Raw genomic sequence first — 57,671 nt, forward strand, 5'->3', positions numbered from 1 at the left:
AACTTCAAAGCCTAAAGACCCTTTGGCACCAACACCCCAGCAAAGTGCTGCCTTACAATAAATTCTGAAGCGGCTGTTAATATATGTCACGTAGAAAACGGCAGATCCACCAGCCCCGGCCTGAGCAGTTACTCCAAGAGACAGTTTGGCAATTGCTGTGAATTTTTTCTCTTTGGCAACAATTTGCTTATTACTATCGTGAGCAATTTGCTTGTCGTCACAGGATGCGGATCAAACCATTCAATAGCCCCGCTGACATTGCCGCCTGCCTGAACGCCCGCAAAGCGCCTATTTCTCCCCCAGCCTGAACATCTGGCTGGGGAAGGGTCAGATTAATCTGCCTCTGACCTGGAGGTGGCGGAGGCGTCAGTCGTGCCGGGCTTCCCTTAATTCCGTAGCCCTTACCCATTTCGCCACTAAAATCAGCTTCCACACCCAGCTCAATCCCCAGGCTTGCTCCGGCATTGCCGGACAAAACCGCATTGATCGTGTAACGAATAGCCCCCATATTACAGACATTACCAACTGCACCCGCAGAGGCTCTGGCAGGAAACAGCAACGCTATACCAAGTCGATCGGGAATAAAAAATTCAGCGGACGCCTTCGCCTCTCCCAGGGCAAAACTTGCGTGGCTTTCCATCTTTGCGGAAGCTTTCTTTTCTAAAGGATTAAATTCTGCAGACAGCCCGACTCCCTGGCTGTAGCGCATCAGTTGAGCCTGTGCGCTGATGTCGACATATTGATGATAAGTAGACTCATCTTCCGGCGTATCGTTTTCTTTGGGCCAGGTAAGCCCTTTATTCATTTTTTTCGCCCAGTCAGTCAGAACAACGTTACTGTTTTCTAACAGCTCATCTTCAAACTTAAGACTGACCGAGGCTTCTTTTAATTGTTTCCAGAGCTCTGTGGTATCTATTTTCCCTGACCTGACTGTTTTTTTGGTTTCATTACCGTCCGCATCAATACTTATGACTTCTTTATTTTCATATTTAATGAAGCTGGCCTCACTACTTTTCTTATCCACTTTACTGAGTTTGTATTTCCGCCAGTGGCTGCGAATTTTATCGGAGCGGACATAGGTACTTTTAAATCCGGCGGTCTTCTGAAGAGGAATCAACTCCATAAGACCGATAGCCGACTCTTTAGAGTTTTCATCAAGCAATTCACCCTCGGAACATTTGCAGTCAACGCTTTCAGCTCAGCCTTTAATTTCTCATTAGCCTCATTGAGTTGTTGATAGGCACTCTGAAGTTTACTGTCATAAGCACGTTGTGTTTTTTACCTGCCTGAGTCAGCATCTCATAATTGAGGTCATCCAGAGCAATCTGCGCTTTTTTCTGCTCTTCCAGCAACGCTGTCATTTTCAGCTGTTCCTGTATGAACAAGTGGTTATCTCTGGCGTCTACGCAGAGTAATGTTGCGCTACCTGGGTGAAAATAAACCTGAGGGCCATGCTCTCCGTTGACAACAGTGTTTTTACTCACGTTATCCAGACTACTTTGCTGTGTACCTTTAGTCATCTTCTAAGTCCCTGAATTAGCCACCGAGCAGTTCAATATTGAGGTCCAAAATCCCCCATTAAAAATTCACCGCCTTTGACAGGACCCGTGTTTGAGACTGATTTCCCCACTAATTTACTGGCTAATTCTGATTTTTTGAGGAGTTGTCACAAGCAATAAGAGTGAAAGCCAAAAGAATGAATATTTTTATATACAATCTTTTAAAAGGATGCCCTACACCTTTCCGTAAACTGATTCACATAAACGCTGTTAGCCATTAGAAAATGGGAACCACAGATAAGATTATTAATTATTTGTTAACCACACATCGGAACACATACTGTGGACCAACACCATATTTTTTATAATCATCTTCCTTCCCGATTTTAGGTACCGGTAGTGATGACTGTCTGAACATTGTCAAAGCGTACTGTCTGTCACCACCAACATTTCCCCGTAATACTTTTTCGTTTCCTTGTATTGGTCCTTGAGGATCAATAACTGGAGAATTAGAGTAATAATCTGCTGCATACCAATCATTGGTCCATTCAGAACCACTAAGACCCATATCATACAGGCCTAAGGGATTTGGAGAATATTTACCAATTGGGTAAATAGGAATGCCTAAACCATCAGTATATTCATCTAGTTCATCCTGACTAGGGACATTTTTTCCTGGAGTGAATTTACCATCATTGGTTGCGAATGGAAGATATTGTCCCCTAGACCTCGCTGCATACTCCCACTGAGCTTCTGTCGGTAAATCAATTTTTTTACCTGAAACTTTTCCTAACCATTGGCAATAATCTTTAGCCTGTTGCCAAATGACACCTACCGGGTAATCATCTTTTAGCAAAGATGGATGCCATTTTGCCATTATATCCATAGGTGGTTCTTCTTTCCCCGTAATCTTCAAATACTCTCTATAATTACTATTTGTAACCTTAAACTTCGATATCGAAAAATCACTTAAAACGACTTTATGTAATTTTTTATCATCCAGTTGAACACTAAAAGGCAGTTTCTCCCCCACTAAGGGTCCAAAGTCCCCCATCAGGAACTCTCCTCCCTGAACAGGAATCATGTTTGCAATGGAACTATTAACGAGTTCCTTGGAGGATTTATCATTGGATTTATCGTTGGCTTCAGCATTTCCTTGATCACATCCGGTCAGAAAGCAGGGAATTATAACAATCGTAATTAGTTTTTTATTCATATCAGGCCTTAATAAATCATCAAACCATCATGGTATTTTCAGGATGTTGTTCATCAACCATTGCCAAGTATTCTTTCATTTCATGTTCAGGAATGGGTACGAAAGGATCGTCAGGATCAACAAAAACAGGCAATCTTCCATAAAGCAATGCAAGTTTCTCGCCATAATTAGTGTAGAAAAATAAATCACGCTCCCCTATCCCTAGAAACTTAATAACATCCTGTTCGTTAAGTATGTTATTACCCTTTCTCTTTCCTGGTGATGTAGTTAGATGCTGCATAACATTATTGTAATCAGACTGACTTTGTACCCATTTTAACGCCTTAAATACAGCTTGTTTTCGTTTTTTTAATGGTCCGATGAGCCAACTATTACCAGAGAAGAAATCATTATTCTGATTTCTTGGGTCTATCCAGTCAGCCCAGTTGATATCGATCAATATAGCGATAACAGCACCTTTCGTTTCTGGTGGTGTATATTTAAGCTGATCGGGATTGCTTAAAATACTATTCATTAATTTCACACGCTTATTTTCATCCTCAAGATCTGCTTCAATGCGTTGTAATATCATCGTCATATCTTTAAGCATAGCATCAGCAGCTTGTATTCCTTGGGCGGCTATAATGAGAGGGATCGCGCATAAAGAGCGAAACGCATCCACAGCCATCATTTGCTCCAGCTTCTGATAGTCCACATTGCGGAGCATATACATAAAACTCTTCATAAATGCCGCAAATGAATTACCGTCAACTTCAAAACCCAAAGACCCTTTGGCACCCACTCCCCAGCAAAGTGCTGCCTTACAATAAATTCTGAAGCGACTGTTAATATAAGTTACGTAGAAAACGGCAGAACCCCCTGCCCCGGCCTGTGCGGTCACACCCAAGGATAAGGTAGCAATCGCAGTGAACTTCTTCTCTTTGGTGACAATTGGCTTATTCTCTTCATGTTTAACATTACTGTCATCATCAGGATGCGGATCAAACCATTCAAGAGCACCACTAACGTTGCCACCCGCCTGGATGCCAGCAAAAACACCTATTTCTCCGCCTGCCTGGACATCTGGCTGTGGAAGGGTCAGATTAATCTGCCTCTGACCTGGAGGTGGCGGAGGCGTCAGTCGTGCCGGGCTTCCCTTAATTCCGTAGCCCTTACCCATTTCGCCACTAAAATCAGCTTCCACACCCAGCTCAATCTCCAGGCTTGCTCCGGCATTGCCGGACAAAACCGCATTGATCGTGTAACGAATAGCCCCCATATTACAGACATTCCTCACAGCATCCGCAGAGGCTCTGGCAGGAAACAGCAACGCTATACCAAGTCGATCGGGAATAAAAAATTCAGCGGACGCCTTCGCCTCTCCCAGGGCAAAACTTGCGTGCCCTTCCATCTTCGCGGAAGCTTTCTTTTCTAAAGGATTAAATTCTGCAGACAGCCCGGCTCCCTGGCTGTAGCGCATCAGTTGAGCCTGTGCGCTGATGTCGACATATTGATGATAAGTAGACTCATCTTCCGGCGTATCGTTTTCTTTGGGCCAGGTAAGCCCTTTATTCATTTTTTTCGCCCAGTCGGTAAGAACAACGTTACTGTCTTCTAACAGCTCATCTTCAAACTTAAGACTGACCGAGGCTTCTTTTAATTGTTTCCAGAGCTCTGTGGTATCTATTTTCCCTGACCTGACTGTTTTTTTGGTTTCATTACCGTCCGCATTAATACTTATGACTTCTTTATTTTCATATTTAATGAAGCTGGCCTCACTACTTTTCTTATCCACTTTACTGAGTTTGTATTTCCGCCAGTGGCTGCGAATTTTATCGGAGCGGACATAGGTACTTTTAAATCCGGCGGTCTTCTGAAGAGGAATCAACTCCATAAGACCGATAGCCGACTCTTTAGAGTTTTCATCAAGCAATTCACCCTCGGGAACATTTGCAGTCAACGCTTTCAGCTCAGCCTTTAATTTCTCATTAGCCTCATTGAGTTGTTGATAGGCACTCTGAAGTTTACTGTCATAAGCACGTTGTGTTTTTTTACCTGCCTGAGTCAGCATCTCATAATTGAGGTCATCCAGAGCAATCTGCGCTTTTTTCTGCTCTTCCAGCAACGCTGTCATTTTCAGCTGTTCCTGTATGAACAAGTGGTTATCTCTGGCGTCTACGCAGAGTAATGTTGCGCTACCTGGGTGAAAATAAACCTGAGGGCCATGCTCTCCATTGACAACAGTGTTTTTACTCACGTTATCCAGACTACTTTGCTGCGTACCTTTAATCATTTTCTAAGTCCCTGAATTAGCCACCGAGCAGTTCAATACTGATTTTGCTTTTTGCCGCACCGTATATTTCAGCCGTTTTACCTTCACTGTCAGTGCGCCCTTCATAAACAGCACCATCGGCAGTGGTGATCCGGTATCGCGTGTTTGCCAGTTTGTCCCCAGACTCTTTATCCTGTGCAACAAAACGCTCACTATACCCTTGCGGAAGTTCAGGTTTAGGGGCGTCATAGTCCGCGCTTCCCATTTTCTGGACATTGGCACACTTCAGTAAAATATTGCCCGGTGCACCGAGTTCCATATTCCCACCAGCGAGTTTCATAAATGCACCGTCACAGTTAACGACCAGTTCTGTTGCACCCGTGATTACCACTTTGCCTTCTAAACTGGTCACTGTGACGTCTTTCTTCGCAATAACCTCCATCGCATCATCCTGCGCCTGGATTTCCACCCTGCCCTTAGCGGCAAAAAGCTTCATCCCGGCCTTTCGGGCCAGCATGCTCACAGCTTCGCCCGCCGCCACCGTAAAGCGCTTCAGGGCGCTAATATCAGTATTCTGTTGGGACATAATGCCTACACTGGCAGTACCGGAAGCTACCCGCACCGCCTGCGGACTGGTGATGCTCACACCATCCGGGGCATTCAACATGATCCCTGGTTTAGCCAGTTCTTTGAGAGCTGCGTTGAGTGTTTGCTGACTTGCAGTATCTGCTGGTAGAGCTTCAGCCCCTTCAGCAGCAGATGACAAACTTTTTGCTATCGTCAGAGCATTTTCAAGCTGGGCAATAGCCTCTTTCATAGAGAGCATCTTTTCCCCGGCCAGTGGTTGTTTATCGGCTGTGATAAACACCCCGGCCCCTCCCCGAATGCAAACATGTCGGTCAGTACGAAGTTCAGCGCCTTCGCCGCGAAGTTTCCTGGAAGCGTCAACATTGTGCCCTAAATTAAGCTGCGTCTTACCCCCGTACTCCGTGCTGAGCTTGATATGCTCCTCACCCCGTTTGTCCTCCATCCGCAGCTTGTTCAGGCCGGCTGTACGAATAACATTTCGCGTGCTGTTGGCTTCCGTGACGTGGTCAACGTGGCGGGAGTCGTGCAGAGCATGCGCAATATACGGTCGGTCCGGGTCGCCTTCGTGGAATGCAATGGCAACTTCAGTGCCCTGTATCAGCGGGAAGTGGAAGCCGTATTTATCGCCACCGTAGGGTTTGGCGAAGCGTACCGGCATACTCTCCATCCCCTGACGCTTGTCGTCGCGGTCGGCATCAAATTTCACCCGGTACATGCCCGATGCATCCTGCCAGGCGTAGATATCGTTGTCTTTGCCGCTGGTGACGCGGGCCATCAGGGTGCCGCTCACCACCGGGCGTTTTTTCGCTTCCGGCCGCCAGCAGCGGTTCTCGTAGTACGGCGTGGCCACCCAGTCCACCTTCAGCGCGTTCCTGCGGCTGGCGGTGTAGCCTGCGCTGATAATCACGACGCCGTTTTCCGTTTCCCGGGGCAGCGTCGGGGGTATGGCTGTTTCGGTGATGGTCAGCACCTGTGCCGGGCCGAGGGTGTGGTCGGTGCTGCTGCCGGTTATGGTGGTCTGATTCGACAGAAAACGCTCATGCTCCAGACGCGCCCAGAAATTGCCGGTTTCCGCCGCCGGGTTTATCTTGTCGCCACGCTCAAGGTGACGCGGACGGTAATGGTACACATCGCCGTAGGTGTTTCCCTCGCCGTCACCGCGGGTCATGTCCGCCGGCACCGAGGTCAGGATGTTCTGCGCTTCACGGTGGTTATAGTCGCTGGCCGTCACCGAGCGCGCCACCACGTTATGCCGGACATTCACCCCCCACACCGAATCAGCGCCGTTGTCATTCGCCCCTGACGGGCTGTTCAGCGGCAGTTTTTTACCGAACGTCCAGGCACTCTGCTTGTCCGCAAAATGCACCACTTCTGTCAGGGTGTCGGGCTGCAGGGTAAAGAAGTAAAAAATCCCCACCTCGGCCAGCAGGCGCTCAATAAACTCAAGGTCGTTTTCCTGGTACTGGTTAATCTGCTCGCGTTTCGGATAGTCGGCCCTGAGGGTGAACTCATACTCCCAGCCCCTGAGACCATGCTCCTGAAGGACTTCTGCCACCACTTCCGGGACCGATTTGTTGACGAAAAAGCGATGGGTGCGGAACTGGTTACCCAGCAGCGCCAGAAACGGTTCAATAATAATCTGATAGGTAGCCTGGTCACGTGAGCCACTGATGCGCTTAAAATGCGTGACCACGCCATGGACAACCTTCTGTCCTGTCAGCGCCATCAGTGGCCCCGTCCCCATGGTTAGCGTGGCCAGTTTATTCAACAACTGCGTGGCGTCAATGTTCAAATCGCTACTGGTGAAGCGAACGTTGTAGTAATACAACTCACTCAAAAATTCTTTACCGCTGAACTCTTCCACATCCAGTGATGAGGTACATGAAGGAATATCCAGGCGATAGCGATTCAACCCCGCATCCGTAACGGCGGATAATGTTTTATTCAGCGTATCTGTCAGACTCATGATGATTGGCTCCTGAAACACCCTGTTATCCATAACTCGTTATATGCCCACAGGCAAAGCACAGTTTTAATCAGGGGGAGTACTCAGTGAGTACGGAAGAATGATTACAAATCAAGTCCTGATAAAATTTACGAGAGTTTTAATCTGTAATACAGTTATTTTAATATTACTCATCAAATATTTCGCATCGATACCGATGGGAAATAACCAGTTTAAAAAATATTAAAGTATTTTTTTAAATTACAAGTGAATGGTATTCTCCATTACTATTCGGAAACCTGAATCGAACCATAAGGCCTTGCAATCTCACGATCCGTCAAGGGGAAATTATAAACTTTTCCATGTCCCACCCCGACACCGACAACAAATTTCCGTGGCGCATCATCATATTTTTTTGATATTAATAAATATTCAACAACAAACTGTCCCTCATCAGGAAAATGATAAAAAGAAGGAGGGATACATAATTTTCCATCAGCGATGGTCAGGCCAGGGGAAAAATTAAAATCTTTTTCCTTCGAGGGTGTCCCACGTGGGTTTATTCCTATATCAGCGGGCTGATAGTCCTGGGCATCGGCAATGCTAAAACAGACGTTTTCCCCCTGTTTGCTAACAGAGGTGGTTTCATTGGGGATAAACCTGTCACCCGGTCCTGGGCATCCCGTTAATATCAACAGGCACATGCCAGAAAGTACAACAGGAAAAAATAGACGAAAACCAGGCACTTTTACCATGGGAATCCTCGTAATGCAATTTTGTATTGTTTACGTATTACTGACTCAGTCGTATCGCCATCAAGCGTGATTGTTGGGTTTTTACCTCCCCACAATCGATGCCACACTTTATATCCCTGTGTTTGTAACGTAAAATCATCCGCAATAATCTGCGCCTGTTGTTCCATGGGATATTCACTTAACAGGCGACCATCAAGGGTATAACGATAGCTGACCAACCAGCTTACCAGGCCCCTGCCAATGACATTCATTCCTTTCGTCCGTTGCCAGACATGGCTCATTTCATGAATAAACAGATGCTGCATATCATCGGTCGACTGCGAAAAGTCATCATGGTACTGGTTCCGAAAATAGAGCTCACCGTTCGGTGTCATCGCCGTATTTTCATTTTGCAGATTAAAAGGAAGATAACTGGCTTTATGGATCCAGACTTTTGGATACTCGATAGTAGACGCAAATACCGACTGTGCCAGTTTTATTTCCCCCGTCGTCAGCAATCTGAGACCGCCTTCCTTTAAATTCTCCTTATCGTGTTTTTTCTCAGTCATGAATAAACTCCATCACAATGCCCTCTCCCTTATCCCATCCGAGCATCAAAGAGTTTGGTTTTTGCTTCGCCGTCATACGGGTCAGCAACTGCTGGCTCAGCACAGGCATAATTTGTTGATTGAGCAGGCTGTCGACGTTGCGCGCACCGGTATCCGGCAGCAGGCAGGCCGCCGTCAGCGCGTCATACAGGCTCTCATCGATTTTAGTGGTCAACCCGTAGTGACGGTGCAGGCGCCGGCTCACCTGCCCGAGCTTCATTTCCACGATGGTGCGCATGGCGCTCTCGCTGAGCGGCCGGTAAATCACCGTCTGGAAGCGGGCCAGCAGCGCAGGCTGGAAGTGGTCGCGCAGCAGCGGGCGCAGCCGTTCATGCAGGTCGGATTCGGTGGCCTCCGGCTGTTCCTCCAGCAGCTGCATGATGTGGTCGCTGCCGAGGTTCGAGGTCATCAGGATAACGGTGTTGCGGAAGTCGATTTCCCGGCCTTCACCGTCGCGCATAAAGCCGCGGTCAAAGACCTGGTAGAACAGGTTCATCACATCCCGGTGTGCCTTCTCCACCTCATCGAGCAGGACCACGCTGTACGGGCGTTTGCGCACCGCTTCGGTAAGAATGCCGCCCTGACCGTAACCGACGTAGCCCGGAGGCGAGCCCTTCAGTTGCGACACGGTGTGCGGCTCCTGGTATTCGGAGAGGTTAATGGTAATCAGCGATTTTTCACCGCCGTACAGCACGTCTGCCAGCGCCAGCGCGGTTTCGGTCTTGCCGGTGCCGCTCGGCCCGGTCAGCAGGAACACGCCCTGCGGACCGTTCTCCGGCGCCAGGCCCGTTTTACTGGCGCGCAGGCGCTCTGCGATGGCGTTCAGCGCTGCGTCCTGGCCCACCACGCGCCTGCCCAGGCTCGCTTCCAGGCTCAGCAGCTCCGTCTGCTCATCCTTCATCAGCGAAGAAAGCGGCACGCCGGTCCAGTCGGCAATCACCGTGGCAACGGTGCGGACGTCCACATCCAGCCCCAGCAGCGGGCTGGGCTGCTGAACAGCCGTGAGCTGGTTCTGCAAATCCGCCGTTTCTGCCTGGCGCGAGATATCTGTGCGGCAGGCAAGAAGCGCTTCCGTCAGCTTCAGCTCCTGGCCGTACTGCGTTTCCAGCTGGTCAAGCTGCAGGATAATACGGACTTCGTCCTGTTCGATGGCGGCAAGGCGTTCGCTGTGGTTGCTGTTGCCCAGTGCGGTATCTTCCAGCAGCGCCTGCTTCTCCATATCCAGGGCCGTGAGCTGCGCCTTCAGGCGGGTCAGCGGCTCCGGCACCGTATCAAGACTCATGCGGATGCGGGCGGAGGCGGTGTCCAGCAGGTCCACCGCCTTATCCGGCAGCTGGCGGCCTGTCAGGTAGCGGCGGGAGAGCGTGACGGCGGCGCGCACCGCCTCATCGCTGATGTGCACCCCATGGTGCTCAGCGTAGCGGGATTTCAGGCCCCTGAGCATCAGGCAGGCGGTTTCGTCGTCCGGCTCGTCCACTTTCACCATCTGGAAGCGGCGCTCCAGCGCAGCATCGCGCTCGAAGTACTGCTTGTACTCGCTCCAGGTGGTGGCGGCAATGGTGCGCAGTTCCCCGCGGGCCAGTGCCGGTTTCAGCAGGTTGGCCGCATCGGCCCCGCCCGCCTGGTTACCCGCGCCAATAATGGTATGGGCCTCGTCAATAAACAGCAGCACGGGCAACGGGGACTGCTGTACCGCCTCAATAATGTTCTTCAGTCGCTGTTCGAACTCGCCCTTCACGCCTGCCCCCGCCTGCAGCAGGCCGAGGTCGAGGGTGCGCACGGAGACGGGTTTCAGCGCGTCCGGGACGTTGCCTTCCGCAATGCGCAGCGCCAGCCCTTCCACGAGGGCCGTCTTGCCGACTCCCGGCTCGCCGACCAGAATCGGGTTGTTCTTGCGGCGACGCGACAGGATATCCACCATCTGGCGGATTTCATTGTCACGGCCAAACACCGGGTCGATTTTACCCTCACGGGCGCGGGCGGTGACGTCGAGGGTGAATTTATCAAGCGCATTCTGCAGCGCCGGGTTCAGCTCACCCACTTTCGGTTCTGCATCAGCAGGACGCCCGACAAATTCAACTTCCCCGACACTGGCCAGCTCCGCCTCCAGCTGTACGTCCGGTCGCTCATCGGACTGCGCGTCCAGCAACGGACGCAGGCGCTCCAGCTGACTCCGGGCGAGCGTCAGCAGCGGCCACACACCATCGCAGCGAACCAGATTCTGTTTTTCAACCAGCGCCATCAGTAGGTGAACACTGCGGATCTGCTCTTCACCACTGAGCGAGGCAATCATCCAGGCGTCCTGCATCAGCGTCCGGATGTTCCCGGAGAGTTGCGGTCGCTGGCGTACCGAACGAGGTTGTTTGTCCAGCCAGCCGAGCAAATCCTGCCACAAGCTATCCATATCCCACTCGTAACGACGGGCCAGCACCGTCAGGTCACCCTCGCCCTGCTCCAGCAGTTTCAGCAGCCAGTGTTCAGGCAGGATTTCCGCGTGGGCGCGGGTCTGGCACAGGGAAGCGGCGCCTTCCATCGCGCGGGCGCAGTAAGGGTTCAGACGACGTAACAGGATGGCTGGATTTTCCATGAGATTCTCTCTTTGTCGGTTCCTGGACACGCTACCGCCCCTCGCTGTTCACCAAAGCGCATAAGGTCAGGCAGGCAATTGTGTTTTTCTTTGCTGAACGCCCGCGTCTCAGGCGCTCAGCAAAAAACTGCGGACAGGAAAGCCCTGCCCGCCTCAGGATTACGCGGTGGCGCGTTCGTTCCAGGAATCGGAATGAATGATGTTGCCGTCCTTGTAGGTCCAGGTGATTTTTTCGTAGCGCAGCTCCACGCGCTCAAGATGGTTGTGTTTCTCTTTGGAAGGATCCTTGATGTCGTACATTTCAGGATTCACTTTCACCACTTTCACGTTCTCAAGTTTGGTGTTGAAGTACTCCACTTCCTGACCCGCGTCGTTGATTTTGTACCACTTGAATTCAGCAGACTTAAGGGTCTGACCGGTGGTCACCGCCTTGTACAGATACGGGCTGGAGGAGTCGATTTCCTTGGTGAACAGGAACGGCGTGTGGATACGCGTGCCGGTCAGCTTGCCGGTGTTGTTATCGGTCGGGATGTACAGGTTGTGCTCCTGTGCCACCACTTCGATACTGCCTTCACGATCCTGAACGTCCACAGACCCTTTAATGTCCGCGCCGCCGTCGTCTTTCAGCCAAAGATAAACAGGAATTGCCATGTTAATTACTCCGTTTTATTTTCTGGGACGCCATCATCCTGCGATGGCGCCGGGTTTTTGCCGGGTATCTGACAGGCACTGGCCTGCGGTACCAGACTGATTTCGACACGGCGGTTAAGGGCACGCCCATGTGCCGTGTCGTTAGAGGCGACAGGACGGCTTTCGCCATAGCCCTGCACCGCAAAACAGCTTTCCGGCACGTCGCCGGTATCACGCATCCAGTTGCGCACGGACTCCGCACGCTTCAGCGACAGCGCCTGGTTGACCTGTTCATCGCCGGTACTGTCGGTGTGGCCCGCCACCACAATCAGCCAGCCAGGCTTCGCTTTGATGCCCACGAGGGAGTTCACCAACAGCTTCGTCGAGCCAGGTTTAAGGTCGTATCTGCCAGTATCGAACAGCGACATGCTGTCGAGGCGTACAGTCTCCGGTCCCTGGACAATCTTTTTGATAACCGGGGGCGGTGGCGCCCAATTGTTGATGGCAGCCTCTAAAGGAGGCACCAGACGCAGCCCCTGATACAGCCCGAGGCGGTAACGCAGGGGTTCACCCCGACGCAGCCAGTCGTCCAGCAGTGCGCCATCGGCCCGCAGCCGCTGCTGTGCCCGCAGTTTCGGCGCCACCGGTGTACCGGTGAGGTGGTGGTACAGGGCAAGATGGTCACCGACATTACGGATCAGACGCTGGTTGTTCATCCAGGACGCCAGCATGGCCAGCGCGAGAAAAATCCCGCCAAGTAATCCGACGTAACGCCAGAACACCATCCGGCGGCTGACGCCCCGACGGCGCGGCAGCCCCGACAACAGCCATTCAGGCAACGGCAAAGGCTCACCACACTCAGCCGCATCCGGCGGCAGGGCGGTAACGGAGGCAATGTGCTGTTGCCAGAGATTACCGGCAACACTGTTCACCGGCACCATACACAGCCCCTGTACACAGGGTTTCAGGACCGGTAGTTCCCCCTGACGCACCGACAGCAAACTGGTGACAGCGCGGTCCAGCCAGGCGAGCCCACTGTCAAGCCACAACCCCAGGCTCAGGCGGGAAAGTCGCTCACCCGCAGCCGTTTCGCGGATCCAGTCTGCCAGCGACAGATTACCCAGCCCCGGCTGATATACCTGAATACCGGCCCGTTGCCTTCCCGTGATAAACCAGACGGGCTCTGTGCCTGCGCAGGCTGCTGGGGGTGATATCCAGGCCACACTCCACAGAGGGGGGATCGTGCCGAATGCCGCACGGCACTGTACGACAGCACGCTGCCAGCCCCGCAGGGACTGGGTAAAATCATCACAAGAGGTGTGATGCTCAGGTACCACCGCCAGCATGACGGAGATTTGCGACACCAGTGCCGGGCGCACCAGACTCAGGTGCTGCGCAAACAAGGGCAACTGCTCTGCATTCTTCACGCGCAGATACCAGCCCTGACGGGTCTCACGGTACGGTGTACCCTCAGCGAAAAGCGCGCGGTTATCGCCACACGTCAGAATGACTGCGCCCTGAAAATCTTCCGGGGGCAGACTCTCGTCCGCAATGTCCCTGCACGCCTGCGCCTGCATCCGGGATGTCCAGTGCTGACACCACAGCATCCCCCCGCACACCAGAATGACCAGCAGGCTGAGCGCCACGCGACTCCCGGCCGACAGCGGCCAGAAGCCGAGGACAAGCCACAGCGCCAGTACGCCCGCCAGCACGGTTAACAGACTCCGGTAAACATCACGCATGGCTTACCCCGGCCTGATCGTCTGGCTCACCAGTTCGGTGAGGGAGGAAGAGAGGACGAACCACAGTGCCGCCAGAGCCGCTGCACCGATAATCCAGGACAACCAGTACAGCCGGCGGCCACTGCGCAGGCGGGATGCCATGACGACAACCGGCGCATCCTGCGAAAGCGCAAAGGCAGGCACCCGCTCGCCCAGCGCACGTACCACGTCTTCACGGTGCTCATCATCCTGCGCCCGGTACTGGCCAACAAACCCCAGCTGCAGGGTGCGGTACATGCAGGTCAGCACCGCTGTGTCCGGTGCAGGCTCTTTCAACAGGTTGCGGATACGCTCCCACAGCTCCTCACCCGCATTCAGGGTACCGAAGAAACGGGCCTGAAGCGGGTCCCGGCGCCAGGTCAGATAACCCTCATCGGTCGTTCCCCTGTTCATTACGCTTTCATCAAGCAGGGCGCACAGGGCATACAGCATATGATCGCGGCTGAGATCACTGAAACCGGCGTCCGTCAGTGCACTGCGGGCCTCCTGAACCAGACTGCAGGCCCGGCGATAGAGTCCCTCCCCGTCCCGGACTTCCTGTCCACCCCGTAACTGGCTGGCCATCAGCCAGCCCGGGTAGAAAATACGTTCTGTCTGACTGAGACTGGATGTATTCATGTGCGCAGCACCGCAAAGAGTTCAAGTTTCACATCCCCCAGCGAGCGCGGGGTGTAGAAGGTACAGCTTTCCGCTTCCAGCATCGCCCTCGCCGCATCGGTACTCAGGTCCAGAGAGAAGTACTGGTTTTCAAGGCGCAGAGGGATCGCCGCCGGAACATGGCTGAGTGGTTTGATAACCATGCCGCTCAGCGCCACGTTCACCACATCCGAGACATCCTCAAAACTGCCGGCTTTACACAGCTGCGGGAATTTCGTCTGCAGTTCGTGGTTCGGCATGGAAGCGCGTACGGAGAGGTAGAAGTCGGCCCCTTCGCGCAGGCGGGCATCATGCAGCGGGCCTTTCCAGATCTGATCGACATGCTCCAGTTGAATACTGATAACCCGGGAGGGAAGACTGGCTTCCAGCAGTTTATCCAGCAGCGTCAGTAATGGCGGGAATACACGTTCAGGCGCATCATGCCGGTAAACGGGAATGTCCCCGGCATCGTGCTCAAGTGAAAACGTCAGCAGGCTGCCCGCAAGACGGGTCAGCTCGCGGTAGATCAACTCAGGGTGACGTCCCGGGGTCTGCAGCAGTTCGGTCAGCACAGGCTCGGCGCTGTTCAGGGCATTGAGCAGCCAGAACAGGGAAACATCGGCCACAGCAAAATCCGCCAGACGCTCGTTGCTTTCACGCCGCATCGCCATCAGACGCTTGCGTCGTGCCTGCAGGCGAACCAGCAAATCGCCCAGTTCGGTCACAAGCACCGGGCTTGCCGCAACCGAGAACATCGGCGGGATAAAGGACAGATCACGGCTCCACTGCCCCTTCACATTAGGCACCAGACGAGCCACCGGACAGGTCAGGTAAGCACTGTTTTCCTGCGTGGACAGGCGCAGCGTGATGGCATGACGCAGCACGGCCAGTTCACCACTTTCATGCCCGGCAAGCTCCTGCACCACCACGCGCTCGGCTTTCCAGCGGCGCGGGCGTTCGCTGTCCTGCCCGTTATCCAGATTTCCGCCATTCGCGCTCAGCAGCGGCAGTGCCGCCACGACATCAACGGCTTCACTGCCGTTTGCAGCGGATAAATCACAGACCGGAGGAAGGTTATCTGCCAGCTCAGTATCAACAATCGTGCCGTCCTGAAAACGAACCACCAGACGGGTGGCATTCAGGCGCGAGAGTGCGAGCGCCGCATCATCAAATTCTGCCGCAACCACACCCCAGGGGTGGGAAATCCCCATCCCGGCAACGGTGTCGGCAATATATGCGTTCCAGCGGGCCTGCTGCTGGAACTGTTGCGGGGCCAGAACGGCCCCATCCTCCCACAGTGGACGATAAATTTTCATCCCTGCCGCCTTATGCTTTAGCCTTCGGCATCCGGGAAACCAGCGACAGGTTGACGTCCATCCCTTCCACCTGGAAGTGCGGCACGGCGTACAGCTTCACGCGGAAGAAGCCCGGGTTGTCTTCGATGTCTTCCACCACCACTTTTGCGTCACGCAACGGGTGTGAGGCCTGCAGTTCGTCGCCCGGATCGGTCATTTCCGTCACCAGAGTGCGTACCCAGGTGTTGAGCTCAAGCTCCAGCAGACGACGGTCTTTGGTGGTCCCGATGTTTTCGCGCTGGATAAGCTTCAGGTAGTGCGCGATACGCGACAGCAGGAAGATATACGGCAGGCGCGCGTTGATACGGCTGTTGGCGGTCGCATCAGCCGTGTCGTACAGCGCGGGCTTCTGGGCGGAGTTCGCCGAGAAGAAGCACGCGTAGTCACGGTTCTTGTAGTACGACAGCGGGATAAAGCCGAGATTCGCAAACTCAAACTCGCGGGTTTCCGGGATCATCACCTCCGACGGGATTTTTACCTGATTGCCGGTACCAAGGTCGTACAGGTGGATCGGCAGATCCTGAACCGCACCACCCGCCTGCGGGCCACGAATTTGCACGCACCAGCCGTTGTTAATGAAGCTCTTCACCATGTTGGCCGCAAAGGCGAACGAGGCGTTGGTCCACAGGTATTTGTCGTGGTCAGGGCCTTTGACCTGCTCAACGTAGTTGAAGCTGCGTACCGGGACGGTGTCAGGTCCGTACGGCAGGCGCCCAAGCACGCGCGGCATCACCAGACCGAGATAGCGGGAGTCATCCGTCTCGCGGAAGCTTTTCCATTTGATGTACTCGGCGCGGTCAAAGTAGTTGCCGATGTCTTTGATGGCTGCCACTTCTTCCATTGAGGACTTCATAAAGAACGCCGGACCCGCGGAGCCAATAAACGGCATGTGGGCAGCCGCAGACACTTTTGAAATATTGCGCATCAGCGCCACGTCCTGCGCAGACGCATCAAACTCATACGCGGAAATCACCGCAGCAATCGGTTCGCCGCCGGGCGTGTCGTACTCCATCGTGTACGTCTGACGGTACAGGCCACTCTGGATAATCTCCGGCGAGTCCTCGAAATCCTGACGCAGTTCGTCTTTGGAAAGGTCCAGAATCTCGATTTTTACGTTCTGACGAAAATCCGTCTTATCCACCAGCGACTTAAGACCGCGCCATACGGATTCAACTTTCTGGAATTCATCGCTGTGCATCACTTCATCAAGCTGGCGGCTAATCTGGAAATCCAGTTCCGCGATGTGGTGATCCAGTAATGTTTTATCCAGCTTCTCAACTTTCTGGCCAGACTTCTGCAGGCACTGCATGAAGACCTGGACGGCTGCCGTAACGCGCGCATCAGCGGACGTTTCCGCCATTATGGTATTGTCTTCAAAACCATTCAGGTCACCAATTTCAGCAACCGGCGTTAAATTAATTTTGTTGAACAGGGACGCATAAACGCCATTATGTGGCAGCGTCTTTTCAATTGTCGCGCCGCCTGTCTGACTCTGGAATTCATTATTGACTGACATAAGCATTTTACTCGTTATTGTTCCGTTAACATGTTCCGGTAATTAACCCTGGACCGGGGCAAGCGCGTTCAGTTCGCGGCGCAGTTCATCAGTGAGCGCCGGGTCCTTTAAAATAGTTTCCAGTTCTTTCCTGAAAGTGACGTTATCCAGAAGATTGGATTTCAAATCCCGCAGTAAATTACGCATGGCGAGCATTGCACGAAGCTGTGGAATTTGGCGTACCACCGCTTCCGGCTCAAAATCTTTCATATTCTGAAAAGCCAGCTTCACGTTTTCTTCAGAGCCATCGTTCGCCAGGGTATTTTTAACGGCGATATTCACTTCGGGATGAAGATCAGCGAGAACGCTGTTGAAGTTATTTTTATTGATGTTGATTTTTTCGCGTTCTGAAAGGGTCCCTTCCGCCCTGCCATTGCTGTAATCGCCGACACTCAGCAGCTTCAGCGGCAGCTCAACTTTCTTCCGGGCACCACCCGTGACCAAATCCAGTTTTATATTTACGCGTGCGCGGGGTATCTCGTTCTGAAATGATTCAGACATGGTTATTTATCTCCTGAATAAATTAATCCCTTGCCGGGTTGAATATCGCCACATAAATGCAGGGGCGTTTTATTTTAACCAGTAACTTTCGTTGAGACAAAACGGCTAATATAAAAATTAATTTCAGTACAACTTACTGTACATTTAAACCTGAATTAACTACCGCGCCCGGATGGACATGAGCGCCAAACCGACAGACCACTCGGCCAACCTGCAATAAAATGGCTACAAATTAAGACTTATCCCGGATGATATTACAGGATAGTGCTTAATACTGAAAAGCCCTGGAAATGTCCGACAGTGGACTTATGAATAAAACTCGGGATAACCAGAGAGACTATTTAATATATCTGGTGTATCAGATTTAAGACAATCATCCACTGGATGCATGGAATGTATATTCAGGAAACGCCATTCAGCGCAATATCAGAAAAGTGATACTTCTGCTGTGGCGGGAAATGGTCAGAAGGAGAAACTGGCGCGACAAACCGCGCCAGTTCAGGGTTTAGTGATGGTAATCTGCCGTTAGCCAGAGGTCAGTACACATCAGTGCTTCTCAATATACATCGTCCGGCTGTACGCCACGTCTTCCGGGTTATTAATCGGATATCCTTTCACCCACGGCTTGATAAGACGACCATTGGTGTACTGGTAGATGGGTGCGATAGGCGCCTTCTCCATGAGGATTTTCTCCGCCATGTTGTAGTCGGTATTACGCGCTTTCGCCGTGGTTTCCAGCGTCGCCTGCTGGATCGTCTTATCGTAAGCCGGATCGTTGAAACGCGAGATATTGCCGCTGTGGGTTGAGGTCAACAGAGACAAGAAGGTAGAGGGCTCATTGTAATCCCCCACCCATGACGCGCGGATCACATCAAAATTGCCGGTATTGCGGCTGTCGATATAGGTTTTCCACTCCTGGTTTTGCAGTTTGACATCCACGCCAAGGTTTTTCTTCCACATGGACGCCACCGCGATGGCGATTTTCTGATGGTTTTCCGAGGTGTTGTAAAGCAAGTTCAGCTTCAGTGGGCGCTGAGGACCGTAACCTGCGGCCTGCAGCAAGGTTTTCGCCTGCGCATTCAGCTCCTGCTGCGACATTTGTTCAAACGGTGAAGGCTCAGGCGTAAAGCCCGCCGTCACGTCAGGGGTGAAATGCCAGGCTGGCTTCTCGCCGGTCCCCAAAACCTTTTCCGCCATCAGGCGGCGATCGATAGTCATACTCAGCGCAAGACGGACTCGGGCATCGGCCGTCGGGCCCTTTTGCGTGTTAAACGCATAGTAATAAGTTCCGAGCTGCGGTGGCGTATAAACTTGTCCCGGAATGTCCTTCAGGAGCTTCTGATACATGTTTTTCGGGAACGACTCGGTAATATCGATATCCCCGGCCAGGTAGCGTTTCGTGGCCGCGGATTCCTGATTAATTGGAATGAACGTAACTTTTTGCAGGACAGTTTTGGCGTTGTCCCAGTAGTGGGTATTCGGCACGACAACCAGTTTTTCATTCACCACGCGATCGTTCAGGACGTATGCGCCATTCCCGACCAGCGCGCCCGGGCGCGTCCACTCTTTACCACTTTCAACGTTCGCTTTTTGCACCGGATAGAAGGCAAAGTTTGCCGTCAGGTTGCTAAACCACGGCAGCGGTTTATCCAGCTGAACGCGTAACGTTCGGGCATCCACTGCCGTCACGCCCAGGGTATCAGGCGCCGCTTTGCCGTCAATTATCGCCTGCGCGTTGCTGATCCCCGCCAGGGCCGCAAACCAGGCAAACGGAGAAGTTGTTTTTGGATCGACCAGACGCTGCCAGCTGTAGACAAAATCCTGTGCGGTGACAGGCGAACCGTCAGACCATTTCGCATTATCGCGCAAGGTGAACGTCCAGATACGGTTATCGTTGCTCTGCCAGCGCGTCGCCACGCCCGGGGTCAGTTCCCCTTTCTCGTTCTGATTCACCAGGCCTTCGAACAGATCGCGAATCACCTGAATCTCTGGCAACCCAACCGCTTTTGCCGGATCGAGCGAAGCCGGTTCGTCTTTAATGTGTCTGACCAGCTCCTGTTTTTGCGCCAGTACCGTGCCCTGTGGCACATCAGCAGCGTACGAGAGTGTAGAAAGTCCGCACAGGCACAGTGCGGTGAAAAGACACGAAACAGGATGCTTCATAAGATCCCCTTTAATAAAGGCAGGTAACAAGCAGATGCGTAATTATTTGTTTCGACAATAAGAAATGCAAATACCTTCGTCAGGAATAGTGATTTAAGGCAATTCTCAGCCGTTGCGGAAACTATTTGATTAACCGCGGGTTTTGCACAACACTGCCAGTAGAGACTTCTTTATCAGGATTTCGTATGGCAACCACCCGACCACGAGCGGAACGAGGCGCCTTTCCGCCGGGCGCAGAGCAATATGGCCGCTCATTCTTAGGCGCATCGCTGATCTGGTTCCCCGCCCCCAATGCCGATCGCGACAGCGGATTGATCATTGCCGGCACGCACGGGGATGAAAACTCATCCATTGTCACGCTCTCATGTGCACTGCGAACGCTGACCCCTTCTTTACGACGTCATCACGTGATCCTTGCCGTGAACCCTGATGGCTGCCAGCTTGGATTGCGGGCGAATGCGAGGGGCGTCGATCTGAACCGTAATTTTCCGGCGGCAAACTGGCGTGCCGGGGAAACCGTTTATCGCTGGAACAGTACCGCCGAGGAGCGGGATGTGGTGTTACTGACGGGGGACAAACCGGGCTCGGAGCCAGAAACGCAAGCGTTGTGCCAGCTTATCCATAAGATCCAACCCGCCTGGGTTGTCTCCTTTCACGATCCGCTGGCCTGTATTGAAGATCCGCGCCACTCCAGCCTGGGCGAGTGGCTGGCACAGGCGTTCGCCCTGCCACTCGTCTCCAGCGTGGGCTATGAAACACCCGGTTCATTCGGTAGCTGGTGCGCCGATTTGAGCTTGCCCTGCATCACCGCAGAATTCCCGGCGATCTCCTCCGACGAAGCCAGCGAAAAATACCTAAAAGCCATGATGCAACTGCTGTGCTGGCAGCCTCAGAGATGAAGCACGCCGCTGGTAAAATGGAGCGCCGGTGAGACGTCAACAGCGAGCCATGTCGGGCCATCCAGATCGGCAAAACGCACCTGCGTGGCCAGCGGCAGCGCCGCGCTAATCGCCCGGGAGGTGCAGAGCATACAGCCAAGCATCAATCCGAAGCCCTGCGCCCGGGCTTCTGCCGCCAGTGCCAGCGCTTCTGTCAGCCCACCGGTCTTGTCGAGTTTAATGTTGACCATGTCGTAGCGGCCTTTAAGCTCGCGCAAATTCTCGCGGGTATGGCAGCTTTCATCCGCACAAACTGGCAGCGGATGGATAAAATTCTTCAGTGCGGCATCATCCTTCGCCGGCAGTGGTTGCTCCAGCATGGCCACGCCCAGGTCAGCCAGCAGCTGGCATCGTGCCGCAAGTCCTTCGGGATGCCATGACTCGTTGGCATCAACAATCAGCGTGGCTGCGGGAACCGCCGAACGAATGGCGACCATTCTCTCGCTAATCAGACGATCGTCGAGCTTCACTTTTAACAGCGTGGCCCCGGCGTCAAAAAGCGCTTTTGCGCTGGCTGCCATCTGTTCCGGCTCACCAATAACCACCGTTTGCGCGGTAATGACGGATGTCGGTAATGCCACACCCAGCAAAGACGGCAGCGATTTTTGCCGCGTTGCGGCTTCGAGATTCCATAGCGCACAATCAATGGCGTTGCGCGCCGCACCGGCGGGTAAACGCGCCTGTAATGCCTCACGCGTGAGCCCTTTTTGCAGATCAGGGACCAGTGTCATGATCTGTGCCATCACGGATGCCAGACTTTCCCCATAGCGCGGGTAAGGCGTACATTCCCCGACACCTTTAACCCCCTCTTCTTCAATTTCAACCACCACCACGCTGGCTTCACTTCTACTGCCGCGTGAAATTACGAACGGGGAATGCAATGGCCAGGCTTCTTCATAGACCTTAACGCTTCTCATCACTGACTCCTTGCGGCCCGTAAAGGCGAAAAAATTGGTTTGCCGTGTTATCCGCTGATGGCATACACTAGCCCCGACGTTAACTATATGTAAACAGGAAGATATCTATGTCACAACTCGTTCATTTCCAGGGCAACCCGGTTGCTGTAGCAGGTTCCATTCCGCAGGCTGGCAGCAAAGCGCAGGCTTTTACTCTGGTGGCTAAAGATCTGTCTGACGTCACACTGGCTCAGTTTGCGGGTAAACGCAAAGTGCTGAACATTTTCCCAAGCATTGATACCGGTGTCTGTGCCGCATCCGTGCGTAAATTCAACCAGCTGGCGACTGAAATGGACAACACCGTTGTGCTGTGCATTTCCGCTGACCTGCCGTTTGCCCAGTCTCGTTTCTGCGGTGCTGAAGGTCTGAGCAACGTCATTACCCTCTCCACGCTGCGCAGCGCGGATTTCCTGCAGAACTACGGCGTCAGCATCGCGGAAGGCCCACTGAAAGGTCTGGCTGCACGTGCTGTACTGGTTCTTGATGAAAACGACACTGTTGTCTTTAGCGAACTGGTTAACGAAATCACCACCGAGCCGGATTACACTGCCGCGCTGGACGTGCTGAAAGCATAATAAGTCCTTAGTATTCTATACAACGTATTCTCAACCTCGCCACGGCGGGGTTTTTTATTTATTTTTTAGCTGAATCGTTAAAGCTAATCTTGTCGCACTTCACATTATTAGTGCAAAAATATTTTGTAAATTCATCATTTAGCGATTAACCCCACATAAAATTTGTTCTGTTATGACCTTTTCTTCCGCAGTGAGACACATCACATTTCCCTTTTCGGCAAAACATTAGATTTGCTTACGAAATCAAATAATCGTTTCAGCAAAAAGGGACAAATATGAAGATAAAACTGGCTTTAACGCTTCTTGCGGTACTGGTTTCAGGTCATGCCGCGGCGAAAACCTGGGTGCTGACAAGCGCTGAAAGCAGCGTAGAAAAAGGAAACTGGAAGATTTCCAGCAATGAGCTGAACGTTAAAAATCAAACGTTCAGCATCGAGCAAAAAGTCTTGCATGGCGGTAAGCAGGAAGGCAGCAAAGTTATCATTATTAGCAGCAAAGATGGCCTGACCATCGCCTTAAGCCCGACGCGTGGCATGAACCTTCTTCATGTTGAAGGCTTTGGTACCCGACTGGGGTGGAACTCCCCCGTCAAAGAGGTGGTGAACCCGGCTTATATCAATCTGGAGAGTCGCAACGGTCTCGGCTGGCTGGAAGGATTCAATGAGATGATGGTCCGCTGTGGCTATGAGTGGACAGGCCATCCAGTGACGGCTGACGGTCAGATTTATACGCTGCACGGCAAGGCAGGAAATACGCCAGCATCACAGGTTGAGGTGGAAATCGCGGATGCTGCACCGCATGAAATTCGCGTCAGGGGGTTGATCAAAGAGAGCACCTTCAAAAAAGCGGATCTGCAAACCCTGACCGAACTGCGTTACGTGCCGGGCACCAACCAGTTTAGCCTGCATGATGTACTGACCAACCATGCCGATTATCCTCACGACTATCAGATCATCTATCACAGCAACTTCGGTACGCCTGTCCTCGAGGAAGGCGCACGTTTCCTTGCCCCGGCAGCCAGCGTGAGCCCATTCAATGACTACGCCAAAGCGGGTGTTAACAACTGGCAAACCTATGCAGGGCCGACAAAAGACTTTGATGAGATGGTCTTTAACATCAAACCACTTGCGGATAATAACCATAAAACGCTCGCGGCCGTGGTCAATAAAGCCGGAGATAAAGGCGCGTCAATACAGTTTGATACCCGCCAGCTCCCCGTACTGACCTTATGGAAAAATACCGATACGCTGAAACAGGGTTACGTCACGGGGATTGAGCCGGGGACCAGCTACGCCTACCCCGTTACCATTGAACGCGAGCAGAAGCGGGTTAAGCAGCTGCAGCCTGGCGCCAGCGCGCAGTTTGATCTGACTTATACCCTGCTTCACAGCCCGCAGCAGGTGAAAGAGGTCGAAAACAGGATTGCGTCGATTCAGGGAGAGACAAAGGTCTCTATCGACTCGACACCGTTAGCGAAAGAATAAGACCAAAAAGCCGTAACACCACTGTTACGGCTTTGAATTAAGTAATAATCTCATTATACTTAATAAGTAATATTACTTTCCACTTTTCATCATATCTTCAGTTATGGTCAAGCTTGACATAATAGAATGAACGTTCGCATTTTTATTTCCACCATCTGCAACTGCTAGTATTATCTTATCTCCGACATGAAGATCATTGAGATAGTCACTAATCATATAAGAAGATTTACTCAAATTAAATGTACATTGTGTATATCCAGATGCACCTCCTGCAAGCGCAGCACGGTAAAATGAGCAACGATAATCGCGAGTAACATCATCTTTTTTCGTATTTTTACGATCGATGTAAAAATTGACATATTGACTGCTCAGCATAAAATTAGTACTGGTTTTGACAGTATAATTTATCCTTGGCGTTGTTCCAGTTGGAGGTGTAGGGATATCGTATGATGTTGACGCTACATTTTTTGCTGTTCCTGTCATGAAGTCATCAATAACAAATGTATAGGTCATTACTTTATTATTGTTGTCATCCCTGATGTTAATTACATTTCCAGCAACCATCCCTATATTAGTTGGTATTTTTACCAAAGAATAACCATTACCCTGATCGGTGATCGTTGCGTTACCTTTTGGGGCATTGAAACCATACGAATTAATCGTTTTTTCCTCAGTGTCTTTATCCCACTGAGATGTGACTGTAAACGCTGACTGTGACAAGCTAGCTGTATTTTGCAGCCACTGAACCTTCGGATAGATAGAGGATTTATCCATACTGATGTCTTTAATTTCCGTATCAACAGACGCTTCAGTGTGCGTAAATGGTGCGAACACGTCACTGAAGGCATACTGCGGTGCCTGCGATTCAGTCAGGCCACTGTGTTCCGGAGAAACCTGTCCGGCAACGCCTGGCTGGTCACGCATCATCGACCACATGCCGATCATGCCCAGATCGCGGGCTTTGGCATCCTCCATCACCAGCCTGGCATCAGAGAGATAGAACACTTCCCCCTGAACATCGTTGTAGCCGTTCATCGGCGTCACGCCCATCATCGCGTTAATGTCAGCGTCACTCTTATCGGTAAAGATTTGCTTCAGCTGGCTGAACAGGTTTTCAATTGCGGATGTGGCGCACTTACCGTGAATGTTCTGGCCTTCGGTACCATCAGACTGGCAAATGCTGTTGCCGTAGTCCATTGCCATCACGTTGACACCGGCCAGTTCAACACCTTTGGCTTTCGCATCTTCCAGTACGTACAGCCCTTCCGCCGTCAGACCTGTCGGCAGAATCGGCAGGGTATACCAGATCCCCACGCTACGCCCCTCGGCTTTCCACTGGGACTGTACGGCCTTGACCGCTTCGTTGCGGCGGTTAATGGAATCATGATCGGCAACCCAGGTGCCTTCGATATCGAAATCCAGTACGTTCAGGTTCAGATTTTCAACGATGTCGTAATAGTGTTTCTGCAGATCGGATACGTTCTTACAGGATGCCGCCAGCGGTGAGTTGTTGGCGCCGCCAATGGACACCATCACGTCGCCGCCCGCTTCACGCAAGGCTTTAATTTTACTGTATTGTGCATAGTCATTGATGTTGTATGCCGTTCCCCACGTTGGCAAACAAGTATCGGCATCCTTAGCTACGACAAATGCCATGGTGAAATGGGTGACCTTCTGGTTTTTCGCCAGGCTTGCCAGGTCAGGCAGCGAGTTCAGCGTATAGTCGACATACGGCGCATACACATGTGCTGGCCACGGCGCAGAAGGTGTACCCACCATCGCTTTGGTGCCAGACCAGTCAATATACACTGACCATGGGTTAGTATCGGACGGGGAAACTTTCTGCACTTTTGCCTGGGAAACGTAATTGCCGCCGTTATAGCGAATTAATGTCCCGCTGTCATAAAGCGTCGAGGCATTAAATTGAGGCGCATTATTTAATTGTTCTGTCGTGTAGCTTACGACCTGCCCCAGTGGCTTCCAGGGACGACCGTTGGTGCCGGTAGGGTTTTGGTTGGCCGGGTTAGACGGGTCATCACCGACGGTATAGAACAAGGCCTCATATTCCTGTCCGCCCTTCTGAACTTTGTCGCCTTTATTATATGTCGTTGCTGCTGACCACTGCGGCACTTCAGCGTACAACTCCCACGGGTTACCTTCACCCGGCTTAAAGCCATACGGACTTTGTGCCGCTGACGTTTTCCATGTTGCGCCGTTATAACTGACGACATCATTGGCGTTATAGCTGTTTGCGCTGTTGTATTCAGGGTAGCTGACGTCACCACCGCTGGTCTCGCAGGTTGTGGGGTTGCCATACTGGCTTATTTCTGCGCTCGTCGCGGCACGTTCATATTTCCACGGATTAGTGTCGGTCTCATTCCCCGGACAGTCAGTTTTTGCTACCCACCATGCATTCGTATAGACACCGCTGTTGTAAATAACATCATAAGGCCCGGCTCCCTCCTGACCGCTCCAGGCCTCAACAGCCAATACTGGGGCAGTTACGCATAGCGCACCCATGCCAATTATTGTCCTGGCAAATATATTTAATTTCATAATCATCCCTTATATATCAATCACATTATTAAATCGCGACTCACTGTAAGGGCATAAAAGAGTGCTGCAAAATAAAAGCCGGAAAAACGACCTTTAATTAAGAATAAAACCCACTGGTCAGAGCGGGTTTTATTCACAGACAAAATATCACTAAGAAAACATATCAATCAGATGAAATTAAAGAGTGCCAACCCGGTGAAGAGTTGGCATAAAGAATTAATCGTCACCCTTCTTATTGTTCAGGCCATATTCACGTAATTTATTTGCAATCGCGGTATGTGAGACGCCAAGACGTTTTGCCAGTTTGCGGGTACTGGGATAACTGCGATAAAGCTGTGTCAATACCGAACGTTCAAAGCGGCTGGTAATTTCATCCAGTGAGCCTTCCATTGCCTCTTCACCCACTGACACCGTTCCGGCGTCGTAATCCGGCAGCAGGATATCCTGCGGACGCAGTTCATAGCCTTCCAGCTGCGTCAGCGCCCGATAAACGGCGTTTTTGAGCTGACGAATATTTCCCGGCCAGCCGTAGCGCATCAACACTGTACCGAGGTCGGAAGAGAGCTTCGGCCGCGGAACCCCCTGCTCGTCGGCGAAACGGGCCACAAACAGCTCGGTCAACGGCATGATGTCCTGCGGACAATCGCGCAGCGGGGGAATATTCAGCGTCAGGACATTGAGACGGTAATAGAGATCTTCGCGGAAGATCCCCTTTTGCACAAGTTCGACCAGGTTTTTCTGGGTGGCACAGATGACGCGTACGTCCACATGCACTTCGTGATCTTCGCCGACGCGGCGGAACGTGCCGTCGTTCAGGAAACGCAGCAGTTTGGCCTGCATACGAGGCGACATCTCACCGATCTCATCCAGCAGCACGGAACCGCCGTTAGCCTGCTCGAAGAAGCCTTTCTTCCCTTCCGGCGCATGACCAAACAGCTCGCTTTCAACGGCATCTTCCGGGATAGAGGCACAGTTCAGCGCCAGATACGGTTTTGCCGCACGCGGGCTCGCCAGGTGCACAGCGTGCGCCAGCAGATCTTTCCCGGTACCGGTATCGCCGGTAATCAGCAGCGGTGCGGTCAGGCTTGCGAGCTTGCGCGCCTGGTCAACCACATGGCGCATTTTCGGGCTGACGGCAATAATCTGGCTGAAGGCACCGACATCCTGACTGGAGAGGTTTTGCAACTGACGGCCCATGCGTAACGTCGATCGCAGCATGATCACCGCTCCGGTTAACACACGTGCATTCCCTTCCCCTTTCAGGTAAACCGGCGTGATCTCCATCAGGAAGTTCTGCCCGTTAATCACCACATGCTCGCTGTGCGTGTTCTGCGGATTACTGTCCAGCCAGCGCTGGAAGTTGAAGCCGGGGATCAGCTGTGCGGCGTTATGATTGCTGAGCTTCTCCTGACTCTGGGCGAAAAGCTGGCAGCTCGCGTGGTTAACGCGTTCAACTTTACTTTTCAAATCCAGGGAGAGGAACGGCTCCGGCATCGCTTCCAGTAGCGCGCTCAGTGCAAGGTGTTCACGCTCGGATGGCATCCAGGGAATGGTGCGTACATCCGTAACGCCAGCGATACGGCGGATTTCAGCCATCAGACTGCTGAATGTATTAAATTCAATTTCGGCAAAATTGAGGTAAATTCGCCCGACAGGATCGATCTCAATGCCACGTAAATCAATGCTACGTAAAACAAGAAGATCGAGTAATTCGCGGGTCAGACCGAGACGGTCTTCACAGAAGACTTCAAGACGCATGGGAAATTCACCGTTTTAAGCCAATAACATTAAAATGATATGTCAGAACACGGGGAACCGGAAGATGGCTGTCAAGAAATATTGACAGCCCGCACGCTTAGTGAACAAAACCTCACGGAGCCGGTTTTTTATTGAGCGTCTCTTTGAGCTGGCCGATCAACTCACGCCTGAAATCGCCCAGCCGGGGCTTATCGCCGTCAATCCACGGGAGCGGACGGCAGACTTCCATCGCTTTAATACCCAGGCGCGCCGTCAGGATGCCTGCGCCGATGCCCTGGGCTGCGCGAGCTGAAAGACGCGCTGCAAGATCCTGCGACATCCAGTCCATGCCCACTTCGCGGACCAGTTCACTCGCCCCGGCAAAGGCGATATTGAGCAGGACCAGCTTAAACAGTCTGATCCGACTATAGTAACCCAGCTCTATGCCGTAAAGGTTCGCGATACGGTTGATCAGGCGCAGGTTACGCCAGGCGATAAAAGCCATATCAACCAGCGCCAGCGGGCTGACGGCAATCATCAGCGTGGATTCCGCCGCAGAGCGGCTGATTTCACGCCGCGCCTGAGCGTCCAGCACCGGCTGAACCATATGGGAATAGAGCGTCACCACTTCCCGATCGTTCTGGGTTTCGTGAATGGCGGCATACCAGCGCTGGAGTGCCGGGTGAGACTGATCGATTCCAGCCTGGCTGGCCAGCTTTTCACAGAACACGCGGCCTTTACCGGTGCCGTGACTGTGCAGCAGATCCCGGGCCTCATCACGCTCGTGCGCACGCTGTCGCAGACGCCAGAGCCGACGCCACTCGGTGGCAACCGATCCAACGCCCGCCCCGACAATCAGCGCGCCCGCGGCACACCCGCCGAGCGCAACCCAATCCTGGGTTTGCCAGGCATTCATCGTCCACTGTACACCCTGCCCGATCACGCTTACGCCAAACAGCGTCAGACCCGCGGTCACCATTTTACGCCACAGGCTGCGTTTCGGACGCAACGCGGCTTCCACGGCCGCCTCCGCAGGTCCTTCCTCAACGCCCGGCGGCTCCGCGAGCGCCGGGGCAAAATTATCTGCCTGCGCGCCGCTGAATGTCTGCGCCGTTTTAAACGCCTCCTGCTGCGTCTGCTCAAGCGTTCCGGTAAAGTCTATGCGCGGTTTTAACGGTTCCGTCATCGCAATTTATCTCCAATCAAAAACTCCAGCGCCGCATCCAGACGGATGTGGGGCAACGGCGTGTCGACGCTCATGGTCTGAGGGCGGAAGGCTTCAAACTGGAAGCCCTGGCTCTGCCAGAAGGCCTGGCCCGGCAGGCGCGCGGGCACTTCGCCCGGATAGACAGTAAGCGGTTCGCCGTCGCTGAGACGATTCCCGCGTAAGGCCGGAATTTTCTCGCCGTTGAGGTCAATCAACCCGCTTTGCGTCGCCTGCACGGACGCAAGCCCCAGGCAATCCATGCTGATACCTTCAAACGCAGCGTTTTGCCAGGCATCCTGCACCAGTTGCTGCAGCAGCGATACCATATTGGCATGCTGATCGACCGTCACGTGATCGGCTTTAGTCGCCGCAAACAGCAGCTTGTCGATCACCGGTGAGAAAAGACGGCGAAATAACGTCCGCTGCCCGTAGTGAAAACTTTGCATTAGCTGCGTCAGCGCGAGGCGCATATCGTTGAAGGCCTGCGGCCCGCTGTTAAGCGGCTGCAGACAATCCACCAGCACAATCTGACGGTCGAAGCGTAAAAAATGGTTTTTATAGAAACCCTTGACCACTTTCTCACAGTAGTAATTGTAACGTTCCCGCAGCATACCTGCGTTGGTGTGCTTGTCGGCCTGCGCCAGCTTCGCCTCTCCGGTACCGTCCACATCCGGCCACGGGAAGAACTGCAGCGCAGGTGCCCCTGCTAAATCCCCCGGCAGGACAAACCGCCCTGGCTGAATAAAGTGCAACCCTTCCTGCTTACACTGATGCAGATACGCTGTCCAGGCCTCAGCAATAGCCGCCAGACGGTTTTCATCTGCTGGCGCAAGCGGATCCAGACCTTGACACAACTGTCGCCATTTGGCCGACCACCCGGCGCGCGGGCCTTGCAACAAGCCCGTCATCTGCCGGGACCAGGTGAGGTAATCCTGCGCCAGCATCGGCAAGTCGAGCAGCCATTCGCCGGGGTAATCGACGATTTCGAGGTACAGCGTGGAGGTGTCCTTAAAGTGGCGCATCAGGGATTCATTCGAGCGGAAACGCAGCGCAAGGCGAATTTCACTGACTCCTCGTGTCGGCGTCGGCCAGCTGGGCGGATCGCCGTAGAGCTGCGCCAGCCCTTCGTCATAGGTAAACCGGGGAATACCAAAATCGCGTTGCGGAACACGCTTAACGCCCAGCAGACGCTCTTCCCGAACCGCGCCAAGCAACGGCAGGCGCGCGCCAGCGTGCAGATTCAGGAGCTGGTTTACCATCGCGGTGATAAACGCCGTCTTACCACTGCGGCTTAGCCCGGTCACCGCCAGACGCAGATGACGGTCAACGCCGCGGTTGACCAGTGAATTGAGTTCATTTTTTAGTCGCTTCATCGCCATCCTTCGTTGCCCGGAAGCCATAAATACCTTGCTTCAGAATACAATAGATGGGGGCAGATCGTTGATTATCAATTCTTATTTATTGCTATTGCCGTTTTCTCTCCAGTAAGATGAACGGTATTGCTGTCAGTCCTGAGTGAGTAAGGTGTATGTCACCCACCATCTATGATATCGCACGGGTTGCGGGCGTATCGAAATCAACCGTTTCCCGCGTTCTGAATAAACAAACCAATATTTCTCCCGAAGCGCGGGACAAAGTGCTGAAGGCGATTGACGAATTAAATTATCAGCCCAATAAACTGGCCCGTGCCCTGACCTCTTCAGGTTTCGACGCCATTATGGTTATTTCTACCCGCTCAACCAAAACCACCGCCGGTAACCCTTTTTTCTCCGATATCCTTCACGCGATTACGGCAAAAGCCGAAGAAGAAGGTTTTGACGTCATTTTGCAAACGTCAAAAAGCAGTGAAGACGACCTGCTGAAATGCGTGAATAAAATAAAACAGAAGATGATCAAAGGGATCATTATGCTGAGCTCACCCGCTAATGAATCCTTTTTTACCACGCTGGATGCCTATGGCGTCCCGGTTGTGGTGATTGGCAAAGTGGAAGGGGATTATCAGAATATCTATTCCGTCGATACGGATAATTTTCATGACAGCGCCATGCTGACGGAAGCGTTTATTAAGAATGGTCGCCGCCACATTGCCTGTTTGCATGCGCCACTTGATTATCACGTGTCGATTGATCGACTTGCAGGGTATAAAGCCAGTCTGGAGAAGCACAATATTGCGATCAACCCGGACTGGATCATGGATGGCGGTTACACCCATGAGAGCGCGCTAACGGCGGCGCTTGAATTGCTGTCCTTACCCACGCCACCTGATGCCGTTTTTGCCACCGACAGCATGAAGTTGCTGAGCCTCTATCGCGCGGCGGATGAGTTAAACCTGATGATCCCGGAGCAGGTGGTGATAGCCGGATACAGCGACCCGATGCTGTCGCTTATTTTAACGCCCGCGCCTGGTGGCTTTGATATTCCCACCCGCAAACTCGGTGAAGAGAGTTGCGATCTTCTCTTCAGGCGAATTGCCGGTCGTCCCGCCCCACAGAAAGTGCTTGTCGATACCCATTTTTTGCTGGCCGCCTCCCTGCGCTAACACCAGGGGCTGGCTACCCCTGGCGTGCTGTCGGTCAGAACGCGTAGTTTACGCCAACCCCCGCATAGTGGAAGCGGTCGCTTTCTCCCTCATCGTGGTTTTCCCACTCATAAGCGTATTCCAGCGTCATGGACAAACCATTATTAAAGTCATACGCGTAGAGCATACCGAGTCGGTTGAAATCATGTCCTTCACGCTCAGGATCGTCCTGCCAGTCCCAGTTTGACCAGCGATCGAGCCCCAGGCGGGTATACGGCGTGAGCATGGTCTGGCCTAATGAAATGGGCAGATAGGCACGAATTTCCTGCGTGGAAAATTCGCCGTTATTACGAGAACCGTCCATATTAAAACCACGCTCTAAATAGTAATTCACTTTTGCCGCAAAGGTTTCGTTAAGGGTCCAGGTAAAGCCGGTTTCTGTTTCAACCCGGCTGTCAGCATAGCCGGTTTTTTCCAGATCGTTGGCAAACTGATACATGGCAAACCAGCCGCCAAAACGCCAGTCGTCGGTTAATTTAATATCCCAGTCAGGCTGGATTTTATAGCGCTGCATATTCGCGCTACCGTCTTTCGCCCCGTGCTCGTCTTTGAAGTGGTAGCCGTAATTACGGAAACCACCGGTCAGGCCGAGGGTAAAATCATCGGTTCCGATAAAACGATAACGTAATTCAAATTCCGGGCGATCAAAATAGGTGCCGCGGGTCATACTGCTGTAATCAACCGGCCCCTCCTGATACATGGCCAGCGAAATTGTCCATGCGTCCCAGGTGGCATTAAACCAAACAGACGGTTCATATAAGCCGTCTTTATCCTCGCCCTGCCCTTCGACGTTTTCAATTTCATACATCGCGCCAATATTAAATTCCCACTGCGTCGCTTTTTCAGTTGCCTGCGCACAGCTAACCCCTGCGCACAGAACGAGCGCAGCACTTCTCAGTAGAGTACTCATGTAATATTCCCTTTATAATTAACAAACAAAAAAACCGGAAACGTCAATTTCCGGCAAACACTTTTTTATCTAATAGCCGCTTCGGTTTCCGCGTCGAAGAAATGGCACTTATTCATATCGAACTGAATACCGATATTATCCCCTGCGGCATAATCATTCGCGGCTCCTGCGCGGACAACCAGCTCATGTCCGCCGACGGTGGCATAGAGCATAAATTCCGCGCCAGTGAGTTCAGCCACGCTGACTTTCGCCGCTATGTCGTCATCACGGTTCTGCAGGGTCAGGATATCTTCCGGGCGGATGCCAAACACCACCGCTTTACGCTGATATCCCGCGTGATTCAGAGCCGCAAGCATCTCCTGCGGGATTTCCAGGCGCAGGGTTTCCGTGACGAAATAACGATCGTCTAACGCGCCGCGAATAAAATTCATGGCAGGCGAGCCAATGAAACCTGCAACAAACATATTCGCCGGTTCGTTATAAACCTGCTTTGGTGCCCCCACCTGCTGAATAATGCCGTCCTTCAGGATGACGATGCGGGTGGCCATCGTCATCGCTTCCGTCTGATCGTGGGTCACGTAAATCATCGTGGTGTTGAGCTTCTGATGCAGCTTGCTGATTTCTGCTCGCATCTGCACGCGAAGCTTGGCATCGAGGTTGGATAACGGCTCATCCATCAGGAAGACACCCGCTTCACGCACAATCGCCCTGCCTAACGCCACGCGCTGGCGCTGTCCTCCCGACAATGCGCCTGGTTTACGCTTCAGGTATTCACGCAATCCCAATATTTGAGCCGCCCAGTTAACCCGTTCCTCAATGATCGCCGGGGCGATTTTTTGCATTTTCAGGCCAAACGCCATGTTGTCGTAGACCGTCATATGCGGATACAGCGCATAGTTCTGGAAAACCATGGCAATATCGCGGGATTTGGCCGGCACGTCGTTCATGCAAACGCCATCAATTACCAGTTCCCCGGCAGAGATCTCTTCCAGTCCCGCAATCATGCGCAGCGTCGTCGACTTGCCACAACCTGACGGACCGACGAAAACGATAAACTCTTTGTCCTCTATGTCGAGATTGAAATCCTTTACCACATGAACCTGGTTATCATAGATTTTCTGGATATGTTTCAGAGACAATTGCGCCATTGTTAATTCCTTATCAATACGTCCGGGATGCCCAGAAATCGGTCAGGCATTTCCAGGTCAGTTCCCGCGTTGAATGAAGTTGTAATCCCGCATGGTGCAGGCCCGATCCAATCCCAACCGATAGCATTCCCGCGGCGTTGATCGCCTCAACGCCTGCGGGGGCATCTTCAATACCGATGGCCGATTCAGGACGAACCCCCAGACCAGCGCAGGCGGCGAGGAAGATCTCCGGGTCAGGTTTCGAACAGACAATGAGGGAGGCATCGGCACAAAAATCAAAGGCATCCTCAATGCCGAGCGCCGCCAGTATGCGGGGCGCATTCAGGGAAACGGAGGCGAGTCCAATTTTGACCTTCGCCGCCCGAATGTCCGCCAGCACCTCGCGGATGCCCGGCAACAGCGACGCCTCGGTCAACGACGCCAGAGACGCGACGTAGAGTGCATTTTTCTTACCCGCCAGCGCCATGCACTGTTTGTCGTCAACCCCCCCTTCTTTTGAACCGTGTCGCAGGATCCGCTGCAGGGATTCCATGCGGCTAATTCCCTTCAACTCCTCGTTAAACACCTCATCAATAGTGATGCCGATCCCCTGCGCGACCGCGCGCCAGGCGAGGAAGTGCAGATGCGCGGTATCGGTGATGACACCGTCAAGATCGAAAACAACAGCTTCAGGCTTCATGGCTGGCCTCCGTGGTAGCGGTCCCATTACCAGGCGTAAGAAAATCCCTTAAGGGCAGTGCCTGCCGCTCCGTGACGCACAGCGTTTTTCCCCAGAGAGTTAACGTGACGGGTGCGGTGGTATCGATTGTTAGCACGTCTTTTTCAAACGCGAAGCGCATGCGCGCGTTCCGCCAGCGCAGCGGAAAAGCAAGTTTGCGCCAGTGAGCGGGCAGCTTCGGAGCAAGATGCAGTTCCCCTTCTACAATCTGCATACCGGCAAATCCCTGAATCACGCCGGACCAGATTGCGCCGGTGGCGGCAGCGTGAATGCCGTCGTCGCTGCTGTGGGGATCGTCTCCCAGGTCAATGGCGACACCAGCACGCCAGAAAGCATAGGCTCCTTCCGTATCGCCGCAACGGGCCGTCACAATGCCGTGAATGGCCTTGCTCAGCGAAGAGTCATGGATCGTACGAGGCTCGTAGAACGCCAGGTTGGCGGCACATTGCTGCGGCGTAAACCGTTCGGGCAACAGGTAGTTAAGCATCACAACATCGGCCTGCTTAAGGATCTGCATCTCATTCACTTCCGCGCGGGAGTAATCGAGCAGAATGGTCTGCTTCCCCGCTTTCGCTTTATAACGGCTCAAATCGATAGCCGGTTTCGCCATGAAGGTGTCATCCTGTGGGATCACTCCGTCTGCATCGGCTTCCGGTAGCCATAATCTCGCCAGAAACCGGGTGGCATTCTCCGTAAAACGCGTATCTTCACGCCCAAACATGGTCATAAACCGGCATGCACTGGCGACATTGTGCCAGGCCAGATAGTTGGTGTAGGCGTTATTGTTCACGTGTTCCGTGTATTCGTCCGGTCCGATCACGTCATGGATTTCCAGACGCCCCTTCACTTCCGTTGCACGCCCCATCCAGAACGCGGCGGTTTCCATCAGCAACGTCAGCCCTTCTTTGCGCATAAAGGCATCGTCCTGCGTTGCCTGCCAGTAGGCGACCACGGCCCAGGCAATATCCGCCACGATATGGTGTTCAGCCAGCGCGGAGGCCACCTTCTGGCGCATGCCCGTTCGGATGTTGATGGCGGCAAATTCCGGCGTCTCTTCCTGACCACTTGCCGCACTCTCCCAGGGGAACAGCGCGCCCGGCCAGCCGTTGCGACGGGCTTTTTCCCGGGCGCCGGCCAGGTTAAGCCAGCGATAGCGCAGCAGACTACGGGCAACCTGCGGACGAGTGAAAAGATGGAAAGGCAACAGGAAAATTTCCGTATCCCAGAAGACGTGGCCTTTATACCCCTCTCCCGTCAGCCCTTTAGCGGCAATGCTGCTTCGCTCATCATGGGCGGGGGTCATGGCGGTCAGATGCCAGATGGCATAGTCCAGCGCTATCTGATCCTGACCTTCCGTCGACTCCACCTCTACCCGGGCGTCGCGCCAGACCTCTTCCCAGACACACGCAGAGCTTTCCAGCAACGCGGCATAGCCCCTCGCGGCACACACGTTGAGATCCGCCAGCGCGCTGCGTGCAAACGACGCCTGCGACAGGGCTTTTTCGCTGCGGTGAGCAACCCAGACGAGTTTATCCAGAGTGACAGTGTCACCCTGAGCAACCATCAGTGAATAGTGCGCCAGCAACCGACGATTTTTGGCGGTGAAGCAGCTATCGCTGTTAGCTGACAGCTGACAAAACGCCGAGATGACAACCTCAGAGCCCCGGTCCTGCGTTTCATAGATACCCTGCAGGTAATGCTGGTCAAACACTCTGACCGACGCTTCATCCAGATGCTGTCTTCCGCTGTTGGTTTGCGTCGCATCAATGCCGGTGTTCAGCACGACCTGCGAGTCGGCATCAAGCGGCGTAATCGAGAATTGCATCGCCGCTAACGGCAACTGATCCAGCGAGACGAAACGGCGGCTCTCCAGACGGTAGCGTTTTCCGTTGGGCGAGCGCCAGACGACGCTGCGCCGGAGTTCGCCATTGGCAAACGCCAGCTCGCGTTGCCAGGCGAGGATCTCGCCTGAAAGCAGCGTAAAATTCACCCCATCCAGTTCAATATCCATACCGGTGATATCTGGCAGGTTGATCAGTTCCGTGGTCTCGTGACGACCCGCCTGATGATAAAGCCCGGCAAGATACATGCCTCTGGTTTGCCGGGTGTACTCTTCTTCATGCGTCGCGCGGATCCCCATGTAGCCATTACCGCAGGCCATGATGGAGGCGTATTTATTCAGGCTGTGGGGACAAAAGCCCGGATCGGTTAAGACAGAGACGTTTAGCATAATGAGACGCTTTCTCCTGTTTCTGCCGACTCATACAGCGCGGCGACAAGCTGCTGGATAACCAGCCCCTGTTCTGCATCGGCGATCGTTACGGGTTCCCCCAGCACATGACGGACAAAGGCATCCATACTGCGTAAATGGCGCCGATCGTCCGCCTCTTCTCGCTGGGTGAGGGTATGTAAAACACCAGCGTCGTCGTGATAAATGTGGGCCGGGAAAAGCGTGGCCCCTGCCTTTTCACCGCAGAATGTGACGTTCATGATCGATTGCTCACGGATATTCAGCGCAAACGAGGTGTCCAGACGCAGAATGCCGCCGTTGCAAAACTCAATGGTGCCGAACAGGGCATCTTCAACGGTAAACTGAGCGGGATCCCACGTGCCAAACTGGCCGCTGCTTTTGCGGTTTCCCAGCCTCTGGAAGCTGTGCGCTGTCACCCGTTTAACCGCCGGGAACCCCAGCACGTACATCGCGGCATCCAGCATATGGATACCAATATCAATCAGCGGTCCACCGCCCTGTAGCGATTTGTTGGTAAAGACGCCCCAGCCCGGCACCCCACAGCGCCGCAGCGCCTGCGCCGTGGTGAAATAAATTTCACCCAATGCGCCGTTCATCACGGCCTCACGCACCTGTTGCGTATCCAGTGCGAAACGATGGTGAAAATCATACGCCAGTACTTTTCCCGCCTTACGCGCAGCGATGCGCATCTGGTCGGCCTCTTGTGGCGTCATGGCAGGCGGCTTTTCGCACATCACATGGCAGCCGGCTTCCAGCGCGGCCATCACGTGCTCAAAGTGAAACCGGTTAGGCGAACAGACGCTCACCACATCCGGCTTAACCGCTTCGAGCATCTCCCGCACATCCTGCCAGACAGAGGGGATGGCATGACGTTCCGCAAACGCCTGTGCCTGTTCAGGGTGGCTATCCATCACAGCCACCATCTGAACATCACTGCGTGTGGCGTAATACGAGGCATGCACTTTTTCCGCGACCTGCCCGGCGCCAATAATGGCGACGCGCAGGCACGAAGGTGTAGAGGGACTCATCACGCTCGTCATCCTTAGCATTCACGCAAATAAGTGAGTGAGTCCTGGTACGCCTGAGCCGGGTCGTCGGCACGAACACGGCACTCATACACCACATAGCCCTGATAATTATCAGCACGCAGCTGATCGAACAGGCTGGCAAAATCGAGGCTACCGCTTCCCGGCTGATAACGATGATTATCGGCAATATGGACGTGACCAAGCAGATCGCGGTTGCGATGCAGCGCCTCCGTCAGCGAATCTTCTTCGATATTCATATGGTAGAAATCGCCGATGATCTGTACGTGCTTCAGCGCGTTCTCTTCGATATAACGACGCGCGTCCGCCAGGGTATTGATCATGTGATCCTGATAGCGGTTCAGGGGTTCCAGGTAGACTGTTGTTCCGGTACGCCCCGCCACCTCATCCAGCCAGCGCAGCGAAGCACTCACCGCGTTGCGGTCGCCTTCGAGGCTGCGTGGGGAGGTCATCGGTGGCAGGCGGAAGGTAAACATTCCCCAGGCTGCAGGCACGATAATGCCCTTGCCTCCTACCTCTGCCAGGGCCTCCAGAATACGTTCAATCTGTTTTAACCCGTTCAGCCGACGCTCTTCGATGAAGTCGCCAATCCAGCCATCGTATCCCCCACATGCTGTCGTCACCGGCAGGCCAGTGGCGTTGATCGCGGCTTTTACCTCATCAAGTTTTTCTACCAGCAGTTTGCCGTCAATTTCATAGCCATCAAAACCCATCGCTTTGATGTACTGGAACTTCTCCAGAATCGGGGTTGGGAAAAAGGCCTGGTTTTGGGTTGCGATTTTCATTGGTGCTCTCCTTTGCTTAAAAAGTGACGCCCATTTTGATGCTCAGTTCAGGGTGCTGATCGACATACTGCATGTAGCTTTCAGCGCTGGTGGTAAAAGTGACAACCGGGTCGATCAGGTCCTCGCAGTTGAGATAACCGTTCATCAGCAGCTCCCAGCAGGTTTCCTCAATGCGTTTGCGGTTCCAGCGCGGGTAATCCGGATTGGGTTCGCTGCAGGCGCGCGAAAAGACGATCTTCGCGTTATTGAAATGTGCTTCGCGACCGAGGTTGAAGCCTTCTGCGAACGGTTTCGCGAAGGCGACGTAGGAGATAGTGCCGCCGTAGGCGAGTCCGCGTAGCGCAGACTGCAGTGCATCAGCAAAGCCGCTGGTTTCGATGATCACATCCGCACCCTGCTTCCCGGTCAGCTTTTTGATCTCCAGGCCGACGTCCGTACCGACTGGATTAAGGCAGTGGTCTGCCCCATGACGGCGGGCAATCTCGCAACGGTGGGCGATAGGATCGACACCGATGACGATTGACGCGCCGGCTTTTTTCGCCAGCTGGATCGCAATCTGGCCAATGGCCCCAAGCCCGACCACGACCACAAAATCCCCGACCCGTACGTTGGCATCGCGTACGCCGCTCATGGCGAACTGTGCCGGATCGTAGCAAACGGCATTTTTCCAGGACGCGCCCTGCGGCATTTTACGCAGCTTGTAGTTATTGACCGCGTTAACAATGACCGTCTCCTGCAGCGGCCCATAGCAGCAGACGCTGTCGCCTGGCTGGTATTCCGTCACGTCAGCACCACATTCAATAATGTCGCCAACAATCATATTGCCCAGCTGGAACTTACCGAATTCGATCCCCCGGGCTGCACCGGCTTCACGCGGCGTGAACATCTGCCACTCCGCGTTGAACTCTTCATCAATAAACGGGCTTGCGGCGCGGAAATCCACAACTTCGGTGCCGTGTTTCGGTGCGCCAAAGCGGGCACGAATTTTCACTTCATGGACAGCAACCGGACGATCTTCATACTCCACCAGCGCCGCCACACGAGGCGCCATTGCAACTAACTTTTTCATGACTTGCTCCTGGGAAAAAATACTGATCGCCTCAGCCCTTAACGCCGCCGGCGGTCAAACCACTTTTAATAAAACGTTCTGATAATGCGTACATGATGACCACCGGAAGTGCCGTCACCAGCGATGCCGCCATCATGCGACCCCAGATATAATCTGGCGTGCTAAAGAGGGTGTTCAGCCCGACCGGCAGAGTGAAATTGCTGGCACTCGAGAGGAAAATGGAGGCAAACAGATAGTCGTTCCACGCCACCATGAAGCAGTAGACAAAGACCGACACGAGACCGGAAATCGCCAGCGGCACGGTGATGCGAAAGATGATCTGCAGACGATTCAGACCGTCCATCATCGCCGCCTCTTCAATTTCGTCCGGAATGGTGTCGAAATAGCTGCGCAGCATGAAGACGGCAGTGGGCAACGTCTGGGTCACCATGGTGACGATCAGCGCCAGTTCTGTGTCATAAATGCCGAGCGCGGCGATGATTTTGAACAACGGTACGACCAGCAAAATCCCGGAGAACATGTAGACGGTGTAGAAGCTCGCATTGATCGTCGCGCGTCCTTTAAAACGCAGTTTGGACAAGGCGTAAGCCCCGAGCGTACCGAGAAATACGGCAATCACCGATGAGATCAATGACACCACCATGCTGTTTCTGAAGTAGTCCACAAACGGGAAAATCAGCGGGTTGAAAATGTCGACGTAATGCTGCAACGTCCACTCCTGCGGCAATATGGTCGGGTGCAGGGATATCGCCTCTTTTGCACTTTTGAACGACGTCATCAACATCACGAAAAACGGGAACAGTGTGATGACAAGAAACAGCAGCAGCCCCAGATAAAAACCAATACGGCCCAGTACGCGTTTATTTGTTGCCATTGAGGTTTACCCTTTTTCTGGTCAGCAGGATCACCGCGAAGATGATCACGAACAGCACGACGGAGATCGCGGCAGCTTTACCCAAATCATTGAAAGCGAAAGCCGTTTTGTAGAGATAGACGCCCAAAATATCGACCTTGGTCGTCAGCAGGTAGACATCCGCGAACATGTAGAACATCCAGATAGTGCGGAGCGTGACCACCGTCGCCAGCACCGGCATAATCGCGGGCAGCGTGACGATACGAAAACGCTGCCAGGCATTGGCACCGTCCATTTCCGCGGCTTCATACAGCGATTTATCAATGGTCTGTAAAATCGCGAGAAACGAAATGAACGCGTACGGGAAGTAACGCCAGATGGCGAACAACACTACCAGCACAAAACTGCTACCTGGATTGTCGAACCACAGCGGCGCCTGGTCATACAGATGCAGCAGATCAACACCCAGATAGTTCACAATCCCGTAGCCGTTGTTGAACATGTATTTCCAGGCAAACACCAGCGATATGGACGGGGTGACATAGGACAAAATCACCAGCGAACGGGCTGTTTTGCGCAGGCGAAACTCGCGGTTAAAGAAAAGGGCAACGGCCAGCCCCAGCACCGTACTCCCCATCACAACCAGTGCGGTGTACCAGAACGTCATCCACAGCGAATGCCAGAAAGCGGCATCACTGAGAATGCGAATGTAATTGTCCAGTCCGACAAACACGGCGCTGATGCGCGGGTTAAGCGGCAAACGTAAAAAGCTGATTTCAATGTTGGAAATCATCGGCCAGGCCACCAGGCCCCCCAGCAAAATCAGGCTGGGGGCCAACAGCAGCATGGCGAAAGGCATATCTGAACGACCAGAAAACAACGTCTTCATAATTTCCTTCCGCAAAGCGCTCCTATCGTTGTGACATCAGGTCAGTCAGTTGCTTCTGGCTGCTGCTCAACGTCGCGCGGAGATCGTGTTGCCCCACCGTGACGTTATGCACCATGGAACTGATAATCCCGGACCCCGTCACATCCCCCATGCGAGTGAAGTTTTTGTCCCCCACTGCGCCAAACACCTGGACATTCGGGAACTGCGCGATCAGTTCGTAAGGCAGTTGCCCAAAGGCTTTAATCACATCATTGTTTTTCCAGGTATCGGTGCCGACGACTAGTTTGTTCACCGGCAATGCCGCGCCAGGCGACATCATTACCCAGTCCGTTGCCTGTTGGGCCTGTTCCATCCAGGTGACAAACTTCTCTGCGGCTTTCGTTTCGTCGTCAGTCTGACCGGCGGTGATCGTCAGGGAGGTGACCATGCCGTAGACGGCAGATGACTTTTCTGTTGGCACAACAAAGCCGAGGTTGGCCGGGTTTCCGTCTTTAAAGACCGCCGGCAGGATGTAGGTGGAGTAAACGGCCATGGGGGCAGAACCGTTCATGAAGGCATCTTTGATCTCCATGACATCGTTTGAGCCAGGCATGGTGGTCGCGGCCAGCGCTTTATAAAACGCCAGAGCGCCCGCCATTTCAGGGGTATCGATATTGATATTCCCTTTTGCATCAAAAACGTTCGCGCCACCGGAAAGTGCAAACTGCGAGAATGCCTGCTCGGTCATCACGCTTTCTGCGGTGGGCAGCGCAATGCCGTAATGTTTTTTGGCCGGGTCGTTCAGGCGCTGGCTGGCGTTAAGCAGCTGTTCCCAGTTATGCGGCTCGTCAATACCCGCCGCGGCAAGCACATCTTTGTGGTACCAGACACCGGACAGCCAGGCGCTGATCGGCACCCCCGTCCAGGCAGAACCGTCCTCCGTACGAACAACACGCAAGATGCCGTCATAGAAGGTGTTTTCACCGACCGCCTTGATGGCATCGCCGATCGCCTTGCGATCCAGCAGTTGTTCCTTGTCCATCACCTTCGCGTAGTCGTGGCTGACTTCAATCACCTCAGGCAGTGCGCCGGTTCTGGCCAGCGTAATCACTTTGGTGTTATAGGCATCTTCTTCTACCGGCACCTGTTTTACGGTAATGCCAGGGTTCTCTTTCTCGAATTTTTCGATCAGTTTCGTAATAATCGCCTGACGCTCCTGCTCAACCGACGAGTGCATGAACTCGATGGTGACAGCAGACGGTTTGTCATCCTTGCACCCTGATAACAAGGCGCACGAAACCAGTGCTGAGATCAGCACAATTCGGGGCATTTTCATGTTTAAGGTCCTTTTTTAGTTTTCTTTAATCCACAACACCTGCCATGGAGTTAGGGTTAGCGTTGTATCGGTAATAGCATTTCCGGCGATCAAATCCCTGCCAACTGAAATATCGGATTGAACCGTTTGTGCACGTTCGCTGAAATTAAATATTGCGGTTATTTTTTCACCCGACACCGCAACGCGAGTAATTTTTAAAATAGCGTTTCCTGATGTACTAAAATACGCTTCACTGTCAGGATGGAATGCTTTTTCCATCCGTCGCAGCGCAATTAACCGGCTTAACGCGGAATAGACCTGATATCGCAAACTGTTTTTATTTTCCAACGCATCATCAATTTGGCCTGCAACATATTTCTCTCGATTAATCGCACGGTTGTATCCCAGGCGCCTAACCCCTTCATAATCATTACGCGACCCCAGAACACTCTGAATATAAACCGCAGGCACCCCCGGAAAACTTAACAGCACGGCGTGCGCCAGAATAAAACGGGCCACGCGTTGATTATCATCACAATCACGCGCACTTAATGCATCCAGATAGGTTACGTTAATTTCATAAGGACTTCGGGTACCATCCGGGTTATTTTTCCAGTTAACCAGCGCCCCTTCGTGCTGAAGTTTTTCAACCAGGGAGAGGATCTCTGATTCGGGTAAAATTCCCCGTAACGGATTAAGGCCAATCCCGTCATGCGAGGCCAGGAAGTTGAACCAGGTGGTGTTCGTGGAGGGCAGCGTTAACGAAGCAGCCCACTCACTGAGAACACGAACATCCTGACTATGCACCGCATGCAGTACCAGCGGAGGCAGCGAGAACTGGTAAACCATCTGCGCTTCATTTTCACCGTTCCCAAAGTAAGAGATGTTGTCTTGATGTGGAACATTGGTCTCCGTGATGATCACCGTGCCAGGTGCAACGACGTCGGTAATGGCACGGAAGAGCTGAATGAGGAGATGCGTTTGTTCAAGGTGGATGCAGCATGTTCCGGGCGTTTTCCACATAAACCCAACGGCATCCAGACGGATGTAACACGCCCCTTCAATCAGGTAATGCAGCAGCACGTCTACCATCGCAATCAGCACCTGCGGCGAGGCGAAATTGAGATCGACCTGGTCGTCACTGAAGGTGGTCCACAGATGGCGTACGCTGCCATCATGAAGCGTGAAAGGTGTAAGAAGCGGTAATGCGCGCGGACGCGTTACGGTGGAGAGGTCAGTTTGAGGATCGACAGCAATAAAGAAATCGTCGTATTCTGGGGTTTGTTTAAGATAATTAGCAAACCATTTGCTTTTGGCTGACATGTGGTTACAGACAAAATCAAACATCAAACTGGTTGACTGTTTTAATTCGGCAACGTCTCGCCATGTTCCTGTTTCAGGTGCAACTTCATGATAATCAATGACAGAAAAACCGTCGTCCGAAGACCATGGGTAAAAAGGTAAGAGATGGACGTGAGAAAAAGAAGCAGAAAGCCATTTATTATAAAAACGTGTAAAAACAGGAAGTGCCTTCCCCCCTTCTGCCGAAAACTGATCGGCATAGGTAATCAGAACAACATCATTTTCATCCCAATCCGTTTTACGCGTTTCCGTAATAACAGAAGCGGCCTTTCCGATATTTTCCAGTAGCGCATTGAGCTGGGCATCAGAAAACATTTCCCCGTAAATACGATTAATAAGTTCTTTAATTTTTGCGTTCACTTTATTTTCCATGGTAGCGGTCCCACGGATGGCAATCTACTCCCATGAAAAATATCTGTCAACGGACCGGGAGGCAGAAAAAGGGCATTGCAAAGCAGCTCAACGCAGTATTGTGAGCTGCCGCAAAGAAAGAATGGGGAAAAGCGAAAATAGCGTTAACTGTCGCCAGCCCTGCTCACGAAAGAGAAAGGCCAACGCGAGGGGGCATTACCGGGTGAAATAACGGCGTGAAAGCCGTTTTGCAACGTTTTGCAACAGCGGTTCGAGTGCCACGGCCAGCACCATTCTGACCGGCTTGCGGGCAACCGATTTAATCGCCCACCCCGCTACCCCAGCCGGACCGTAACGTAACGCGGTCATCAGGACCAGCTTACCTGCGATTTTCAGGCCGGGTTTTACCTTCTGACCGGCCTGTTGCCAGTGTTGTTTCATCTCTTTTCTCTCTTAAAGCTGACGGAAACGACTTCTCAGCGTAAAGGTATCGGATGTGACATAACGTTCCATTTCCCGTAACCGCTTCTCACCGGCGGCGAGTTGCTCATCCACAGCATTGAGGAGATCGCTGCTGGTGGGAGCCCCTTCCGCAGCCAGTTCCCCTTCCGGCATCGGGTCGAGGACAAACGACAGGATGATGTACGCCACCAGGGTAATAAATGCCAGACCGAAGAAGATCGACAGCACGGTGACCACGCGGACCAGTTTTACCGGGACATCAAGATAATGGGCCAGCCCGGCACAAACGCCTCGCACCATGCCCTGCTGCGGAATACGCCACAACTTTTTGTTCAGATTCAGTCCAGACATTAACGATCCCTCCAGTTTGGGTGTTCGGCATCGAGAATGGCTTCCAGCGCCTGAATGCGTTCGCGCATTCTGTTCGCCTCCTCGGAGAGCTGTGCCAGACGCTGTTGTTCACTCTGGGAAAGTTCGCCCCGTGAAGAACGGTTGCTGTAGTGCAGCCAGAGCCATATCGGCAATACGAACAGCACGAAAATAGTCAGGGGAATGGCCAGAAAAAGCGCGCTCATGTGTACTCCTTGTCTTACGAGGCGGCACACTCAGGTGCCGCAGGCATTATTATTGGTTATCTTGCTTCACTTTGGCTTTCAGTGCCGCCAGTTGCTCGCTGATTTCATCATCGGCTTTCAGATCGGCGAACTGTTGATCCAGCGACTTCTGCTTGCCGATGCTGTGACTTTCGGCTTCCGCTTCCATCTGGTCGATACGACGTTCAAACGATTCAAAACGCGCCATCGCCTCATCAAGTTTGCCGCTGTCCAGTTGACGACGCACGTCGCGGGAAGAGCTCGCGGCCTGGTGACGCAAAGTCAGCGCCTGCTGACGCGCCCGCGTTTCGCTCAGTTTGTTTTCAAGCTCACCGATCTCTTTCTTCATTCGGCTGAGTGTGTCATCCACCAGCGTCACTTCATGCTCAAGAGTCGCCACCAGCTCTGCCAGCTTCTGTTTTTCAATCAACGCCGCACGGGCCAGATCTTCTTTGTCCTTACGCAGCGCGAGCTCCGCTTTCTCCTGCCATTCGTTCAGTTGAGCGGTAGCCTGCTCAATACGACGCGTAAGCTGTTTTTTCTCCGCCAGCGCACGGGCGGAGGTAGAACGCACTTCAACCAGCGTGTCTTCCATCTCCTGAATCATCAGGCGTACCAGTTTCTGCGGATCTTCCGCTTTCTCAAGCAGCGAGTTGATGTTGGCGTTCACGATGTCGGCAAAACGAGAAAAAATACCCATAATCGAATCCTCATAGTTCTGTTATCGGGCGATGCCCTGCTGTACAGATAATACAAAACCCGTGCCAGTTTTTTATCTTATTGATTTTCATGAGCCTGATTGCTTTTCAGGCAACGCGCAACTATGCTTACCTGGTGAATATCGCTAAGGAGTGGTTAATTTCATCATGCCTGGATACAAAGACAATTTACTCGGTGAAGCCAACAGTTTTCTGGAAGTGCTGGAACAGGTCTCCCGCCTTGCGCCGCTCAATAAACCGGTGCTCATCATCGGTGAACGCGGAACCGGAAAGGAGCTGATAGCCAATCGTCTGCATTATTTGTCCGGGCGCTGGGATGGCCCCTTCATTTCCCTTAACTGCGCGGCGCTCAATGAAAATTTGCTCGATAGCGAGCTCTTCGGCCATGAAGCGGGCGCGTTTACCGGCGCCCAGAAGCGCCATCCCGGACGCTTTGAGCGCGCCGACGGTGGCACGCTGTTTCTCGACGAACTGGCCACCGCGCCGATGCTGGTGCAGGAAAAACTGCTGCGCGTGATTGAGTACGGCGAGCTGGAGCGCGTCGGCGGCAGCCAGCCGTTGCAGGTCAATGTGCGCCTGGTCTGCGCTACCAACGCCAACCTGCCGGAAAGGGTCGCGGAGGAAAAATTCCGTGCCGATCTGCTTGACCGGCTGGCTTTTGACGTCGTTCAGCTTCCCCCGCTGCGCGAGCGGCGAAGCGACATCATGCTGCTGGCAGAACAGTTTGCTATCCAGATGTGCCGTGAACTGGGTCTGCCACTGTTCCCCGGATTTAGCGACTATGCCCGGGAGACGCTGCTTGCTTATCACTGGCCGGGAAATATCCGCGAGCTGAAAAACGTCGTCGAGCGTTCCGTCTATCGCCACGCCAGCAGCGAGACGGAGCTGGACAACATTATTATCGATCCTTTTCAGCGCAGCGCACCCCCGGTATCCGCCCCGTCGTTGTCAGCCAATGCGCCCACCCTTCCCCTGGATTTACGTCAGTTCCAGCACGACCAGGAGCAACAGCTGCTGGAGCAAAGCCTGAAGGCAGCAAAATATAACCAGAAACGGGCGGCTGAACTGCTGGGTCTGACCTACCATCAGTTAAGGGCATTGCTCAAAAAGCATCAAATGCGCTGACAATATCAGCACTTACCCGCAGACATTTTTACGAAGCAGGCGTAAGTGCGATACACTTTGCAGATCGAACCTAAAAACCTTAAAAATTATGCGTCTGGTTTTATCGTCCTTTTTTGCACTCGGTCTGTTCAGCAGCCTGGCCTTTGCTGCGCCCGGGCAAACGCCGCAGCCTGACATTCGAGACAGCGGCTTCGTCTATTGCGTCAGTGGCCAGGTGGACACCTTCAACCCGCAAAAAGCGGGCAGCGGCCTGATTGTCGATACCCTCGCCGCCCAGCTTTACGATCGGCTGCTTGATGTCGATCCTTACACCTACCGTCTGGTCCCCGAGCTGGCGGAGAGCTGGGAAGTATTGGATAACGGCGCAACCTACCGTTTTCATCTTCGTGATGATGTGGCGTTTCAGCGCACGCCGTGGTTTACCCCCACGCGCAAGCTGAACGCGGACGATGTGGTCTTTACGTTCCAGCGTATCTTTAACCGCAATCACCCGTGGCATAACGTCAACGGCAGCAACTTCCCCTATTTCGACAGCCTGCAGTTTGCCGACACTGTTAAGAGCGTGCGCAAGCTGGATAACCGGACGGTTGAATTTACGCTGACCCGACCGGATGCCTCCTTCCTCTGGCACCTGGCGACTCACTATGCGTCCGTTATGTCGGCCGAATACGCGGCGAAGCTGACGAAAAAAGATCGTCAGGAGCTGCTCGATCGCCAGCCGGTCGGCACCGGTCCATTCCAGCTGGCCGAATACCGCGCCGGGCAATATATTCGTCTGCAGCGCCACGAACATTTCTGGCGCGGCACGCCGCTGATGCCGCAGGTGGTGGTCGATCTGGGTTCCGGCGGGACGGGGCGTCTGTCAAAACTGCTCACCGGTGAGTGTGATGTGCTCGCCTGGCCTGCTGCTAGCCAGCTCACCATTTTGCGCGACGACCCGCGCCTGCGTCTGACGTTACGTCCCGGCATGAACATTGCTTATCTGGCCTTCAACACCGATAAGCCGCCGTTGACTAACCCTGCCGTTCGTCATGCGCTGGCGTTGGCGATCAACAACCAGCGCCTGATGCAGTCGATCTACTACGGCACCGCGGAAACCGCCGCTTCAATTTTACCGCGCGCCTCGTGGGCCTACGACGGTGAGGCTAAAATTACGGAATACAATCCGGCAAAAGCGCGCGAACAGTTGAAGGCGCTGGGCGCGGAAAACCTCACGCTGCAACTTTGGGTGCCTACCAGTTCCCAGGCGTGGAACCCGAGCCCGCTCAAGACCGCCGAGCTGCTGCAGGCGGATATGGCGCAGGTCGGCGTGAAGGTGATCATCGTACCGGTAGAGGGCCGTTTCCAGGAGGCGCGCCTGATGGACATGAATCATGATTTAACCCTGACCGGCTGGGCCACCGACAGTAACGATCCGGACAGTTTCTTCCGTCCGTTGCTAAGCTGTGCGGCGATAAACTCGCAGACCAACTACGCCCACTGGTGTCACCGGGAGTTTGACGCCGTGCTGCAAAAAGCGCTGGCTTCCCAACAGCTGGCTTCCCGCATCGACGCGTATGATGAAGCGCAGAAGATCCTCGCGCAGGAGCTGCCGGTGCTGCCGCTGGCCTCCTCCCTGCGTCTGCAGGCCTATCGTTATGATATTAAAGGCCTGGTGCTGAGTCCTTTCGGCAACGCCTCGTTCGCCGGCGTGTCGCGTGAAAAAGAACAAGAGGTGAAAAAACCATGATTATTTTTACCTTACGTCGGCTCCTGTTGCTGCTGGTGACGCTCTTTTTCCTGAACTTTGTCGGCTTCAGCCTGAGCTATTTCACGCCGCATGCCCCGCTCCAGGGCTCTTCCCTGTGGGATGCCTGGCTCTTCTGGTTTAACGGTCTGCTGCACTGGGATTTTGGCGTGTCCAGCATTAACGGACAGCTGATTTCCGAGCAGTTAAAAGAGGTCTTCCCGGCCACGATGGAGCTGTGCATTCTGGCCTTCGGCTTTGCCCTGATGGTTGGCATTCCCGTGGGGATGTTAGCCGGCATTTATCGCAACAAATGGCAGGATAAGTTTATCAGTGCGCTGGCCCTGCTAGGCTTCTCCATCCCGGTCTTTTGGCTGGCGCTGCTGCTGACGCTTTTCTTCTCGCTGACAATGGGCTGGTTGCCGGTCTCAGGCCGTTTTGACCTGCTTTACACGGTGAAAACGGTGACGGGCTTTGCGATTGTTGACGCATGGCTCTCCGATTCCGTGTGGCGCGATGAGATGATCGTGAGCGCCCTGCGCCATATGGTACTGCCGGTGCTGACCCTGGCGGTGGCACCAACGACCGAAGTGATCCGCCTGATGCGTCTGAGTACCATCGAGGTGTTTGACCAGAACTATGTTAAAGCCGCCGCGACGCGCGGGTTGTCGCGCCTGACCATCCTGCGTCGCAACGTCCTGCATAACGCCCTGCCGCCGGTAATCCCACGTCTGGGATTACAGTTTTCCACCATGCTCACGCTGGCCATGATCACCGAGATGGTCTTTAGCTGGCCCGGGCTGGGACGGTGGCTGATTAACGCTATCCGCCAGCAGGACTACGCGGCGATTTCGGCTGGAGTGATGGTGATTGGTTCGCTGGTGATCATTGTGAACGTGTTGTCCGATATTCTGGGTGCCATGGCCAACCCATTGAAGCATAAGGAATGGTATGCCTTACGATAGCGTATACAGTGAAAAGCGCACGCCCGGTGTGCTGCGTACCGTGTGGCGTAAATTCTACGGCGACACCACGGCCATGATCGGCCTTTATGGCTGCGCCGGTCTGGTAGTGCTTTGCATTTTTGGTTCGTGGTTTGCGCCTTATGGTATCGATCAGCAGTTCCTTGGCTATCAGCTGCTGCCGCCTTCCTGGTCGCGTTACGGTGAAGTCTCCTTCTTCCTGGGAACAGACGATCTCGGACGTGACGTGCTAAGCCGCCTGCTGAGCGGTGCTGCCCCTACCGTGGGCGGGGCGTTTGTGGTGACGTTTGCGGCAACGATCTGTGGGCTGGCGCTGGGTATTTTTGCGGGCTCCACCCATGGTCTGCGTTCGGCGGTGCTTAACCACATTCTCGATACGCTGCTCTCGATCCCCTCTCTGCTGCTGGCGATCATTGTGGTTGCCTTTGCCGGTCCGCACCTGTCGCATGCCATGTTCGCCGTCTGGCTGGCGATTCTGCCCCGCATCGTGCGCTCGGTTTACAGCATGGTGCATGATGAGCTGGAGAAAGAGTATGTCGTCGCAGCCCGTCTGGACGGCGCAACGACCTTCAATATTCTGTGGTTTGCCGTTTTGCCTAACATTGCCGCCGGGCTGGTCACCGAGATCACCCGCGCCCTGTCGATGGCGATTCTGGACATCGCTGCGCTTGGCTTCCTCGACCTCGGCGCGCAGTTGCCGTCTCCTGAATGGGGCGCGATGCTCGGGGACGCGCTGGAATTAATCTACGTTGCGCCGTGGACGGTGATGCTGCCGGGTGCGGCCATTATGGTGAGCGTGCTGCTGATTAACCTGCTGGGCGACGGTATTCGCCGTGCAATTAACGCGGGGGTGCAATAATGCCGCTTCTTGATATTCGCAACCTCACCATCGAATTCAAAACCGGTGAAGGCTGGGTTAAAGCCGTCGATCGCATCAGCATCACCCTTGCTGAGGGTGAAATTCGTGGGCTGGTGGGGGAATCTGGCTCGGGGAAAAGCCTGATTGCCAAGGCCATTTGCGGCGTGGCAAAAGATAACTGGCGCGTGACCGCAGACCGTATGCGCTTTGATGATATCGACCTGCTGCGCCTCTCCCCGCGCGAGCGGCGTAAGCTGGTCGGGCATAACGTCTCGATGATTTTCCAGGAGCCGCAGTCCTGTCTCGACCCGTCCGAACGCGTGGGCAAACAGCTGATGCAGAACATTCCCGGCTGGACCTACAAAGGCCGCTGGTGGCAGCGCATTGGCTGGCGCAAGCGTCGCGCCATCGAGCTGCTGCACCGCGTCGGGATCAAAGATCATAAAGATGCGATGCGCAGCTTCCCCTATGAGCTGACCGACGGTGAATGTCAGAAAGTGATGATTGCCATCGCGCTGGCCAATCAGCCGCGCCTGTTGATTGCGGATGAACCCACAAACGCGATGGAGCCCACGACACAGGCACAAATTTTCCGCCTGCTGTCGCGCCTCAACCAGAATAACAACACCACCATTTTGCTGATCAGCCATGACCTGCAAATGCTCAGCAAATGGGCGGATAAAATTGATGTGATGTACTGCGGGCAAACGGTCGAAACCGCGCCGAGTGAAGACCTGATCACCGCGCCGCATCATCCGTATACGCAGGCGCTTATCCGCGCGATTCCGGATTTTGGCAGTGCCATGCCGCACAAGAGCCGCCTGAATACCCTGCCAGGGGCGATTCCGCTGCTGGAATCCTTGCCGATAGGCTGCCGTCTGGGGCCGCGATGTCCCTACGCGCAGCGCAAGTGCATTGAAACGCCGCGTCTGACGGGGGCTAAAAACCATCTTTATGCCTGTCATTTCCCGCTGAACATGGAGAGAGAGTGAAATGGTCGAAACCTTGCTGGAAGTCCGCAACCTGAGTAAGACCTTTCGCTATCGTACGGGGCTGTTTCATCGTCAGACGGTCGAAGCGGTAAAACCCCTGAGCTTTACCCTGCGTGAAAAACAGACCCTGGCGATCATCGGTGAGAACGGTTCCGGCAAATCCACGCTGGCAAAAATGCTGGCGGGAATGGTCGAACCGACCGACGGTGAAGTGCTGATTGACGATCATCCGCTGGCGTTCGGCGATTACTCTTTCCGCAGCCAGCGCATCCGCATGATTTTCCAGGATCCGTCGACCTCGCTCAATCCACGCCAGCGCATTTCGCAGATCCTCGATTTTCCGCTGCGTCTGAACACTGACCTTGAGCCGGAGGCGCGCCGCAAGCGCATCGTTGAAACCCTGCGTATGGTTGGGCTGTTACCGGATCACGAAAGTTACTATCCCCATATGCTGGCTCCCGGCCAGAAACAGCGTCTGGGTCTGGCGCGTGCGCTGATTTTGCGACCGAAAGTGATCATTGCCGACGAAGCGCTTGCCTCGCTGGATATGTCGATGCGCTCGCAGTTGATTAACCTGATGCTGGAATTGCAGGAAAAACAGGGTATCTCTTATATCTACGTGACCCAGCATCTGGGGATGATGAAACACATCAGCGATCAGGTGCTGGTCATGCACCAGGGGGAAGTTGTTGAGCGCGGCAGTACGGCGGATGTGATGGCCTCCCCGCTCCATGAACTGACAAAACGACTGATTGCCGGTCATTTCGGTGAAGCATTGACGGCTGATGCGTGGCGAAAAGACCGATAAGCGCGCATTGAAAGAGTGGTCGGATTAACTAAGCACGCGACACGTGATATTATCGCCGCGTTTTAACGACGATTGTCCCGATATGATGACAATCGGCACAACAATGAATATAAGGATTAAAGCTATGGGTTTTCTTTCCGGTAAGCGCATTCTGGTAACTGGCGTTGCCAGCAAACTGTCCATCGCATACGGCATCGCACAGGCAATGCATCGCGAAGGCGCTGAGCTGGCGTTCACCTACCAGAACGACAAGCTGAAAGGCCGTGTTGAAGAGTTTGCCGCGCAGCTGGGTTCCAGCATTGTGCTGGAATGTGACGTTGCACAAGACGAGAGCATCGACGGCATGTTTGCTGAACTGGCAAAAGCATGGCCGAAATTCGACGGTTTCGTTCACTCCATCGGCTTCGCACCTGGCGACCAGCTGGACGGCGACTACGTGAATGCGGTAACCCGCGATGGCTTCAAAATCGCACACGACATCAGCTCCTACAGCTTCGTGGCGATGGCAAAATCCTGCCGCGCGATGCTGAACCCGGGCGCAGCCCTGCTGACCTTGTCTTACCTGGGCGCAGAACGCGCTATCCCTAACTACAACGTGATGGGTCTGGCTAAAGCGTCTCTGGAAGCAAACGTACGCTACATGGCGAACGCAATGGGTCCTGAAGGCGTGCGCGTTAACGCCATCTCTGCAGGTCCTATCCGCACCCTGGCCGCTTCCGGTATTAAAGATTTCCGTAAAATGCTGGCACACTGCGAAGCGGTTACCCCGATTCGTCGTACCGTTACCATTGAAGATGTGGGTAACTCTGCAGCATTCCTGTGCTCTGACCTTTCCGCGGGTATCTCCGGCGAAGTGGTTCACGTTGACGGCGGCTTCAACATTGCTGCAATGAACGAGCTGGAAATTAAATAAGCTGTGACTCTCTTCCCGCCCGGGAAGAGAGTATTTCTCCCCGCGTCACCCCTTCGTTATTCCGTTCTGCTATTTGTTATCACCTAACAATATTTTTCCCTTTATCAGCCTTACGCCAGGATATTGATCGCCATTTTGAGATCAAGGAACGCACATGGAACAACGCCGTTTTTCCGGCAAAGGCCACTGGTACCACGAAACCCAGTCAAACCACGCGCAGACGGATGTTCTGCCCCTGGTGCCCGAAGCCGCTAACGTCGACGATCGTTTTTTGCTCGATTTAGCCTTGCCTGATGAGATTGTCGCCGCCTGTTCTGGCTGGCTTACCCCTGCCAGAGCCTTATGTCACCTGCTGTTTCCGCTCTCGATTCCCGTTAACCGCCTGCACACGCTCAGCGCCTACGACAGGCTCAGCACCGCGCTGACGGTCGCACAGGCCTGTGGCGTCCAGCGGCTTTGTAACCACTACGCCGCCCTCCTCGCCCCGCTTCCCGGCCCGGACTCCTCTCGCGAAAGCAACCGACGCCTGGCGCAAATCACGCAGTATGCCCGCCAGCTCGCCAGCTCCCCTGATGTCATTGATGATAAAGCGCAAAACCAGCTGGATGAGGTGGGCCTGTCAATATATGACATTGTGGTGATTAACCAGATTATCGGCTTTATCGGTTTTCAGGCGCGCGTAGTCGCGGTGTTTCAGGCGCTGTTGGGACACCCTGTTCGCTGGTTGCCGGGTCATCATATTCAGCCGCACACCCTGCCCGCGATCCACAGCGCATGGGTGCCGCTGTTACCGGTCGTCGAACTGCGCTATGCGAGTGCGCATCAGCTTGAGTCGTTGTCCCGCTGGCAGGCAGAGCCCGCGCTTGAAGCGCTGACGCCGGTCCTTTGCCATGAGCCGTCGTTGCTCGACCTGACGGGAGAAATCCTGATACATAGCCGGGAAACGATTGCCCTGACCTCCCCTGCGCTATCCGCCGCGGTTGAGTTGCTGACACGTTCACCGGACCGCTTCAGTGCCGCACAGTTTACCCCGCTCACGGATCAAGGACTTTCAGCCGAACACGCCATCGCGCTGCTGACTCAAAGTGCGTTTGAGGGCTGGCTTACGCGTCTGAAAGTCGCGTTGGGTAAAGAGGAATAACCATACTAATTACCCAAAGACCGCTTGCTGAGACAGTGAGAATCGCGTAAAACTGTCAGCCGCTCAATGGCTACGAAAATAGAACATTATGTTTCAGGACAACCCGCTGCTAGCGCAGCTTAAACAGCAACTGCATTCCCAGACGCCGCGTGCAGAAGGGGTCGTAAAAGCCACGGAAAAGGGCTTTGGCTTCCTTGAAGTTGACGCGCAGAAAAGCTACTTCATTCCGCCTCCGCAGATGAAGAAAGTGATGCATGGCGATCGCGTCATGGCCGTCATTCATACCGAGAAGGAACGTGAGTCCGCCGAGCCGGAAGAACTGATTGAACCGTTCCTGACCCGTTTTGTGGGCAAGGTGCAGAGAAAAGACGATCGTCTCTCTGTCGTACCGGATCATCCCCTGCTGAAAGATGCCATTCCGTGCCGTGCTGCCCGTGGTGTTGAGCATGATTTTAAAGACGGTGACTGGGCCGTGGCCGAAATGCGCCGTCATCCGCTGAAAGGCGATCGCGGTTTCTATGCCGAGTTAACCCAGTTCATCACCTTTGGCGCTGACCATTTCGTGCCATGGTGGGTCACCCTCGCGCGCCACAATCTTGAAAAAGAAGCGCCAAATGGCGTGGCGACCGAGATGCAGGACGAAGGTTTGACGCGTCGCGATCTCACCGCCCTGACGTTTGTCACCATCGACAGCGCCAGCACAGAAGATATGGATGACGCGCTCTACGCTGAAGAGAGCGATGACGGCAAACTGCATTTGACGGTTGCCATTGCCGATCCAACAGCCTGGATTGCCGAAGGCAGCAAGCTGGATGACGCGGCGAAGATCCGTGCCTTTACCAACTACCTGCCAGGCTTCAATATTCCGATGCTGCCGCGCGAATTGTCAGACGATCTCTGCTCGCTGCGTCCGGATGAAGTGCGTCCGGTCCTTGCCTGCCGCATGACCATCGCAGCGGATGGTACCATTGAAGACGATATTGAGTTCTTTGCCGCCACCATCGAATCGAAAGCCAAGCTGGTCTACGATAACGTCTCCGACTGGCTTGAAAATACGGGCACCTGGAAACCGGAATCCGACGCGATTGCCGCGCAGATCCGTCTGCTGCATCGTATCTGCCTGAACCGCGGCGAGTGGCGTCAAACCCATGCGCTGGTGTTCAAAGATCGCCCGGATTATCGCTTTGTGCTGGGTGAAAAAGGTGAAGTGCTGGATATCGTGGCTGAGCCGCGTCGCATTGCCAACCGTATCGTAGAAGAAGCGATGATTGCAGCGAACATTTGCGCCGCACGCGTGCTGCGCGACAAACTGGGCTTTGGTATTTACAACGTCCATACCGGGTTTGACCCGGCGAATACCGAAGCGCTGGCGGCCCTGCTGAAAAATCACGATGTGCATGTGGATCCGGAAGAGGTACTCACGCTGCCGGGGTTCTGTAAGCTTCGTCGCGAGCTGGATGCGCAGCCATCCGGTTTCCTGGACAGCCGTATTCGTCGCTTCCAGTCCTTCGCAGAAATCAGCACCGAGCCAGGCCCGCACTTTGGCCTCGGCCTGGAAGCGTACGCCACCTGGACGTCGCCCATCCGTAAATACGGCGATATGGTGAACCACCGTCTGCTGAAAGCCATCATCAAAGGCGAAACGATTGCCCGTCCTCAGGAGGAGACCACGCTGCAGATGGCCGAACGTCGCCGCCTGAACCGCATGGCGGAGCGTGACGTGGGAGACTGGCTGTACGCGCGCTTCCTGCAGGATAAAGCCGGCACGGATACCCGTTTTGCGGCAGAGATCATTGATATCAGCCGCGGGGGTATGCGCGTACGTCTGGTCGATAACGGCGCGGTGGCCTTTATTCCTGCTCCGTTCCTGCACGCAGTCCGTGACGAAATGGTCTGCAGCCAGGAAAACGGAACGGTGCAAATTAAAGGTGAAACAGTTTACAAAGTCACCGACGTGATTGACGTAACTATCGCCGAAGTCCGCATGGAAACCCGCAGTATTATCGCACGCCCTGTCGCCTGATAAGCTGTTCAATTGTCGGTCATTTCCTCTCAGAAGTGGCCGACAATCTCTCTTTTTACCCTCGCCACAAAATCATCACGTTTTCTCACAAATTCCCCTCTCCCTTCGCCCAAAATCACCATAATTATCTACAGTAAAAGGGGGTTGTTATATTCGGTTACCTGAATTTTTATACGCTCGGTATTTTTTTCTGCCTGACTCGTTTTATTATAAGAAAACAGGGAAAAACAATAAGTTCACTTCGGTTTTGCCGCTGTTTCACAACGGAAAAGTCGACTGCAAATGAATAATTTGTGCGCTAATGAACAGCTGCGGGAGAAAACATGATGGACGAACTGGAGCAGAATTTGCTGTTTCGTTACATGGGGACGCACAGCCCCTGGTGGCGCCTGTCAGCTGACAGCAATGCTCTGCACCTGGCCACCAGCGAAAATGCCGACGTTACGCAGGTGGTGGCGCTGGACGACGAGCAGGCCGATCTCATCCGTCAGTTAACCGTGATTACCTCCAGTATTTCCATGTCGCTCTCCCTGTACGGGGAAGAGGTGCCGGTCCATCTTGTGGGGCGCAA

General features: G+C 53.7%; 48 protein-coding genes and 2 pseudogenes (2 of these 50 running past the window's edge). 14 read left to right on the forward strand and 36 right to left on the reverse strand.

Features of this window, described 5'->3' with window-relative positions; translation table 11 throughout:
• The 16 genes and pseudogenes from C1N69_RS22790 to C1N69_RS12175 form a co-directional block, all read right to left on the reverse strand.
• Positions 1-709, reverse strand: a pseudogene (locus tag C1N69_RS22790) (hypothetical protein); its annotated part reaches 321 nt to the left of the window's first position; the annotation flags it as partial.
• A 496-nt stretch (positions 710-1,205) separates the two neighbouring features.
• Positions 1,206-1,520 (reverse strand): hypothetical protein, encoded by a 315-nt coding sequence (locus C1N69_RS22795; protein ID WP_167514964.1) that lies wholly within the window; start codon positions 1,518-1,520, stop codon positions 1,206-1,208.
• Positions 1,521-1,561: 41 nt separating this feature from the next.
• Positions 1,562-1,654 (reverse strand): annotated as a pseudogene (locus C1N69_RS22945) (formylglycine-generating enzyme family protein); the annotation flags it as partial.
• Between the two features lie 155 nt (positions 1,655-1,809).
• Positions 1,810-2,715 (reverse strand): formylglycine-generating enzyme family protein, encoded by a 906-nt coding sequence (locus tag C1N69_RS12115; protein WP_155031276.1) that lies wholly within the window; start codon positions 2,713-2,715, stop codon positions 1,810-1,812.
• Positions 2,716-2,734: 19 nt separating this feature from the next.
• Positions 2,735-4,987 (reverse strand): hypothetical protein, encoded by a 2,253-nt coding sequence (locus C1N69_RS12120; RefSeq protein WP_155031277.1) that lies wholly within the window; start codon positions 4,985-4,987, stop codon positions 2,735-2,737.
• 16 nt (positions 4,988-5,003) lie between these two features.
• Positions 5,004-7,520, reverse strand: a complete 2,517-nt coding sequence (locus C1N69_RS12125) for a type VI secretion system Vgr family protein (RefSeq protein WP_155031278.1) — start codon at positions 7,518-7,520, stop codon at positions 5,004-5,006.
• Positions 7,521-7,786: 266 nt separating this feature from the next.
• Positions 7,787-8,254: a putative T6SS immunity periplasmic lipoprotein gene (locus tag C1N69_RS12130; protein WP_244956296.1), complete on the reverse strand. Its 468-nt coding sequence runs from the start codon at positions 8,252-8,254 to the stop codon at positions 7,787-7,789.
• Positions 8,248-8,802, reverse strand: a complete 555-nt coding sequence (locus tag C1N69_RS12135; RefSeq protein WP_155031279.1) for a type IV secretion protein Rhs — start codon at positions 8,800-8,802, stop codon at positions 8,248-8,250. The genes C1N69_RS12130 and C1N69_RS12135 overlap by 7 nt, the downstream gene beginning before the upstream one ends.
• The gene (tssH, locus tag C1N69_RS12140) at positions 8,795-11,428 is read right to left on the reverse strand and encodes a type VI secretion system ATPase TssH (protein WP_155031280.1); all 2,634 of its coding nucleotides are present in this window, start codon (positions 11,426-11,428) and stop codon (positions 8,795-8,797) included. The genes C1N69_RS12135 and tssH overlap by 8 nt, the downstream gene beginning before the upstream one ends.
• A gap of 159 nt (positions 11,429-11,587) precedes the next feature.
• The gene (hcp, locus tag C1N69_RS12145; protein ID WP_023325816.1) at positions 11,588-12,079 is read right to left on the reverse strand and encodes a type VI secretion system effector Hcp; all 492 of its coding nucleotides are present in this window, start codon (positions 12,077-12,079) and stop codon (positions 11,588-11,590) included.
• 5 nt (positions 12,080-12,084) lie between these two features.
• Complete coding sequence (locus C1N69_RS12150) at positions 12,085-13,800, reverse strand: OmpA family protein (protein ID WP_167514965.1); 1,716 nt, start codon at positions 13,798-13,800, stop codon at positions 12,085-12,087.
• A gap of 3 nt (positions 13,801-13,803) precedes the next feature.
• Entirely contained in the window at positions 13,804-14,457 is a 654-nt protein-coding gene (tssL, locus tag C1N69_RS12155) for a type VI secretion system protein TssL, short form (RefSeq protein WP_155031281.1), read from the reverse strand.
• Complete coding sequence (gene tssK, locus C1N69_RS12160; protein ID WP_095451200.1) at positions 14,454-15,791, reverse strand: type VI secretion system baseplate subunit TssK; 1,338 nt, start codon at positions 15,789-15,791, stop codon at positions 14,454-14,456. Before tssK ends, tssL begins: the two co-directional genes overlap by 4 nt.
• Before the next feature lie 10 nt (positions 15,792-15,801).
• On the reverse strand, positions 15,802-17,352 hold the full coding sequence (tssC, locus tag C1N69_RS12165) for a type VI secretion system contractile sheath large subunit (RefSeq protein WP_155031282.1): 1,551 nt from the start codon (positions 17,350-17,352) through the stop codon (positions 15,802-15,804).
• A gap of 36 nt (positions 17,353-17,388) precedes the next feature.
• On the reverse strand, positions 17,389-17,886 hold the full coding sequence (tssB, locus tag C1N69_RS12170; protein WP_155031283.1) for a type VI secretion system contractile sheath small subunit: 498 nt from the start codon (positions 17,884-17,886) through the stop codon (positions 17,389-17,391).
• A gap of 546 nt (positions 17,887-18,432) precedes the next feature.
• Positions 18,433-20,049, reverse strand: coding sequence for a peptide ABC transporter substrate-binding protein (locus C1N69_RS12175; protein WP_155031284.1), 1,617 nt, complete (start codon positions 20,047-20,049; stop codon positions 18,433-18,435).
• Between the two features lie 185 nt (positions 20,050-20,234).
• Here C1N69_RS12175 and mpaA point away from each other — a divergent pair, with 185 nt between their 5' ends.
• Positions 20,235-20,948, forward strand: a complete 714-nt coding sequence (mpaA, locus tag C1N69_RS12180; RefSeq protein WP_025756632.1) for a murein tripeptide amidase MpaA — start codon at positions 20,235-20,237, stop codon at positions 20,946-20,948.
• Here mpaA and ycjG read toward each other — a convergent pair.
• Positions 20,939-21,904 carry an L-Ala-D/L-Glu epimerase gene (ycjG, locus tag C1N69_RS12185; RefSeq protein ID WP_155031285.1) on the reverse strand — a complete coding sequence of 322 codons (966 nt, stop codon included), beginning with the start codon at positions 21,902-21,904 and terminating at the stop codon, positions 20,939-20,941. The genes mpaA and ycjG overlap by 10 nt on opposite strands.
• Before the next feature lie 107 nt (positions 21,905-22,011).
• Between ycjG and tpx the strand changes: the two genes are divergently transcribed.
• Together tpx and C1N69_RS12195 are read left to right on the forward strand one after the other, a co-directional pair.
• Entirely contained in the window at positions 22,012-22,518 is a 507-nt protein-coding gene (tpx, locus tag C1N69_RS12190; RefSeq protein ID WP_059387102.1) for a thiol peroxidase, read from the forward strand.
• A 275-nt stretch (positions 22,519-22,793) separates the two neighbouring features.
• The gene (locus C1N69_RS12195; RefSeq protein WP_155031286.1) at positions 22,794-24,002 is read left to right on the forward strand and encodes an aldose 1-epimerase family protein; all 1,209 of its coding nucleotides are present in this window, start codon (positions 22,794-22,796) and stop codon (positions 24,000-24,002) included.
• 72 nt (positions 24,003-24,074) lie between these two features.
• Here the strand turns inward: C1N69_RS12195 and C1N69_RS12200 are convergent, their stop codons facing one another.
• From C1N69_RS12200 to C1N69_RS12215, 4 genes are all read right to left on the reverse strand, one after another.
• Positions 24,075-26,558, reverse strand: coding sequence for a glycosyl hydrolase family 18 protein (locus tag C1N69_RS12200; protein WP_179958043.1), 2,484 nt, complete (start codon positions 26,556-26,558; stop codon positions 24,075-24,077).
• Between the two features lie 216 nt (positions 26,559-26,774).
• Positions 26,775-28,316, reverse strand: a complete 1,542-nt coding sequence (gene tyrR / locus C1N69_RS12205) for a transcriptional regulator TyrR (RefSeq protein ID WP_047958797.1) — start codon at positions 28,314-28,316, stop codon at positions 26,775-26,777.
• Positions 28,317-28,428: 112 nt separating this feature from the next.
• Entirely contained in the window at positions 28,429-29,481 is a 1,053-nt protein-coding gene (locus C1N69_RS12210) for a YcjF family protein (RefSeq protein ID WP_155031287.1), read from the reverse strand.
• Positions 29,478-30,875 carry a YcjX family GTP-binding protein gene (locus tag C1N69_RS12215; RefSeq protein WP_059387098.1) on the reverse strand — a complete coding sequence of 466 codons (1,398 nt, stop codon included), beginning with the start codon at positions 30,873-30,875 and terminating at the stop codon, positions 29,478-29,480. The genes C1N69_RS12210 and C1N69_RS12215 overlap by 4 nt, the downstream gene beginning before the upstream one ends.
• 155 nt (positions 30,876-31,030) lie before the next feature.
• Between C1N69_RS12215 and C1N69_RS12220 the strand changes: the two genes are divergently transcribed.
• The gene (locus C1N69_RS12220; RefSeq protein WP_155031288.1) at positions 31,031-32,041 is read left to right on the forward strand and encodes a LacI family DNA-binding transcriptional regulator; all 1,011 of its coding nucleotides are present in this window, start codon (positions 31,031-31,033) and stop codon (positions 32,039-32,041) included.
• Positions 32,042-32,075: 34 nt separating this feature from the next.
• Here the strand turns inward: C1N69_RS12220 and C1N69_RS12225 are convergent, their stop codons facing one another.
• The 15 genes from C1N69_RS12225 to pspA form a co-directional block, all read right to left on the reverse strand.
• Positions 32,076-32,990 (reverse strand): OmpG family monomeric porin, encoded by a 915-nt coding sequence (locus tag C1N69_RS12225; protein WP_155031289.1) that lies wholly within the window; start codon positions 32,988-32,990, stop codon positions 32,076-32,078.
• A gap of 65 nt (positions 32,991-33,055) precedes the next feature.
• Positions 33,056-34,138: an ABC transporter ATP-binding protein gene (locus C1N69_RS12230; protein ID WP_095440507.1), complete on the reverse strand. Its 1,083-nt coding sequence runs from the start codon at positions 34,136-34,138 to the stop codon at positions 33,056-33,058.
• Positions 34,139-34,151: 13 nt separating this feature from the next.
• Positions 34,152-34,817 (reverse strand): beta-phosphoglucomutase, encoded by a 666-nt coding sequence (gene pgmB / locus C1N69_RS12235; protein WP_155031290.1) that lies wholly within the window; start codon positions 34,815-34,817, stop codon positions 34,152-34,154.
• Positions 34,807-37,086: a glycoside hydrolase family 65 protein gene (locus C1N69_RS12240; protein WP_155031291.1), complete on the reverse strand. Its 2,280-nt coding sequence runs from the start codon at positions 37,084-37,086 to the stop codon at positions 34,807-34,809. Before C1N69_RS12240 ends, pgmB begins: the two co-directional genes overlap by 11 nt.
• Positions 37,080-38,135, reverse strand: a complete 1,056-nt coding sequence (locus C1N69_RS12245; protein ID WP_370513370.1) for a D-glucoside 3-dehydrogenase — start codon at positions 38,133-38,135, stop codon at positions 37,080-37,082. Before C1N69_RS12245 ends, C1N69_RS12240 begins: the two co-directional genes overlap by 7 nt.
• A gap of 14 nt (positions 38,136-38,149) precedes the next feature.
• The gene (locus tag C1N69_RS12250) at positions 38,150-38,938 is read right to left on the reverse strand and encodes a 3-dehydro-D-guloside 4-epimerase (RefSeq protein ID WP_155031292.1); all 789 of its coding nucleotides are present in this window, start codon (positions 38,936-38,938) and stop codon (positions 38,150-38,152) included.
• Positions 38,939-38,954: 16 nt separating this feature from the next.
• Positions 38,955-40,007 carry a D-guloside 3-dehydrogenase gene (locus C1N69_RS12255; protein WP_094917003.1) on the reverse strand — a complete coding sequence of 351 codons (1,053 nt, stop codon included), beginning with the start codon at positions 40,005-40,007 and terminating at the stop codon, positions 38,955-38,957.
• 31 nt (positions 40,008-40,038) lie between these two features.
• Positions 40,039-40,881 carry a carbohydrate ABC transporter permease gene (locus C1N69_RS12260; protein ID WP_155031293.1) on the reverse strand — a complete coding sequence of 281 codons (843 nt, stop codon included), beginning with the start codon at positions 40,879-40,881 and terminating at the stop codon, positions 40,039-40,041.
• Complete coding sequence (locus tag C1N69_RS12265) at positions 40,868-41,749, reverse strand: carbohydrate ABC transporter permease (RefSeq protein ID WP_047958807.1); 882 nt, start codon at positions 41,747-41,749, stop codon at positions 40,868-40,870. The genes C1N69_RS12260 and C1N69_RS12265 overlap by 14 nt, the downstream gene beginning before the upstream one ends.
• A 22-nt stretch (positions 41,750-41,771) precedes the next feature.
• The gene (locus tag C1N69_RS12270) at positions 41,772-43,064 is read right to left on the reverse strand and encodes an ABC transporter substrate-binding protein (protein ID WP_155031294.1); all 1,293 of its coding nucleotides are present in this window, start codon (positions 43,062-43,064) and stop codon (positions 41,772-41,774) included.
• 15 nt (positions 43,065-43,079) lie between these two features.
• Positions 43,080-44,777, reverse strand: a complete 1,698-nt coding sequence (locus C1N69_RS12275; protein ID WP_155031295.1) for a sugar phosphorylase — start codon at positions 44,775-44,777, stop codon at positions 43,080-43,082.
• Between the two features lie 195 nt (positions 44,778-44,972).
• On the reverse strand, positions 44,973-45,197 hold the full coding sequence (pspD, locus tag C1N69_RS12280; protein ID WP_047958810.1) for a phage shock protein PspD: 225 nt from the start codon (positions 45,195-45,197) through the stop codon (positions 44,973-44,975).
• A gap of 12 nt (positions 45,198-45,209) precedes the next feature.
• Positions 45,210-45,569, reverse strand: coding sequence for an envelope stress response membrane protein PspC (gene pspC, locus C1N69_RS12285; RefSeq protein ID WP_025756612.1), 360 nt, complete (start codon positions 45,567-45,569; stop codon positions 45,210-45,212).
• Positions 45,569-45,793 (reverse strand): envelope stress response membrane protein PspB, encoded by a 225-nt coding sequence (gene pspB, locus C1N69_RS12290; protein WP_025756611.1) that lies wholly within the window; start codon positions 45,791-45,793, stop codon positions 45,569-45,571. Before pspB ends, pspC begins: the two co-directional genes overlap by 1 nt.
• 49 nt (positions 45,794-45,842) lie before the next feature.
• Positions 45,843-46,511 carry a phage shock protein PspA gene (gene pspA / locus C1N69_RS12295; protein WP_095449099.1) on the reverse strand — a complete coding sequence of 223 codons (669 nt, stop codon included), beginning with the start codon at positions 46,509-46,511 and terminating at the stop codon, positions 45,843-45,845.
• A 166-nt stretch (positions 46,512-46,677) separates the two neighbouring features.
• On the opposite strand from pspA, the gene pspF reads away from it, so the two are divergent.
• The 10 genes from pspF to pdeR all read left to right on the forward strand — a co-directional run.
• Positions 46,678-47,655, forward strand: coding sequence for a phage shock protein operon transcriptional activator (gene pspF, locus C1N69_RS12300; protein WP_095440501.1), 978 nt, complete (start codon positions 46,678-46,680; stop codon positions 47,653-47,655).
• Between the two features lie 88 nt (positions 47,656-47,743).
• Positions 47,744-49,384 (forward strand): ABC transporter substrate-binding protein SapA, encoded by a 1,641-nt coding sequence (gene sapA, locus C1N69_RS12305; RefSeq protein ID WP_155031296.1) that lies wholly within the window; start codon positions 47,744-47,746, stop codon positions 49,382-49,384.
• Positions 49,381-50,346, forward strand: a complete 966-nt coding sequence (gene sapB, locus C1N69_RS12310; RefSeq protein WP_045285954.1) for a putrescine export ABC transporter permease SapB — start codon at positions 49,381-49,383, stop codon at positions 50,344-50,346. Before sapA ends, sapB begins: the two co-directional genes overlap by 4 nt.
• A complete protein-coding gene (gene sapC, locus C1N69_RS12315; RefSeq protein WP_047958815.1) occupies positions 50,333-51,223 on the forward strand; it encodes a putrescine export ABC transporter permease SapC in 891 nt (296 codons plus the stop codon). The genes sapB and sapC overlap by 14 nt, the downstream gene beginning before the upstream one ends.
• A complete protein-coding gene (gene sapD / locus C1N69_RS12320; RefSeq protein ID WP_025756605.1) occupies positions 51,223-52,215 on the forward strand; it encodes a putrescine export ABC transporter ATP-binding protein SapD in 993 nt (330 codons plus the stop codon). The genes sapC and sapD overlap by 1 nt, the downstream gene beginning before the upstream one ends.
• A gap of 1 nt (position 52,216) precedes the next feature.
• Positions 52,217-53,023: a peptide ABC transporter ATP-binding protein SapF gene (sapF, locus tag C1N69_RS12325; RefSeq protein WP_025756604.1), complete on the forward strand. Its 807-nt coding sequence runs from the start codon at positions 52,217-52,219 to the stop codon at positions 53,021-53,023.
• 124 nt (positions 53,024-53,147) lie between these two features.
• Complete coding sequence (fabI, locus tag C1N69_RS12330) at positions 53,148-53,936, forward strand: enoyl-ACP reductase FabI (protein WP_003856831.1); 789 nt, start codon at positions 53,148-53,150, stop codon at positions 53,934-53,936.
• A 154-nt stretch (positions 53,937-54,090) separates the two neighbouring features.
• Positions 54,091-55,077, forward strand: a complete 987-nt coding sequence (locus C1N69_RS12335; RefSeq protein ID WP_104556913.1) for a CMD domain-containing protein — start codon at positions 54,091-54,093, stop codon at positions 55,075-55,077.
• An 88-nt stretch (positions 55,078-55,165) separates the two neighbouring features.
• On the forward strand, positions 55,166-57,100 hold the full coding sequence (locus C1N69_RS12340) for an exoribonuclease II (protein WP_095449148.1): 1,935 nt from the start codon (positions 55,166-55,168) through the stop codon (positions 57,098-57,100).
• A gap of 323 nt (positions 57,101-57,423) precedes the next feature.
• Positions 57,424-57,671 carry the beginning of a cyclic di-GMP phosphodiesterase gene (gene pdeR / locus C1N69_RS12345; RefSeq protein WP_025756594.1) on the forward strand. Its footprint extends 1,744 nt past the window's final position, so 248 of the gene's 1,992 nt are visible here — the first part of the coding sequence; its start codon is at positions 57,424-57,426; its stop codon lies off the right edge, out of view.

The sequence above is a fragment of the Enterobacter sichuanensis genome (assembly GCF_009036245.1).
Classification (GTDB): domain Bacteria; phylum Pseudomonadota; class Gammaproteobacteria; order Enterobacterales; family Enterobacteriaceae; genus Enterobacter; species Enterobacter sichuanensis.

Coding starts and splice junctions, on each gene's coding strand:
- C1N69_RS12270 (WP_155031294.1), bottom strand. CDS start 43,064: ATGAAAATGCCCCGAATTGTGCTGATCTCAGCACTGGTTTCGTGCGCC.
- ycjG (WP_155031285.1), bottom strand. CDS start 21,904: ATGAGAAGCGTTAAGGTCTATGAAGAAGCCTGGCCATTGCATTCCCCG.
- C1N69_RS12210 (WP_155031287.1), bottom strand. CDS start 29,481: ATGACGGAACCGTTAAAACCGCGCATAGACTTTACCGGAACGCTTGAG.
- C1N69_RS12220 (WP_155031288.1), top strand. CDS start 31,031: ATGTCACCCACCATCTATGATATCGCACGGGTTGCGGGCGTATCGAAA.
- C1N69_RS12175 (WP_155031284.1), bottom strand. CDS start 20,049: ATGAAGCATCCTGTTTCGTGTCTTTTCACCGCACTGTGCCTGTGCGGA.
- C1N69_RS12265 (WP_047958807.1), bottom strand. CDS start 41,749: ATGAAGACGTTGTTTTCTGGTCGTTCAGATATGCCTTTCGCCATGCTG.
- sapD (WP_025756605.1), top strand. CDS start 51,223: ATGCCGCTTCTTGATATTCGCAACCTCACCATCGAATTCAAAACCGGT.
- pspF (WP_095440501.1), top strand. CDS start 46,678: ATGCCTGGATACAAAGACAATTTACTCGGTGAAGCCAACAGTTTTCTG.
- C1N69_RS12120 (WP_155031277.1), bottom strand. CDS start 4,987: ATGATTAAAGGTACGCAGCAAAGTAGTCTGGATAACGTGAGTAAAAAC.
- mpaA (WP_025756632.1), top strand. CDS start 20,235: ATGGCAACCACCCGACCACGAGCGGAACGAGGCGCCTTTCCGCCGGGC.
- sapF (WP_025756604.1), top strand. CDS start 52,217: ATGGTCGAAACCTTGCTGGAAGTCCGCAACCTGAGTAAGACCTTTCGC.
- C1N69_RS12275 (WP_155031295.1), bottom strand. CDS start 44,777: ATGGAAAATAAAGTGAACGCAAAAATTAAAGAACTTATTAATCGTATT.
- pspD (WP_047958810.1), bottom strand. CDS start 45,197: ATGAAACAACACTGGCAACAGGCCGGTCAGAAGGTAAAACCCGGCCTG.
- C1N69_RS12195 (WP_155031286.1), top strand. CDS start 22,794: ATGAAGATAAAACTGGCTTTAACGCTTCTTGCGGTACTGGTTTCAGGT.
- tssC (WP_155031282.1), bottom strand. CDS start 17,352: ATGCTTATGTCAGTCAATAATGAATTCCAGAGTCAGACAGGCGGCGCG.
- C1N69_RS12255 (WP_094917003.1), bottom strand. CDS start 40,007: ATGAAAAAGTTAGTTGCAATGGCGCCTCGTGTGGCGGCGCTGGTGGAG.
- tyrR (WP_047958797.1), bottom strand. CDS start 28,316: ATGCGTCTTGAAGTCTTCTGTGAAGACCGTCTCGGTCTGACCCGCGAA.
- C1N69_RS12150 (WP_167514965.1), bottom strand. CDS start 13,800: ATGCGTGATGTTTACCGGAGTCTGTTAACCGTGCTGGCGGGCGTACTG.
- sapB (WP_045285954.1), top strand. CDS start 49,381: ATGATTATTTTTACCTTACGTCGGCTCCTGTTGCTGCTGGTGACGCTC.
- sapC (WP_047958815.1), top strand. CDS start 50,333: ATGCCTTACGATAGCGTATACAGTGAAAAGCGCACGCCCGGTGTGCTG.
- hcp (WP_023325816.1), bottom strand. CDS start 12,079: ATGGCAATTCCTGTTTATCTTTGGCTGAAAGACGACGGCGGCGCGGAC.
- pspA (WP_095449099.1), bottom strand. CDS start 46,511: ATGGGTATTTTTTCTCGTTTTGCCGACATCGTGAACGCCAACATCAAC.
- C1N69_RS12245 (WP_370513370.1), bottom strand. CDS start 38,135: ATGAGTCCCTCTACACCTTCGTGCCTGCGCGTCGCCATTATTGGCGCC.
- pspC (WP_025756612.1), bottom strand. CDS start 45,569: ATGTCTGGACTGAATCTGAACAAAAAGTTGTGGCGTATTCCGCAGCAG.
- pgmB (WP_155031290.1), bottom strand. CDS start 34,817: ATGAAGCCTGAAGCTGTTGTTTTCGATCTTGACGGTGTCATCACCGAT.
- C1N69_RS22795 (WP_167514964.1), bottom strand. CDS start 1,520: ATGACTAAAGGTACACAGCAAAGTAGTCTGGATAACGTGAGTAAAAAC.
- C1N69_RS12200 (WP_179958043.1), bottom strand. CDS start 26,558: ATGAAATTAAATATATTTGCCAGGACAATAATTGGCATGGGTGCGCTA.
- fabI (WP_003856831.1), top strand. CDS start 53,148: ATGGGTTTTCTTTCCGGTAAGCGCATTCTGGTAACTGGCGTTGCCAGC.
- C1N69_RS12215 (WP_059387098.1), bottom strand. CDS start 30,875: ATGAAGCGACTAAAAAATGAACTCAATTCACTGGTCAACCGCGGCGTT.
- C1N69_RS12225 (WP_155031289.1), bottom strand. CDS start 32,990: ATGAGTACTCTACTGAGAAGTGCTGCGCTCGTTCTGTGCGCAGGGGTT.
- C1N69_RS12125 (WP_155031278.1), bottom strand. CDS start 7,520: ATGAGTCTGACAGATACGCTGAATAAAACATTATCCGCCGTTACGGAT.
- tssB (WP_155031283.1), bottom strand. CDS start 17,886: ATGTCTGAATCATTTCAGAACGAGATACCCCGCGCACGCGTAAATATA.
- C1N69_RS12240 (WP_155031291.1), bottom strand. CDS start 37,086: ATGCTAAACGTCTCTGTCTTAACCGATCCGGGCTTTTGTCCCCACAGC.
- C1N69_RS12115 (WP_155031276.1), bottom strand. CDS start 2,715: ATGAATAAAAAACTAATTACGATTGTTATAATTCCCTGCTTTCTGACC.
- tssL (WP_155031281.1), bottom strand. CDS start 14,457: ATGAATACATCCAGTCTCAGTCAGACAGAACGTATTTTCTACCCGGGC.
- sapA (WP_155031296.1), top strand. CDS start 47,744: ATGCGTCTGGTTTTATCGTCCTTTTTTGCACTCGGTCTGTTCAGCAGC.
- C1N69_RS12135 (WP_155031279.1), bottom strand. CDS start 8,802: ATGACTGAGAAAAAACACGATAAGGAGAATTTAAAGGAAGGCGGTCTC.
- tssH (WP_155031280.1), bottom strand. CDS start 11,428: ATGGAAAATCCAGCCATCCTGTTACGTCGTCTGAACCCTTACTGCGCC.
- C1N69_RS12250 (WP_155031292.1), bottom strand. CDS start 38,938: ATGAAAATCGCAACCCAAAACCAGGCCTTTTTCCCAACCCCGATTCTG.
- C1N69_RS12230 (WP_095440507.1), bottom strand. CDS start 34,138: ATGGCGCAATTGTCTCTGAAACATATCCAGAAAATCTATGATAACCAG.
- C1N69_RS12335 (WP_104556913.1), top strand. CDS start 54,091: ATGGAACAACGCCGTTTTTCCGGCAAAGGCCACTGGTACCACGAAACC.
- C1N69_RS12260 (WP_155031293.1), bottom strand. CDS start 40,881: ATGGCAACAAATAAACGCGTACTGGGCCGTATTGGTTTTTATCTGGGG.
- tpx (WP_059387102.1), top strand. CDS start 22,012: ATGTCACAACTCGTTCATTTCCAGGGCAACCCGGTTGCTGTAGCAGGT.
- tssK (WP_095451200.1), bottom strand. CDS start 15,791: ATGAAAATTTATCGTCCACTGTGGGAGGATGGGGCCGTTCTGGCCCCG.
- pspB (WP_025756611.1), bottom strand. CDS start 45,793: ATGAGCGCGCTTTTTCTGGCCATTCCCCTGACTATTTTCGTGCTGTTC.
- C1N69_RS12340 (WP_095449148.1), top strand. CDS start 55,166: ATGTTTCAGGACAACCCGCTGCTAGCGCAGCTTAAACAGCAACTGCAT.
- C1N69_RS12130 (WP_244956296.1), bottom strand. CDS start 8,254: ATGGTAAAAGTGCCTGGTTTTCGTCTATTTTTTCCTGTTGTACTTTCT.